Here is a 57,671-nt window from a genome sequence, read left to right on the forward strand (position 1 = left end):
CCTGCTCCACCAAAGGCGCCATCGTTAAGCTGGCTAATGGAACCGTACAGCTCAACGACGATAAGTGCATCGGTTGCGGCTATTGCGTCTCCGCCTGCCCGTTCGATGTGCCGAAGCTGGACAGCGCCAACAACAAAGCGCGTAAGTGCACCATGTGCATCGATCGTCTTCAAGTTGGCCTAGAGCCAGCGTGCACCAAGACCTGCACCACAGGTGCCCTGCGTTTCGGTACTCGCGAAGACATGCTGTTCCAAGCCGAGTTGCGCGTCAAAGCACTGAAGGAGAAAGGTCATCACAACGCCGGTATCTATAACCCTGAAGGGGTAAGCGGTACCGGGATGATCATGGTACTTCATGACATCAACAAGCCGGACACCTACGGTCTGCCTGCGAAGCCAACCACACCGCTGTCTGTGGATCTGCGTCAAGATTGGATCAAGCCTTTGGGCGCCGTTGGCCTGTTGGCCACCGCTGCCGTGGCGTGCATCCACAAAGTGACGGTAGGTCGCAACATCGTTGAGGAAGAGGAAGCCGAGCATGGCGCCCACACCCAAGAGGAGGAGAAGTAATGAACAAGTCTGAAATGATTGATCGTCACAGCCTGTTCGATCGTCTCTGCCATTGGTTCATTGTGGCCACAGGTTTGGTGACCTTCCTAACCGGGTTGTCGTTCTTTTTCCCTAGCTTTCAGTGGCTCGGTGCCATCGCTGGCACTCCAGAACAGGCCAGAGCGGTTCACCCGATCATCGGCTTGATGATGTGCTTGCCACTGATGTTGATGCTGGTGCGTTACTACCACCACAACAAATGGGAAAAACACGACCTGCCGTGGATGCTGGCCATCAAGGATGTGATGTTCGAGAACGAGGACAAAATTCCTCCAGTCGGGCACTACAACCCTGGCCAAAAGGTGCTGTTCCGCGCCTTTGTGCTGACCTCTATCGGTCTCACCGTCAGCGGCATCATCATGTGGCAACCCTACTTTGCCCCTTACTTCGCGCCAGAAACCGTGAACTGGGCCATCCTGATCCACGCCGTTTGTGCGGTGATCATGATGATCTTTGTCTTAGTTCACCTGTGGATGGCGACCTGGGTTGAGGGATCCATCCCAGGCATGTTGTACGGCAAAGTCAGTCGCGCATGGTGCCGCAAACACCACCCTCTAATGCTTAACGAAGATTCGGAAACGGAGAAGCATCAATGACCCAGACTGCCGACATCCCCGTGACGCCACTGAGTGAGTCACCGTTGGAACTGAAAACCCTGCTGGCTGCCGCCCCTTTGGAACTGTATCAGCATCGGGCAAAACGCCTAGAAACGCTGACATCAGATTCCCCTCTGGCGGATTACCTTGAGCTATGCCGACGCCTGGCGTTGGTGCAGGCAGATTTAGCCGCCAACGCTGATTTCGGCCCCAGTCCAATCACCGAAGCTCAGGCTTCTCTGAAGGTCATCGGGCCGGAGACTGACGTCTACTGGCAAGGGGTGTTGCAGCAACTGTTGGCCAAACTGTTGCTGCAAACCGAGGAGCCCATTGCTCGGGTAGTACGCCTGCTGATGCAACAATCGCAACAGCAGATCGCTACTTGGGGGCGGGCACTGCGTCAGGGACAGATCAGTCAGGTTCCCGCTCAATTCAGCCTATTTTTATGGGCTGCCATGGGCGTGTACTGGTCTCACTGGGCACCTCTGGTCATCAAGCGCATGGATCTGCGCCAGATAGAGCAACAACCTCTGTGTCCGGTATGCGGAAGCCATCCGGTAGCCAGCGTCATCAAGGATGAGCCCCGAGCGGGCCTGCGCTACCTGCACTGCAGCTTGTGTGAGAGCGAATGGCATTTCATTCGTGCCCATTGCAGCAACTGCGGTCAGGACAAGGAGATGAGCCTGTGGAGCATGGACGATCATCAGGCCAAAGTCCGCGTTGAAAGCTGTGACGAATGCCACGGCTACACCAAGATGCTGTTTGTCGGTCAGGCTCCAGAGATGGATGCCGTGGCCGACGATCTGGCCACTCTGGTTCTCGACGCACAGCTCAGCGAGCAAGGGTTTGTGGCCACCACAACCAACCCAATGCTGCTGGCTCACGAGGCTGACGGCAGTCAGTAAATCAAGTGGGAGGGTTCGCCCTCCCCTTTCTCCACACCAGTAATGAAACAGACGATGATTCAAATACCTATATCACTCCAAGACCTTTATCGAACCCTGCCCTCCATGGACAGCTTGCTCGCGCTATCCGGTCTAAGTGAACTGCAGACGGAGTTTGGCAAAACCGCGACTAAGACGGCGTTAGACCAACTACTTGCAGAAGCTCGAACCTTGATTGCCACCGATCGGCGTTTGCCGCCTTGGTGTGACAATCTCGATGCCTTACCTGGGTACTTGCATGATCGCCTCGCTCAGCAACATCGCCTCAGTTTAACCCCAGTCTGGAACCTGACTGGAACGCTGCTGCACACCAACCTAGGTCGAGCGCAGCAATCGGAAGCGGCCATCGATGCGGTTACCTCAGTAATGCGCTACCCCACCCCGCTGGAGTTCGAACTTCACGCTGGCGTTCGCGGTCATCGCGACAACACCATCAGCAACCTAATGCAGCAACTGACTCAGGCCGAGCAGTGCTGTGTGGTCAACAACAACGCCGCGGCGGTATTGCTGATGCTGTCCAGTGTCGCCGCTGGCAAAGAGGTGATTGTCTCCCGGGGCGAGTTAGTTGAAATTGGTGGCGCCTTTCGCATCCCCGATATCATGCGCCAAGCGGGTTGCACCTTGGTGGAAGTGGGCAGCACCAACCGAACTCACCTTCGGGATTACCAGGAGGCCATCACCGAAAACACCGCCGCCATCATGAAGGTGCACACCAGCAACTACCACATCTGCGGCTTTACTGCCTCAGTCGAAGAGGCGCAATTGGCTCAGCTGTGCCGCGAAAAAGGGGTACTGCTGATCTCCGATCTGGGTAGCGGCTCATTGACCGATCTACGCCGTTTCGGTCTCAACAACGAACCTACCCCCCAACAGATGTTGGCCGATGGTGTCGATCTGGTGAGCTTTTCTGGCGACAAACTCCTTGGCGGTCCGCAATCTGGGCTGGTGGTGGGCAAAAGCCAACTCATCAAAAAGCTGCAAAGCCATCCACTGAAACGGGCGCTTCGCTGTGACAAGATGATTCTGGCCGCCTTGGAAGCCACCTTGCGCCACTACCTCTATCCTGAAACCCTAGACAAACACCTGCCAATCATGGCCAAACTGGCGCGAACCGAAACGGAGTTGCGCAGCTTGGGATCGACACTGCAACAGCGGATCCAGCCACATTTCGAGCCCCACTTCAGCGTTGGTCTTGTCAACAGTCGCACTCAAGTGGGCAGTGGTGCCCAGCCAGACACCACCTTACCGTCGATCTCCCTTAGCTTTAGCGCCAAAGGTAAGCTCAGCCTGACCCAGCTAGAAAAGCACTTTAAAGCATGTGAACGGCCGGTTGTGGGGCGACTAACCAACGACCAACTGTTGCTGGACCTTCGCGGCGCTGACTGTGCTCTGGCCATACAAGCCCAACTGCAGCGGCTGGGAGACGCCCTATGATCATGGTGACGGCCGGTCACGTTGACCACGGTAAAACCACCCTGATTCGGGCTCTCACGGGCACCGATGCCGACCGACTGCCGGAGGAGAAACGCCGGGGCATGACCATCGATTTGGGTTATGCCTTTATGGCGATACCGAACCAACCTCCATTGGCCTTTATCGACGTGCCGGGTCACGAGAAATACATCAACAACATGTTGGTTGGCGTCAGTCACGCCCGCCACGCACTGCTGGTGATCGCCTGCGACGATGGCGTAATGCCGCAAACCCGAGAACACCTGCAAGTGCTGTCGCTGCTGCAGATTCAGTCTCTGACGCTGGTGCTGACCAAGCGAGATCTGGTGGATGCCAACCAAGCTCAGCAGGTCGCCCAACAGGCTCAGCTGCTGCTGCAAAGCTATCGAATGTGCGCCAATCAGGTTTTTGAATTCTGCCCCAATGACGATGCCGCCTTAACTGCCCTTAAGCAGCACATTCAGCAGTTAGCTCAGCACCATGGCGCCAACACAGAACCCCAGCAACAGAACTTTCGCATGAGTTTGGACAGAGCCTTTACCATCAAAGGCGCTGGCTGGGTTGGCACCGGCACCGTCATCAGTGGCCAAGTGCAGGTTGGCGATCTGATCTACAGCTCAGGTCAAGCTGGTGCCCTGCGAGTTCGCGGTATTCATTGCCAAGGACAAACTAGCGATACCGCCAGCAGTGGTACTCGGGTGGCTCTGAATCTCGCAGGCGTCAGCAATCATCGCCCCCTGCAGCGGGGCGATTGGCTTTGCAGTCTTAAGCAGCCAGAGCCCTGCCCCAGACCCGTAGTCACCATCCGCACCTTTGCTCCAATTAATCACTGGCAAAGCGTGCACTGTTTTCATGGGGGCGACCACACCTTGGCGCGGGTCTGTCTGCTGAATGAAGCCAGCGATGAATCAAACGGATTAGCGGAGCTGGTGCTCGAAAAGCCGATGCAGCTCTGTCAGGACGACCCCATCATTCTGCGTCATGCCGATGGCAAGCAGACCTTAGGTGCCGCCCGAGTGTTGGCGCTCACCAGCCCCAATCGCAAAAAGCGCACCCCTGAGCGCCTATCGCTACTGACGGCTCTGGCCCAGACCTCCGATGCCGCCACGGCCATTAGTCTATTGGCACAGCGTCAGGCGCTGGCGAATGACGACCTATGCTGGCGTTGGCAGATGAGTCCTCAAGGCGTTAGCCAACTGGCACACACCATGGGACTTGAAACCATTGGCGACCACTTGGCATCAGCCGCGCTCCTTGATCAGCAACAACAGAACTTGGTTGAACATCTCAGCCAATACCACCAAGCCCACCCCGATCAGTTGGGGCTGGGTCGTCAGCGGTTACTCAGAATGAGCCACTGCTCACTGCCAGAACCGGTGGCACTGGAGCTCATAGGCCGACTTACGGAGCAGGGTGTCATGCAGACTCGAGGCTCTCTGCTGCAGCTTCCTGAGCATCAGACCACTCTCAGTGAGGATGCCCAGCGCTACTGGCAGCAGCTAGCGCCTAAACTGGCGCAGGCGACCACACCGGTGTGGGTTACCGAGATGGCCGAGTGGGTCGATGCCTCACCGGCAGAGCTGCGGCCAATCTGCTTCCAACTGGTGCAGCAAGGCTACATCACCGCCGTGATCAAAGATCGTTACCTGCTGACCGACACCCTGTGCCATTTCGCCGATCTGATTCGCTCCCACATGGACAGCGCATCCGCGCTGGAGACCAGCGAATTTAAAGCCATGGTCAACATGGGACGTAAGGTCAGCATTCAGGTGTTGGAGTATTTCGATCGCAGTGGATTTACTCAAAGAAAATTCCGCAGCAATTGCCGCAAGATTCGAGACAGGGAATTGTTTAAATCAGAAAGGGAGTGGCGGAAGAACATAGGAGTCGAACCTACCTGGGACTGCTGGCAGCCCCACCCGGATTTGAAGTCCGGACGCCTCACCGGAGACGAAGTTCTTCCTTCAGAAGACGGGAGAACAATAATAGCCACCGCGTAAGTTAGCAATACAAATTTATATTTAATCCTGGGTTAGTGATTTATATCTCACTTTAAAATCCGGGACAGACACCTATTACCTTTCACTTATTAAAAAGACTGTTATGGACAATATAAATACAGAAGTAACATCAAAGAAAGACATTATTCTTTTTGAAAAAAATGGCATCTCTAATTTAACTGATTTTGTTGCTAATGAAGTTCGTGTGGCTCTGGTTTATAACGGCGTTTCCCATACGGTAATGTTGGCCAGCCCTAGAGATCTAGAGGCGTTTGCCATTGGCTTCACTCTGTCTGAGCGCATTGTTGAACATACCGACGAGATCAAAGGCATCGATCTGGAGTACGTCGAATCCGGCATCATCATCCATATAGAGATCACCCAGCGTCGCTTCGCCGCGCTAAAGCAGATGCGCCGTAACATGGCCGGTCGTACCGGCTGTGGACTGTGCGGCGTGGCGCAATTGGATGAAGCGGTGAAACCAGTGATCCGTTTGGACTCCGATGCTCGCTTTAATATTGAGAACATCGAAAACGCCCTCAGTGGCATTAAAGACAACCAGCAACAGTTTGAGCTTACCGGCGCCACTCACGCTGCAATGGGCCTAGATGCCTATGGCAACATCATTGACGCCTATGAAGACATTGGCCGTCACATCGCTTTGGATAAGCTGATTGGAGCTAGCCACCTCAACCAAACGCCGCCACCAAACGCCGTCCTATTGACCAGTCGAGTCAGCTTTGAAATGGTGCAAAAAGCCGCCAGCGCCAACATTCAAATTCTGTTTGCCCTATCCGCGGTGACCTCACTGGCCATCGAACTGGCTCAAAAAAGCAACATCACCCTAGTGGGATTTTGTCGTCAGAATCGGGCAACCATCTATTGTCATGAGTTTCGATTTGAGCTGGAAAAACCCGCCAGTTTGGCACAAGTTGTGTAAAGGGAGGCTAGAGGCTAACAAGCGTTCACACTCATTTTTGCATCGAGAGTTGGCCATTCTAGCTTTAAATTTATTCGCGCATGTCATGGAGATGGGAATAGGGGTTCTATATGGTACAACTTGATTCACTTTATCAATTTAAAAGTGAAATACAGGTAAATGAAAAAGCCAAAAATTCTACAATTCACTATTCATCACTTTATTTCACAGAATGAGTGAGGCTGTATTATTAGCAACTTTAATGGGGTGTTGACTCCGGCTTAGCTCTTTGTTTTCTCTAATTCTAGACTTTGATAAATTTAATTGGTGGGAACATATAATAACAGTGTTAATATAGCGCCATTAACGATGATCTAGCCACCAGCGCAGTAACCGTAGTTCGCCAAAACCAAACCGCTACGATCCGCTTTGACGCCACTCAGGGGGATTTATGTCCGCAAAATCGATTAGCACCGTTCTACTTGCCTTAAGTTTAGGCTATTTGGCCTTTCAGATTGGTAGGGTGGTGGATGAGGTTGCGAACGTCAGGCAAGCCCTTCCCCCATTGATGGTGCAGATTCAGAATATTGAGCAATCTGCTCAGTTACCCCTGATACTTGAACAGGTCGAACTGGTCGCAAAGGCAATACCACCAACGGTGGATACCATTGATAAAGTGCAGCGCCAAATTCCACTGATCGTCGATGAGGTGGCCAATGTACGACACCTAGTTCCATCAATTTTAGAAGAAACCGCCCACATCCGCCGCGTCCTTGATGATGTGGTCGCGGAATCTACTCAGCTTCGTTCCAGTATCGATAATCAACTGCCAAGCATTACCAACAGCGTAGATGGTGTCACCACCCAAGTACCTTTAATTTTGGCCGAATCCGAGAAGATCCGACAGCAGGTTCCACAGGTACTGCAAAGTGCGGATCAATTGTTAGATAAAGCTCAGAGTGTGTCTCAGGCCGCGGGAAAAGAGGCGGCTACAGGCGTGCTAAAAGGCTTTATTTCTGCCCCTGTCAACCTAATAGAAGGGGGTATTGATCAGGTAAGAGAACCCATTCAAAAAACACTCGAAGAGACGCAAGAACAGAATTAGCGTCTTCACTAAATCCTATGGACTCTCTTTATAAATTACGGGTAAAGATGTGCCAACCAGAGCAAGGCGCTGTTAAAGCGCCTCCCCCCTTAACGGCTATCGAGTTAGCTGAGTAATGACCTCTTGATGCTGAGGATACAGCTCCAGTAACTCCTGCCGTTCAAACAGCTCGAAGTCCCCAAAAGTAAACCCTGGTGACACCATGCAGCCCACCAATGAGTAACCGGGACGGTTCATGGCCGAGCCAAAGATAACCCCTCGGGGCACCAACACCTGAGGCCGCTCGCCGTTCGCCAGATCCATACCCAACTGCACCTGCTCTAAACGACCATCGGGATGGATCATGCTGATGGTCAACGACTTGCCGCCGTGGAAATACCACATCTCATCGGCGGTCAAACGATGAAAATGGGACACTTCGCCACACTTCAGTAAAAAATAGATGCTGGTCCACAGCGCTCGACTGTCATCAAAAGCCTGATCAGACACAAAACTTGGGGCGTAGTAGCCCCCTTCAACATGGGGCTGAAGCTGGAGAGATTGGATAAGTTGGTCAGCGGTTTGGGTCATACCATAGTGCCTAAAAATCAGTGTAAGTACCCCCGATTCTTAAACATTTTCTTAGACAAAAAAAGGGCCTCATACGAGGCCCTCTATTCATAGTCACATTACTTGTTCATCTGCTGGCGAATCAGCTTAGAGTGAGTAATGTCATCGGGCGCGTCGGCATTAAGCTTCTTCGCTTCAGCGGCGTGGCAGGCGATGCAGGTACCCACACGCTGAATCTTCTGCTGCTCCGCTTTATTGAACGGACGAGCACCTTTGTGGTTGGTGGCCTGCAGCTGCATGCCCTGCTCATCCACGATGCGCTCCAGTTCGAAGTCGATGGGCGCTTCACCATCAGGGAAGTTACGCTGAATGTCATAGATACCGCTGCCTACGCCCCACACTTTCGGGTTGGTGTGACAATCGGTGCAGGTACGAGACTGCTTGCTGGTGGTGTGCGGCACAATCGGGTTATGCGCGATGCCACTGGTGCCATCTTTAGTGGTGTAGGTTTTATTCGAGATAATCCCCTGCTCCCCATTCACCTGAGTCAGGAACACCTGACAGCCAGGTACATAAGTCGAAACCTTACCACGATGGTTAATGCCCAGCGCTGGGCTGTCCCAACGAACGTAGCTGCGAGACTCTTTCCAAGCAAACGCATCACCGGCGCGGTTGCTCTTATGAGACGCTTTGGAAGGATCGCCGCCGGGCTTGGCAGTTAGCCAATCACCGGATGACTTGCCGATATCTTGCTTAGCATGACAGCCGTAACACTGAGGTGCCCAGGCACTGTGGCAGGTGTGACACTCCAATTTCTCCATGTGAACAGGAATGTCGACCATGGCAACCTTACCTTCTGGCGACAGTGCCAGAGGCAGACTCTGCAGCTGGCCGTTTTTCTCCTCTGCTGGCATCAGTTGAGGCACTTCCAAGGCACGATCTTGACCTTTGAGGTTAATAATCACCTTGTCACCTTGGCGCTCAAGGTGATCCATAGGATCCCCATGAATGGTTGCCAGGGTAGCTGGGGACTCGGTGGTGCCGTGACAAGTTTCGCAGCGAATCTCTAGGGCGTACTCTTTCTTCTCGTACAGATAACCGTCACCGTGCATTTCGTTCTTGGTGTGACAATCCACGCACGTCAGGCCAGCGTCATAGTGAAGGTCTGCCTGCAGGAAGTTGTAGTGCTTCCCGTGCAGCTTGCCCTGCTTACCGCCATTTTCTTTAAATGGAGTACCGTAGCCGTCTGACTCCATCATGCCCGCATAGCTCATGCCGGTACGACCGCCACGGTTATGGCAGTGCTGGCATTGTGTTACCGAAGGCACTCGACTCATCTTGTGCATTCTAGGGCGATCTTTCTGCGTCTTATCAATGGCTTTGTCTCCACCTTCATAGGTGGCGGCATTGGAGTATTCCACATGGCAAGCCGCACAGCCGGAGGCGCGATAGTCGCCATCACGTTGATGACCATCACTCCAGATGTGACAGCGCAGACATTGGTTACGCAGGTAATCATCACCGATGGAGTTGGTGTCTGACTCCGGTTTGGTTGGGTCATAGCTTGGCAGTTGGGTTAGCTCAGCGACGGTACCTTCACGACCGGTCTTCAATGCTTTGACGTCATAGGTAGCGTGGATGGAGTCACGAGTCTGGGCACCGAAGTCATACCGAGTGCCAGAGATCTTGCCGGCGCTGGTGGCGTGTAGGGAGGTTTTGGCGTTGGCCACCTCCTTCTTATGACATTTGCCACAGGTTTGATCCACCACCCGCAGATCCGTGGGGTTGGCCCACATCTCCTTGTGCGCCAGCTCAAGCTCAGTAGCTTTACCATCACCATTGTGACACTTGGTACACGACAGTTTGCTCATCACCTTGGTATCGGAAAACTGCTCGATCCCCTCGTGACAAGACAAGCAGCCTTTATCGCTATCCCACGCAGCATAAGCCGGTGCCATCAAGGCAGCCGCTAAGCCACAACCTGTTAAAATTTTTGTTAAATAGTTCATCATCACCCCTAGCTTTTAAGAAGCTTTTTCGTTAGGCGAGATCAGTCTACCCCTACTACTTTGGTGATACTTTGATCCTGTTTCGTATTTTTGGTAACCATCAAGAAACAGAAAAAAAACACTTATTTGATGAAAGATTTAATTAAAGTCACCAGCGAGTCCTCTGTTTTTTAACATCGCTACCGCCTCCTCCAAGGAGATGAAGCGGAAAAAATATGTTTTCCAACTCACCATGCTTTATGCTTCTGCTAGAAAACTTTTCAGTACGTCGTTAAAGGATTTTATTCATGACCATCGCCAAAATCGGCATCGTGACCGTCAGTGACCGCGCCAGCGCCGGCATCTACGAAGACATCTCTGGCAAAGCGATCATCGACACCCTAAATGAATACCTCACCTCAGAGTGGGAGCCTGTGTATCAGGTGATTCCCGATGAGAAGGATGTGATTGAATCCACCCTAATTAAGATGGCCGATGACGATGGCTGTTGCCTGATTGTGACCACTGGCGGCACCGGTCCTGCCAAGCGCGACGTCACCCCAGAAGCCACCGAAGCGGTGTGCGATCGCATGATGCCAGGCTTCGGCGAGTTGATGCGCGCCGAATCGCTGAAGTTTGTCCCAACCGCCATTCTGTCACGTCAAACCGCCGGTCTGCGTGACGACTCGCTGATCGTTAACCTGCCAGGCAAGCCTAAATCGATTCGCGAATGCTTAGATGCGGTGTTCCCTGCCATCCCTTACTGCATCGACCTGATGGATGGCCCGTTCTTGGTTTGTGATGAAGCGGTAATTAAGCCATTTAGACCAAAAGCCAAATAGGATCTGAGCACGAATTCCGGCGCCCCTGAGTTTACTCAGTGAGGCGCCTTTTTTATGGCTGAGCCTCCCGCCAGTTAAGCCCATGAGTGCCGATCCTGGTCACACTTCCTCGCTTATCCCACTTCATAGATAACGATTAAAAATGAATCGCATTTAGATTTCGGGCAAAATTGGAAGCCTTGTTGCAATTCACTAACCATCGAACGTAGGAAATGAGCCAGTGAGCCTTCAATTGGATCAAAACTCTCAACTCAGCGCCCTTAAAACCAAGCGCTATGCCGACCTTCTCTTGGTTGAAGACGACCTCGAGATTGGTGAGTCTTTGGCCAACACCCTGCGTCAACGGGGCCATCGAGTTGAGCTAGCGACCGATGGTCATCAAGGCTTAGTACAGGCACTAACTCGTGACTATCACCTAATTCTATTGGATAAATTGCTGCCCAAACTGGACGGCTTTGAGCTGTTAAAACGGTTAAGACAAACCAAAGATACTCCAGTGATCATGCTCACCGCCTGTGGCGATGAGAATCAGCGCATTGCCGGCTTTATGGAAGGCGCCGATGACTATCTGCCCAAGCCATTCAACCTAACTGAACTGATGCTGCGCATTGATGCCCTGCTCAGGCGCAGTAAACAATCCGCACCGGTAAAACAGGAAACTCATTCTCTTAGCGATGGCGAGTTGCAACTGGACACCAAGACCCGATGTGCCAGTTGGCAAGGACAGGAGCTCAACCTGACTCCCATCGAATATCATCTGCTCGAAGTGCTCATGAACCAGCGCCACGAGGTACTCTCCAAGCAGTTTTTGTATCAGGAAGTTCTAAACAAGCCCTACGGCCGTTATGACCGAAGCTTAGACATGCACATCAGTAATCTGCGCGGAAAGCTCAGCGCCTTGATGTTAGACACAAAACGCATTCGCACCGTTCACGGCAAGGGATATCGATACCAATGAATCGGCGCCTGTTTCTGCGTATGTTCGCCTGGCTACTGATTGTGGCCATGGGCACCTTTACCTTAAGTCATAACCTAGCTTCATCCTTAAACAGTTCACTCACTCGGCTGACACCAGAGCATCAGCAGCAACTGTTGGACTATGCTGAGCAAGCCGAGTACTACTACCAGCATGGACAGCTGGATAACATTAGCCAGCTCACCGCTAAAATCGCCGCCGAGCAAGGAGCTTGGTCAGCCTTAAGAGCCAGTAACGGCACCCAGTACTCTTATCAAGCCCTGCCAGCACACCTTGCGGATACTTACGATTTTCGTCGCAAAATCACCTCACCGGTCCACACCTTTTTTACCAACCTAGTGATCGGTATTCCGTTTAAAGATGGCGGCAGTTTTGTCATTGAACTGCCCGCTCATATGTACCCACAATACGATGTTGAGTTGATTCGGTTACTGCTAACCTTAGTGGTTCCCACCATTGTACTGTTGTTATTCTGCTGGTTTCTGTATCGCTATATTATGCGGCCCATTGAGGCACTGAATCGGGCGACCATCGCCCTTGCGAACGGCAACTTAAACAGCCGCGCCAGCATCCAACTACCCAAAAACCGCAACGACGAGATCACCCAGCTAGCGGACTCTTTTGACAGCATGGCAGACCGTTTACAGCAGTTGATTACCACTCAGCGCCAACTGCTTGGGGATCTGTCTCATGAGCTGCGTACTCCATTAACCCGCATCGATTTGGCCATTAACCGCTGCAAAGAAACCTGCCAAGAGCATCCAGAGCAACACCATCGCATCAACCATGAACTGCAGCGAATTAATGCCTTAATTGAAGATGCTCTGACCTTAGCGTGGCTCAGCGAAGAACCGAAGATTGCCAACGAAGATAACTTCGACCTCGCCAGCTTGTTGGACGTGATTGTTGAAGATGCGGCCTTTGAATACCAAAACCACCGGATTGAGCGCCACTACCAACACTGCCCAATTGAACAGGGCAATCAACGCATGTTGGCACAGTGCATCGAGAACGTACTGCGAAATGCACTTAAGTATTCACCACAGCACACAACCGTTACCGTATCCTGTGAATTAGACCAGGCTCACTATCTTCTTAAGGTGTGCGATCAGGGGCCAGGGGTTCCCAAAGCCAACCTAACCGACATCTTTAAGCCCTTTTACCGTCAAGATAAAGCCCGTTCAAGGGAGATAGATGGTTTTGGCCTTGGGCTTGCCCTGGTTAAGCGCCAGATGGAAGCCATGGGCGGCAGCGTTGAAGCCCGCAACCGTGCCCATGGGGGATTGGAGATGCAGCTGCGAATTCCACGCTAGCTGTCGCCCCATGGCTCTGCAGTAAAACGCCTCATCCAGCGAGGCGTTTTACTGCATCTCTTCGGTCCCCTCTAGAGTTCATTCTTTAAATTAATCTCAGAGATTCAACCCGGCGGCCCCTCTAGCCTTTGTCATCAAACGGCTATCGCTCTTGCAACCAGAGGTTGCAATCAACGCTCCTTAACCCTCATTTACCCCGCCTATTCATAGCCCTAGCCATGCTCACCAAGCAAAACCGATAGACCGGTAAACCACACAACTGGTTTAGTTCAGGACAAGACAAATCAGTGTGTGACGCAAAAATGAGCACAAAGGGTCAACATTCTCTAAGGGCCAAGCACAAAAAAGCCGCTGCGGTGGCAGCGGCTTTGGATTGTGCTTAAAGGAGGTTGACTTAGAAGGCCGCCGTAATCGACAGGTTGAAGTTGCGATCTTCACCGATGGCCACTTCGTCGTAGTCACCACCACCTAGGTAGTCTTCGTCAAACAGGTTTTCGACGTTGAAACGAATATCGATGTCAGCGTGCTTGGTTGGCAGCTTGTAGCTGGCACCCAGATCAAAGCGTACGTATCCGTCTTTGGTGATGGTGTTGGCGGTATCGGCAAAACGCTCACCCACGTAGATTGCGCCCAAGTTCAGAGCCAAATCATCGTTCAGCTCGTAGCGGGTCCAAGCGTTGGCACTCCACTCTGGCGCATCAATCGGACGATTACCCTGCAAGCTGGTGTGCTTGGTGTATTCCGCATCTAGGTACATGGCAGACGCCGACACAAACAGCGAATCGGTTGCGCGGCCCTGAGCACTCAGCTCGAAACCTTTGTGTTGCTGCTCACCATCTTGACGAGTTTCATCGGTGTAATTTGGATCATCAATCTTGTGAGTCAGAATGATGTCCTCTTTGGTGATATCGAAGTACGCACCGGTCAGCATCAGATGGCCATTAAACAGCTCCGCTTTGGCACCCAATTCGTAGGCCTTCGCGGTTACAGGATCCAGATCCATGCCATCGTTGCGGTCATCTTCGTTATTCACTTGCCCCTGAGGCTCAAAGCTCTCAGAGTAGTTGGCGTAGATGGACACATTATCAATCGGCTGATAGATCACCCCGAAACGTGGCAGCACACTGTCGCTGTCGTCGCTTGAGTTATCGGTATCTTTATCCAGCTCGTCATAACGAACCCCTACCAACACCTTCCACTGCTCGTTAATGGTGATCAGATCCTGAAGGTAGACGCCATAGTAGAGGTAAGGCGTACCTTCGTAAGGGGTAGCCGTGTTGTAGTCCAGATCCGGAGCGGCCACTGGGCTGCCATTGGTGACAGTTTGAGTAGCGCCTTTTTCGCGTAACTGGGTGTAGGAGTAATCCAAACCATTGGCACCAAACAGCACCTGATGCTCGATCTCTCCAGTAGACAGCTCTGCGGTGAAATCAGCATAGAAGGTTTTCAGTTGCCAATCGTCGTGACGGTCAAACGGCTTGATGTCGTAGGTGCCTGTTTGCGCATCATAGGTTTTGTACTGAGCCGCAGAATCGAAACGGTGACGCTCAAATTTCTGGTGGTTGTAGCCGGTCTTCAAGGTCAGGTTGTCTGCCAAGAAGAAGCTGGCATCGAAGCCGTAGTTTTCTGCAGTAACGTCGATCTTAGCCCAAGGTTGGTCCCAAACTTGGTCTTCGCCGCCAATCAAGTTGCCGTCGGCATCCAACCAGCCACCAACATCGATACCGGCCTCATCTTCCGTACGGTCATAATGCACGTTGATGGTCGCCCAGTCACTGATGTCGCCCTCTAGCTGTACAGAGCCTAAGAAGCGGTCGCGTTCGTTCTGCTCACCGTTCTGGTACTCACGCCACATCTTTTCGTCTTGCTTCACCAGCACAGTGCGGCCACGAAGTGTGCCCTCTTCATTCAGGGCACCGCCCACATCCAGCTGATACCGCATAGAGCCTTGATCGTCAAAATCGGCCGCCACTTCAGCAAAGCGCTCAACGGTCGGCTTCTTGGTGACCATGTTGATCAAACCGCCTGGCGCAGATTGACCATACAACATGGAGGATGGCCCCTTAACCACTTCAACACGCTCCAAAATCTCAACGGGATGCATGTAGTGAGACCATACTTGTTGACCATCTTTCAGGTAACCAGTACCGGTATTCAGAGGGAAACCACGCAGGCTGAACTGCTGACGGTTCCACTTTTCACTGCCTGCGGTTACCGAAGAATCGTTGGTCAACACCTTGCCCAGGTTGGTGGCAAGCTGCTCATCAATAACGATCTCTGGAATTACGGCGACGGATTGTGGAGTGTCCATCAAGCTAATGTCACCACGCAGAGCACCTGATGCACTGCCATTTTTGTAGTCGTTAAAGCCACTGGCAGTCACTTCGATGCGCTCAACATCTTTATATTGATCTTGCTCGGCGGCAACCACTCCGGCAGAGGCCATCAACATCGCCATTGCGATTGGAGATAGTTTCATTACAGGTACTCCGTGAAATCTCTTACTGAAATATTGCGGCGAACTGTAAATGCTAACGATTCTCACTGCAATAACTTGCTAACACCTCAGCACAAGATCACGCAGAGTTTGTGAAGCCCTAGATAAGACTGATTTTCATTTGTAAATATTGTAAGCATGGACTTGCGTTTACTGCCTTATGAAGGCTGCTAGCCAAAACCATCGCCACCAACATGCTGTCTTTTTTGACATCAAGATGAATTGCGCGCAATATAATTGCAAAACATAAACCTGCTAGGCGCGGTTTGTCTTTGGTGATGAAAGTTAACGCAACCACAACCAACTTCCGACGTAAAAATGGGCACCAAAGATCACCAGTTGTTAACTCTCGACACTTTTTACTTGGACGAGGAACCGAACCATGATCACCCTACATCACCTAAACAAATCCCGCTCTAAACGCATTATCTGGCTACTTGAAGCGCTTCAGGTTCCTTATCAGATCAAGGCCTACCAACGAGACAAGCAGACCAAACTGGCCCCGCCAGAACTCAAGCAGGTTCATCCACTGGGTAAATCTCCGGTCATTGAGATCGATGGCCAAATTCTGGCTGAATCAGGTGCCATTACCGAGTATCTCGCGGATCGCTTTGGTCACCATGAGCTGGTTCCCGCTAAAGACTCGCCAGAGTACCCACGCTATCTTCAGTGGTTGCATTTCGCCGAAAGCTCCGCCGCTTTACCGCTGCTGCTGCACTACTTTTTGCTGATGGATGGTACCAAGACTCAGTTTTTGGACGGTTACAGCAAACAGGAGGTTGCGTTGATTCTCGGCTACCTCAATGACCACCTAAGTCAACAGGAGTGGTTATTGGGCTCTCAGTTCTCCGCCGCAGATATTCTATTGTCATTTATTGTTGAGATTGCCAATGAGCTCAACCTGTTAGGAGACTACCCTGCACTGCAAAGCTACTTGATTGCGCTACTCAAAATGCCAGCCGCCCAAAAAGCTGCAGAGCTGGAGCAACATTACGACAATGACCTGCCGTAGCGGCGAATTTACTGAATATCGTAAAAACAAGCCGTTGGCACGGCTTGCTTGCGTGTTTTTAAATCAATCTGCATCGCCAATATGAAATAACGTAACGGATTATCGCTTTTCCGCAGCTGTCTCAATCCTTTCACGAAATTTCGTTTAAAACAGCGTATTCATACCGCTGGTACGCTATTTGCTGTCTCCTTGAGGTGACTAACTCAAGGACTCTTAATGACCAAAATAATAAGCTCAATGTTGATTCTAATGAGCAGCCTTTGCCTCTCCCTACCATTGATGGCCAGCACCGATACCCGAGCCGAAATCGGCTATATGGGCTTTGAATCCCATACCCTAGAACGCAATCCAGGCGCGTTCGACCAACCCTATCTGTTATTAAGCCATCAACAGCCTCTGGCCAATCAAAGTTTGTTTACTTCCGTGAAGTTGGAGAACCCTGGACGCCTAGTGCAGGATCAGCAGCATCACAGCGGTCGACAGGCGGCTAAGCTTTTTGGTCGCTATCAGCCTCAGGCGACCGGCCAGAGGGGGCTGTGGCTACAGGGGTTTTCGATGCTGAGTGAGAATATTGTGGAGAACAATCTGTTCATGGGGCTCAAGCAGGGCAATCGCATTGGCACCGTCGACATGAAATTCGGCGCCGGCGCCCACTATTCATTTGGCCGTTCCGAATTCTCAAAGCAGGACTATGCCGCTTGGTCAGGCATGGTAACCACGGTGCAGCTAAACTGGCGCTACGCCAAATCCAACTTGAGCTTAGACTGGATTGGTCACTATTTCAGAGACGACAAACACATGGACACCTTTGGCTATCATGGTCACGGCCAGCAACTGACACTGGCGGCCAATCAGCCATTGAGCGAAAACTGGCAATTTCAAAGCAAGCTAACGGGCTATAAAAGCCTAGGTGCCAACCCCAATGACGGCCTTGAATATGCCGTAGGGATAAATTATCGCTTCTAATGATTGAGCGAAAACTGGCAATTTCAAAGCAAGCTAACGGGCTATAAAAGCCTAGGTGCCAACCCCAATGACGGCCTTGAATATGCCGTAGGGATAAATTATCGCTTCTAATGAGCGACCACATTGAAATAAAAAAGCCCCGAATCGCAAAGCGAAGCGGGGCCAAACAATATGAAGCTAATTACGCCAACTTGAATCGATGAACCATGGTTTGTAATTCAGACGCCAACTGGCTCAACCCTTCATTGGTAGTCGCAATCTGATTAGCGCCGATGGCCAACTCTTTGGAAGACCCATCGATGGACGACATGTTTCGAGTGATCTCTTCCGAAACCACGGCCTGCTCATTACACGCGGTCGCGATCTGGATGTTCATGTCAGTAATCTCTTTCACTGACGCCGAGGTTTTTTGAATCGCCTCCACCGCCATTTTTGATTGAGACACGCAATCTGCGATCAAACTGCAACTTTGTTGAGCTTCCTTACCCGCAATCGACGCACGTTCTTGCAACTGAGACACAATCTCAACAATACGAGCGGTCGACTCTTGAGTACGGCCAGCCAGAGTTCTAACTTCGTCAGCAACCACTGCAAAACCGCGACCGTGAGAACCGGCACGAGCTGCTTCGATGGCCGCATTCAACGCCAGTAAGTTGGTTTGCTCCGTGATGTCTCGAATAACATCGACCACCACGCCGATGTTTTTGGAGTCTTGTTCCAACTGAAAAACCTGTTCGCTGGCAGCAAGAATTACCTGTTCGGCTTGGGTGGTACCGTTGATCCCTTCGGTAACCAGTTCCACTCCTTGATTGGTAATGTCTTGAGCATCAGTGGCAGTAGACGACGCGGTTTCGGTATTTTGGGCAATCTCATTTACGGTTGCACGTACCTGATCCATGGCACTAACCATGCTATCAACCTGTTGTTGTTGTTGGCCAAATCCCTCCGAAGCTTGAGTGGTTACCGCGCCCATCTCGTCGATGGCACCTCCCAACTGCACCACTCCAGCCGAAATCGACTCCAACAGCTGTTGCAAATTTTGCTGCATCATTATGCAGTTATCTGCTAATTCACCGAGTTCATCATTGTTACATTGCTCCCGAGGCAGTTGATGAGTTAAGTCGCCACTGGCAATACTGGTGGCCAGTGCTTTTACCAGCTCAAGAGGTCGACAGATAGTATTGGTCAATAACCAACCAAGTACCGTCATTAACAGCACAATACCGGAAACCGCCAGCACACTTAGCTTAACCGTATTGGTATAGGCCTCTTCGGCGGCAGCCGATTCCAACAGAGCGTATTGCTCATTCAATTCAACCAAACCCTCGATCGCTTCCACCAACGCCAAAAATTCAGGGTAGTATTGATTAAGCAATTGATTGGCACCTTGTGCATCACCGGCACGCACCAGATCAATAAACTCTTGATTGTGCGCTGAATACACATCCCATGCTTTTTTAACTCGATTATAGGTTGCGGTATCGGTGTCGTCCCAAAGACCTTTTTCGTATTCAACTAGCTGATTCGATATTTTCAACTCAAGCTTGCTGAAGCTCGCTAAAAATACATTTACTTTTTCATCATCAAGATTCAAGGCCAAATGAAACTGGTCTTTTCTCAACGTGTTTGAATCAGTCTTTATATTTTGAACCAATATAATACTTGGAATCGTTGCCTGGGTGATATCTGTGATTCTCTCATTAAGATTTGCAAGCCTTAGATCGACAAAGGCGGTTTGTAACAGGGTGGCAAGCCCAACGGCGAAAAAGATAAGTAATATCTTTCTTCTAACAGGTAAGTTTTTCATGGCAATAGCTCAATCAGCAGGCTCAAATTTTACTTTAACCACTCTCAAATTAGTGAGCCCAATAAAAGGTAAAATATATTTTACTCTATAATTTTGGATATTCCTTTTTCACATATCTAGGAATAAACATCATGATAAAAAATATTATCAATTTAGCTCATTTAATGCGCAACTCATACGATACATAAGCAGTTTTAAAAAGTCCGATGTCTCCACGCCCTAAAAGAGCTGATCTAGGTAACACAAAAAAGTCTGTTTCTTTATTCCCACAAGCATTAACGAGAGCTAACAGCAACCTTAGTGAATCTGATTTCTTGGAATTTGCGGTGGTAATACCAGTCAAAACTCGATGTGAGTGAAATTATTGAAATTTATTCACTTATCACAACAAGACAAGGTTCAAATTTCAAGAAATCCACATAAAAACCAATACCAAATTTTCGACACTCTCATAAAATACCAAGCAACTACAAATCACTTGCAATTTAAATCCCGTGAAGAATCCAGTCAAATGTAGGAAAGGTATTACCTACTTATTCCTATTCATGAGCACACTGTTATTACAAGGGTGCATAAGCACACCGGAAAGAGTTAATTTCACTCAACCAAACTCTGAGAACAATGCCATAACCGTACCCGAATTTACCTCTTCAAAACTATCAAAAGAAGGGGTTGCCATTACCGCATTATTCCCAGAGAAACAATATAAAAACTTTCCATCAAAACTCGTTTTCATTATTGAGAATAATCGAAATTCAATTATAGATATCAATCCAAAAGACCAAGTGCTAATTCAATCAAATATCAATTTGCACACTTATTTTGGTGATGAAGCAAAAAGCATTCTAACCGCTTTTGCCAACTCAGCCTTTGGTAAAGACTGCAAAGTCGATCCTGCGAGAACCATGCATAATTACCAACCTCCTCAAGGTTGGAACGCTCCATTAAAGGCGGTAGAAGTGGCGAGTGGGCAATCAATCACTGGCTATGTATTGGTGGATCCCGCCACTGAGCAACTCACACAATTAAACATAAAATTCGTTATCGATGGCGAAACATTCAACTTCGAATTAGATAAACAGGTTAAGTCCGAGTCATGAAAATAAATCCATTCATTATTCTAGCAGCGCTATGTTCATTGCCGACATACGCAACTCCAGAATACCGGGTCGACGTATTAAGTCGCACCTTCTTTCTGAATTCACTAGAACGCAGCGACAGCTATTACAACGAGTTTGATCCGGAGACGGTTACCTCCTATCCGTCATTTAACGAATCTTATGAGAAGTATCAGACTCAGGCATTTCACATTTTTGGCCGCGCCAAAATCAATGACTACTTAAATCTGGAAAGTACTGCCTACTTGGTCGGTAAACTCCATACCGATGTCGATAATCCAGATGGCATGGACACCATCTATGTGCTGCACAATAAAGATGACTCCTTTGCCAAATTGACTGGGGCCATTGAGATCATGCCGACCCAAAGCAGCAAATTGCGATACGGTTACATGCCCTTAGACTTAGAACTATTGGAATCGGGAGACATCAAAACCGCCCCAATCACCTTTTTGGCGGCCTCCATTCAATATCAAACGGATCTGGTCACCTTTGACCTCACTCGTGCCACCCACTCCGCGTCCGCCACGAATCAGGACTATGACAGCTACGGGAAAACCGACACTCAAGGAAACATTGTTCGTCGCGCTCCAGTGGATGTGGCCCAGATCGCGTTCTCCGATGGCCAACTCAGCGGGCTAGCCAGTTACGGCCGACAGAAAGGCTTACGTTATTACCGTTTGGCACAATTGGAGTATAAAACCCGCCTGACTCCTGCCCTATCCATTGAGGGAGGAGTTCAATATCGGGAACGAAAAACCATCGACAACTACGGCACTGAACTGGAAAACAACCATTACGCGGTTCGAGCCGGTGCCAGCTATCAGTTCCTAAGAACCGGCTTTGCCTACAGCTACACCAACGACAAAGACGACATTGAGATGTCCACTCGATGGCAAAACCAACAGGGGCAAGCGTGCGGCTCATGCGGATTCTATGTTGCTGGCTACAGTGACATCTCCCTGTTCCATCACGCTGGTGAATCCGCATACAAATGGAATATTGGTGCCGATCTCAGCCAGTGGATTCCTGGGCTCAACGTCGATGGCTATCTTATCTACGCCTACGACATGCACAGCCCTCAGAAGCAGCAAAACGATCTGGATAAATTGGACAACCGACAGAGAGAGTATGGTCTCAAAGCCTCCTACGCTTTAGGCGAAAGCGGTGGTGAAATCACCCTTCAGCATGCTCGAAACAAGCTAACCAACTACTCTCGGGGACTGTACGGGCCTGGTGAAGGTTATGAATTTGGCAACGTACGCACCAGTTATCAGACCCGACTGGTGGTGAATTACCCATTTAATTTGTTCTGATAAAAAGCCCCGGTCGCTAGGCGAACCGGGGCTTTGGCTTTCCCTTCCGAGGAATCATGCTCGAGTGCTCAAAAGCACTCTCAACAAGGGAAAGAATCCGTGCTTACTTGTAGGTCAGCTCGCCAGATTCCTTAATCTCGTCGTACCATACGTTGTGGTGCTGTTTCGCCCAGTTTTCATCACAATAACCGGACACCATGCACTCCATACCACCTTCGGACATAACGGTCGCCATGAAGATGTGAACGATGGAAAATGCGCAAACGATGATGGCTGAAGCACCATGGGTAAGGATGGCCAACAAGCTCAACGTGCGGCTTGGTTCAACCACATTCGGGAACAGCAGTACGATGCCAGAGGCAACAATCAGGCCTCCACAAAACGCAAAGGTCCAGAACCACATCTTTTCACCGGCATTAGCAAAGCCCGCATCCGGGTGCTTGCCTTTGAATGGACCAAAGTTGATGTAACCACCAACAACGAGGAACCAATCCAGGTCGTATTTCGCTGGAATCTGGTTCTTAGCCCACTTGATGCACATCAGTGCCCAGCCAAACATGAACGGAATTGCCATGTAGTCATGAACCGGTTTGGCAGCCGCCATGATGCTGGCAAAAGCCGCAGGCCCCAGCAATGGTTCAACAAACAGACGACCCGCGAGGATCATCAAGCCAGTCAAGATCAGCAGCAAACAGGGGATCGCCCCCAACCAGTGGATGGCCACGTCGGCCTTAGACCAACGGTAAACCAGTTTGCCAGAGAAGCCATCGTGCAACTTGGAGATGCCGTTGACCAAAATAAACAGTACAAAGACAGCGATCATGCCAAACAGCGCCAACATCATGCCTGGGGCTAGAATGTTCTCGCGAGTCGGCAAGATGCGCTCATCATAGGTATTGATCGCTTGAGCGTGGAATTCACTCTTGGAGGTGGTGTAGCCCTCTTGGCCCTCTTTGAGCGCCTGCCACACCACTTCCGTTTGATTGCCCGCCTGCTGAGCCACGGTACCCGGATCGTCAGCAGCGAATCCTAGCATAGGCAGCAGCAAGGCAAACAGCACCCATAATGGGCGCAAATATTGGGTTTTCATATCAGTTCCCTCGGTAAGAAACGTCGCGTTACTGATAACACCGACCGAGCTTTGAGTCGTCAGACACTGCGACTCGCAGCCCAGGGGTGTTATTGATAAAGAGCACCCCAAAAGGAGTGCTCTATAAAACATCAGCCGTTATACGGAGAATGCTTTACCGCCACGGTTTGCTACACGGTCACGGAAGATGTTGGACACCTGCTGTGCATCGCCGGCCAGAAGCGCCTTGGTAGAGCACATCTCTGCGCACATAGGCAACTTGCCTTCCGCCAGACGGTTGGCACCGTACAGCTCTTTCTCTTTGGCACTGCCTGGTTCGGTGTTCGGGCCACCGGCGCAGAAGGTGCACTTGTCCATCTTGCCTTTGGAGCCAAAGGTGGACTGTTTCGGGAACTGAGGCGCGCCAAATGGGCAGGCGTACAAGCAGTAACCACAACCGATGCAACGCTCTTTATCGTGCAGAACAATGCCGTCTTCGGTCTTGCTGAACACGTTCACTGGGCAGACTGCCATGCAAGGTGCGTCAGCACAGTGCATGCAGGCTACTGACAGAGACGCTTCTTTGCCTACCTGACCATCGTTAATAGTAACAACGCGGCGACGGGAAATGCCCCACTCCAGTGCGCTGTCGTTCTCGTTCTTACAAGCAGTCACACAGCCGTTACACTCGATGCAGCGCTTGGTGTCACACATGAATTTCATGGTTGCCATTGAGCTAATCTCCTCTAACGGCCGTTAAGCTTTGACAATCTGACACAGGGACGCTTTGGTCTCCTGCATCTGAGTCACTGGGTCATAACCGTAGGTCATGGCGGTGTTGGCTGATTCACCCACAACGTATGGCTTGGTGCTCACACCGCCACTTTCTGGGTATTGCAGCTCTTCACCTTCGAAGACACCGGCGAAGTGGTAAGGCATAAAGCACTCACCCGCAGTAACACGCTCGGTCACCATGGCTTGCAGCGTCAGTACCGCACCCTCTGGGGATTGCAGTTTAACGGTGTCGCCATCTAGGATGCCGCGGTCAGCTGCATCTGCAGGGTGGATCTCAACGAACATCTCCTGCTGCAGTTCCGCCAACCATGGGTTAGAACGGGTCTCTTCACCGCCACCCTCGTACTCAACCAGACGACCAGTGGTCACGGCCAGTGGGAAGCGTTTGTCTAGGTTTTCGCTGATCACCTTGTCTTGAATTGACTTGTACAGAGTCGGCAGACGATGCACCTGACGGTCATCGTAAGTCGGGTACTTAGCAATCAAGTCACGACGTGGGGTGTACAGCGGCTCACGGTGTACTGGGATCTCATCTGGGAAGGTCCATACACGTACACGAGCTTTAGCGTTACCGTAAGGGATACAGCCGTGCTTCATAGCAACACGCTGGATACCACCGGAGATATCGGTCTTCCAGTTCTTACCTTCTGCGTACTTCTTCTCTTCTGCAGTCAGTTCGTCCCACCAGCCAAGCTGCTTAAGCATGTCGGCGGTGAACTCTGGGTGACCGTCACCGATCTCGTTACCCTTAGAACCTGGGTCTTCAGCCAGAATGTTGACGCCATTGTGCTCAACACCGAAGCGTGCACGGAAGTTACCGCCACCTTCCATGATGTGCTTGGAGGTATCGTACAGAATGTGAGAGCCAGGGTGCTTCACTTCTGCAGTACCCCAACATGGCCAAGGCAGACCGTAGGTTTCGCCCTTAGCTGGGCCACCAGGTGCAGCCAGATCTTCCCAAGAGAAGGTGTGCCAGTTTTCTTGATGCTGACGGATACGCTCTGGAGACTGACCAGTCATACCAATGGTCCACATACCGCGGTTCCATTCGCGAACCATGTCGTCCACGTCTGGCTGGTTGTTGGTCACTTTCATGCGCTTGGTGTACTGCTCGGCGAAGCCTAGCTTCTTAGCCAGCAGGTACATGATTTCATGGTCAGGCTTAGCCTCGAACGCAGGCTCAATTACCTGAGAACGCCACTGGATAGAACGGTTAGACGCAGTTACCGAACCGTAGGTTTCGAACTGAGTTGCCGCAGGCAGCAGGTAAACGTTGTCTTTACGCTGGTGCATTACACCGGCCATGGTTGGGTATGGATCCACAACTACTACTGCGTCCATCTTGTTCAGTGCTTCACGCACCTCACGGCCACGGGTTTCGGTGTTAACAGACTGACCCCAGAAGAACGCCATACGTACGTTGTCTTTCTGGCCCAGTTTCTTCGGATCTTCCATCACGCCGTCGTGCCAGCGAGAACATGGAATTCCTGGGGTGTTCATTGGAGTTTTGCCCAGGTAAGTGCCTTGGTCGAAACGGCTCTTAACCCAGTCGTAGTCCAGATCCCATACGTTACACCAGTGCTTCCAAGAACCGGTCTTCAGACCGTAGTAACCTGGTAGGGTGTCGAACAGCAGACCGATGTCGGTTGCGCCCTGTACGTTATCGTGACCACGGAAGATGTTAGCACCGCCACCGGAGGTACCCATGTTACCCAGAGCCAACTGCAGGATGCAGTATGCACGGGTGTTGGCGTTACCAACGGTGTGCTGAGTACCACCCATACACCATACGATGGTGCCAGGGCGATGCTCGGCCAGAGTCTTAGCAACTCGACGCATCTGCTCGGCAGGAACGCTGGTCAGATCTTCCACTTCCGCAGGGTGATACTTCTTCACCTCTTCACGGATCATCTCCATGCCGTATACACGACGCTTGATGAAATCAGGATCTTCCCAACCGTTTTCAAAGATGTGCCACAGCAGACCGTAGATGAATGGGATGTCGGTTCCTGGACGGATGTGCACGTACTCGTCAGCGTGCGCTGCAGTACGGGTGAATCGAGGGTCGACAACGATCATCTTGGCGCCGCGCTCTTTACCAGTCAGGATGTGTTGCATCGCTACAGGGTGAGCTTCGGCAGGGTTAGAACCGATGAACAACATGCTCTTACAGTTGTGCATGTCGTTGTAAGAGTTGGTCATCGCACCGTAACCCCAGGTGTTGGCTACACCGGCTACTGTGGTGGAGTGACAGATACGAGCTGAGTGGTCAATGTTGTTGGTGCCCCACATGGCCGCAAATTTACGGTACATGTAACATTGCTCGTTAGAGAACTTGGCGCTACCCATGAAGAACAGGGCATCTGGGCCAGACTCTTCACGAATCTTCAGCATCAGATCGCCAATTTCATTGATGGCGGTATCCCAAGACAGCTTCTTCCACTTGCCGCCTTCCAGCTTCATTGGGTATTTAACCCGCTTTTCGCTGTGGCCGTGGTGACGAATAGACGCACCTTTTGCACAGTGACCACCACGGTTGATTGGGTGATCGAAGGCTGGCTCTTGGCCTACCCACACGCCATTCTGAACTTCGGCGTAGATACCACAACCTACAGAACAGTGGGAACAGATGGTCTTCTTAACTTCGATAGGCGCATTAGAGTCAGCAACCTGTGACGCTTCTGCTTTACGGATCATGCCGGCACCCAACATGGATGCTGCGGCGATACCACCGGTAGTCACACCGGCATTTTTAAGGAATTGACGACGGTTTAGGCCCATTCCGGCCTTTTTCTCAGTCGCTACAACCTTAGATTGACGTTCCAGTTTCATCATCAACCTCGCTGATTAGCCACGCAGAGTCGCGTAGTAGTTACGGACATGCTCGGATTCCTGGTAGCCAGAGGCCTTCTTGGATTCCGCCGGAGAAGTAGGCGCAGCAAATGCTTGGGTACTTACTGCGGCAGCTGCACCTGCAGCGACCGTACCCTTGCCCAGATTCTTCAAAAACGCACGGCGCGCTTGCTGGGGTTTGTTACTCATGTGTTACCTCTTAATAGGTATTCAGGATGGTTATGACCTAATACTCTCCGCATCACAATTAGGTGAATATCGGTCACACTCCGATCCATTTTTGAAGTTTGCTCACAACAGCAAGGACGATTATGCCCTGATATCACAAGAAAAAAGTGATCGAGATCACTGAGAATCGGGAGTGAAAATTGGTCACTAATAGGACAAATTGGGACATGCTGACCCCAATTGTTAAAAAGATGTGAGTGACAGGTCAGTTTGGGACACTGGCTCACTTAATGGACAATTTGGCAGTGAGGATAACGGACACGGGGTTAATACACTTCTACCTCTACAGGTGAGGTCCATCGCAACTATCTGCCATTTTCTTGATCTACATCAAATTTAAAATGAAGAAAGTTTCGTTTGAGGTCACTTAATGCGTGAGCAAAACCTCGACTGATGAGATTTTTGCATCCTTTTTGGTGCTTTTTCGTCTTTAAGGGCAAACACACATTGTCGAGTGACATCGACTCATCATTAGCTACCGAGGTTTACTGTGCTAAAAGTCGTCAGTTTTAAAATTTGTCCATTTGTTCAACGCATTACCGCCATGCTGGAAGCCAAAGGTTTGCCCTATGAGGTTGAGTTCATCAGCTTAAGCGACAAGCCGCAGTGGTTTTTGGATATCTCCCCTAACGGCCAAGTGCCTCTGCTGATCACCGAGGAGGGAGCGGCCCTATTTGAGTCCGATGCCATCGCCGAGTATCTGGAAGACGCTTACCCGAAATTGCAGCCTCAGCTCTCTGCTACCCAAACCGCCCTCAATCGGGCTTGGAGCTATCTCGGCAGTAAGCAATATTTGGTGCAGTGCAGCGCTCAAAGCAGCAAAGATATTGCCACCCTTAAAGAGCGCACCGCCAAGCTTGCCACTAGCTTTGCCAAGGTAGAAAAGGAGCTGGGCCCACATCGCTACTTCAACAGCGACGAGCTGAGCATGGTGGACTTAGCCTGGCTTCCGGTGTTGCACCGTGCGCAGATCATTAAGGAGCAAACTGGGTATGACTTTATCCACGGCTACCCGAAGGTGCAGGCGTGGCAGCACGCCTTGATGGCAACCGGTATCGCAGAGAAAAGTGTGCCAGAGGATTTTCTTGAACACTTCAGCAATTACTATCTGTCGGCCAATACCTTGTTAGGTCGCTGCCAATGTCAGCCAGATTGTGAGTGCAACGCTAGCAACCTTGAGACCCAAGCTGCCGCTCATCAGTGTTGTGAGCTAACTGCATCGACACAAGCCGCTGGGCAATGCGGCTCTTCAAATTGCTGCGGCTAGTCTGTTTCAGAAATAAGTACCAGCGGCCAAGCTGGGCGCTGGTACTGAAAAATTCTTCAAAAACACCATAAACAACCTATAAATCATCAAGCTACAGTCGGATACATCAACAAAGCCAAACTCAATATAGCAACTGTCTAAACACCATCCTCCCCAAAAGATGGATTCACCAGTGACAGAATATTCCATCCCTTCTCTCACCATTATTAATGACTTACCCTTTGCCTCCTATTATAAAAAGGAGTTAATAATGAAACAGCTAGCCTTAATTACCGCATCCTTATCAGCGGCTATTCTTTCAGGCTGTGGCGGTGGAGGCGGCAGCAGCAGTAGCGACACCGGAGCCAATACCGGTCAGCCGCCAGCACAAACAATCAATATTCAAGCCTACAGCTACAATAGTTGCGGTATTACCTCTCCTGCCACGGATGCGCTAGTGGTGTTTCATGCCCAGAACGGCTCAATCATCAATGTGGCTAATGCGGACTCTGCGGGAAAAATTGAAGCTGAAGTGCCTTCAGGTACGCACCACTTAAGCACCATTAACTGGAGAACCAACAGCAACGGTCAGACCCAGCCAGACATTGCCAGCTACCTAAACTCCACTGCAGAAGGGTTAACCACCATTTATGGTCGTGACGATTCCAACAGCCAAAACTGTGGCTGTAAATCTATCTATATCGATACAGCATCCCTTTCTAGTCAGAATGGCGGCACCAAAATTACTGTCAATGGAACGACCGATCCCAGTCACTTCCATGAAGCCCAATGGTGTCATGGGGAAACGGGAACCTACTCTTTGGAAGTCATAGCCAAAGACCTTCCTCAGCCCAGAGCTGCGCTCGTTGAAGTTAACATTGCAGACTACCGAGACGGCGATATCTATACCTTCGATGCAGCAACGTTAGATGGCGAACAGAATTTAAGTCAGCCGTTTAGCTTCTTAGGTCTGGGTGATGCAGATAGCTTTGCGAGCTTTGCAGAAACCAACTCCGGCAGAGTGCTGTGGAACTCAATGTCGACGCTGTATGACCTACATTTTTTCCCAGGCTTATACCCAGATAATTTCGGTGGTTATTTCGCCTTTGATAACCTAACTGAATACGGTCGTTATTCCAGCCATGAACGTAACCGGATCGACAGTGCCAACAATGTCCAGTTAAGCTATAGCAACGATGCGATAGGGTTCCAACAATATGCAGCTCAACTGCTACTCAGTGTCGCAGCGGGCAATACTGGAATCAGTTACAACTTTGCCCCCTATAGCAATAATGACAGTGAAGTAGCCTTCACGGTCTCAGGGGAGAACAACCTCTATATCGACATCTACGGCCCTCTACAAGGCACCATTCCAGACCTACGTTTTCCCAACGAAGTTGAGCAAAAAGTTGAACAATCTGAGATTTATGGTTTAAGCATTATCACCTTCGGTTATGGCAGCCGAATAGACTACAGCACCCATCAAAACCGTCGATTTACTCAAGGCAATCAAGAGGGAGTTCGAAGCCCATTCTTTGATAACTACCACTATCAGCGGCTGGCGATCTCCCAATAACAAAACGGGCTCTCTAAATAGAGAGCCCGTTTTACATTTAATGCCGATTAGGTGGCCTTATACTCGATGCTGCCTTCGGCTTTAATTTCGTCATACCACACGTTGTGATGCTGCTTGGCCCAATTCTCATCACAGTAGCCCGACACCATGCACTCCATACCTCCCTCTGACAATACCGTTGCCATGAAGATGTGCACCACAGTAAAACCGGTCAGCACAATGGCTGCGGCACCATGCAGGGTGATGGCAATCAGACTGGTGGTTCGACTCGGCTCGAAGATGGTTGGGAACAGCATCAACAGGCCTGAGCCAATCACCACCAAACCAAAGATGGTGAAACTCCAAAACCACAGCTTCTCCCCGGCATTGGAAAAGCCCGCATCCGGGTGTTTGCCTTTAAATGGGCCAAAATTAATGTACCCACCCACACTGGCAAACCACTTCAAGTCATAGCTGGCTGGCCAGTTGTGCTTCATCCAGCGGATCATCGCCAGTATCCCAGCCACCGCAAACGGCAACGCCATGTAGTCATGGATAGGCTTGGCCATGGCCGCCATAGCGGCGACCGCTTCAGGACCAATCCAATCCGCAAACACAAAGCGCCCCGCCAGCAGCATTAACCCGGTGATGATCAGTAGCAAACAGGGAATCGCCATCACCCAGTGGATGATCACATCGGCCTTAGGCCAGCGCTTCACCATGGTATTGGAAAACCCTGCCGCCAGCTTGGACGGCCCATTGACCAACACAAACAGGGCGAAGATGACAATCACACCGAACAGCGCCAACGACAATATCGGCGCCGTCACCTCACTTCGGGTATGCAGCCACTTCGGGTCGTAGGAGTTGATCAGCGACGTTGCCCCGGGGCTTTGGGACGAACTTCGCCCCTCAACCCCCTCTTTGACCGACACCCACAAAGGGTTCAGCTCATCACTGTTTCCCTGCCCCTCAGCGGCTTGCAGTTCAGCGGCTTGCGCCGCCATCAACGCTTTGCCAGCTTGCTCATCGGCGTTATCCGCAGCGTATGCTGTGCCAAAAGAGAGCAGCAACATCGCCAAGGTTACTCTTAGCCATCTCATAACTGCTCCTTAGCTGTCCCAGCCCGCATTGGTTGCGCCACGCTGTGCCACACGCTGACGGAAGATCTCTGAGATCTGCTCCGCATCACCAGCCAGCAACGACTTAGTCGCACACACCTCAGCACAGAACGGCAGCTTACCTTCAGCAATGCGGTTTGCCCCGTACAGCTCCATCTCCTTCTCAGAGCCAGGTTCGGCATCGGGACCGCCAGCACAATAAGTACACTTATCCATCTTGCCCTTAGAACTGAATACCGTCTTCTTCGGAAACTGCGGTGCCCCAAATGGACAGGCATAGAAGCAGTAACCGCAGCCGATGCACTTCTCCTTAGAGTGCAGTACTAGGCCGTCTTCGGTTTTTACAAAGCAATCCGCTGGGCATACCGCCATGCAAGGCGCATCAGAGCAGTGCATGCAAGCCACGGAGATGGAGGTCTCTTTACCCACCTGACCATCATTGATGGTCACAACCCGACGACGCTGAATGCCCCACTCCACTGCCGAGTCATTCTTGCTCTTACAGGCCACCACGCACCCATTACACTCGATACAGCGTTTGGTATCACAAAGAAATTTCATTGTTGCCATGATGAAGCCTCCTTAAGCCCGATTGATCTGACAGATGGACACTTTGGTTTCCTGCATCTGTGTCACTGGGTCATAGCCATAGGTCATGGCAGTGTTGGCAGACTCACCTTGGATGTAAGGCACTGTGCCTTCAGGGTATCGAGGCACCAAGCTTTCGCCCTCGAAAATACCGGCGAAGTGGTACGGCATGAAACACTCGCCTGCAGGCACCCTCTCGGTCACCAATGCTTGGATGTGGATCACCGCCCCCTCAGGAGAGTGCAGCGTCACCTTATCGCCCTCATTAATGCCTCGACTGGCGGCATCGGCGGGGTTCATCTCCACAAACATGATCTGCTGCAGTTCAGCCAGCCACGGATTGGAGCGCGTTTCTTCGCCACCACCTTCATACTCAACCAATCGACCGGTGGTCACGATGAGTGGGAACTTCTTATCCAAGTCCTCAGCAATCACCTTGTCCTGAATCGATTTATAAAGGGTTGGCAGACGATGAACCTGTCGGTCATCAATATTGGGGTATTTCTTCACCAGATCTCGGCGCACGGTGTACAGCGGCTCGCGGTGTACCGGTACCGGATCAGGGAAGGTCCACACTTTACAGCGAGCTCTAGCGTTACCATAAGGGATACAGCCATGCATCATCGCCACTCGCTGAATGCCTCCAGAGAGGTCTGTTTTCCAGTTGCGTCCTTCGGCTGCTTGCTGCTCCGCTGGGGTTAGATCTGACCACCAACCCAGCTGCTTGAGCATGTCGGCAGTGAACTCAGGGTGACCACCGCCAAGCTCGTTCCCCAGAGATCCGGGATCGTCCGCCAGCAGGTTCTCACCCTCGTACTCAACACCAAAACGAGCTCGGAAGTTACCGCCGCCCTTCATGATGTTCTTAGAGGTGTCATACAGAATGTGAGTCCCCGGGTGGTTCAGTTCTGGCGTGCCCCAACATGGCCAAGGTAGGCCGTAGGTATCGCCTTTTGCAGGTCCCCCTGGCGCCGCCAGATCCTCAAAGCTAAAAGTGTTCCAGTTTTGCTGGTGCACCTTGAGACGTTCAGGAGATTGGCCAGTCATGCCGATGGTCCACATGCCTCGGTTCCACTCTCGGGTGATGTCCTCTACTAGAGGCTCGGTGCCATTGACCTTGATGTTCTTACACAACTGATCCGCAAAGCCGAGCTTTTTGGCCAGCAGGTACATGATCTCGTGATCCGGCTTGGACTCAAACACCGGATTAACCACCCTGTCACGCCACTGAATCGAGCGGTTGGAAGCGGTAACCGAGCCGTAGGTTTCAAACTGCGAGCAGGCCGGCAAAATGAACACGTTATCTTTTCGATCCGCCAATACCGAGGCAATGGTTGGATAGGGGTCAACCACGACTACCGCATCCATCTTCTCCAACGCCTTGCGCACCTCTCGACCTCGGGTTTCGGTATTCACCGACTGCCCCCAATAGAAGGCCAAGCGGATGTTGTCTTTCTGCCCAAGTTTAGCTGGGTCTTCCATCACCCCATCGTGCCAACGGGAGCAGGGAATGCCAGCCGCATTGATCGGCTTCTTGCCTAGGTAGGTACCTTGATCGAAGCGATTGGCCACCCAGTCGTAATCCAGCTCCCACACCCGAGACCAGTGCTTCCAAGCGCCATCAGACAGGCCGTAGTAGCCTGGCAAGTTATCAAACAGCAGGCCTAAATCCGTTGCGCCTTGAACGTTGTCGTGACCACGGAAGATGTTGGCGCCACCGCCGGACATACCCATATTCCCCAGTGCCAACTGCAAGATGCAGTAAGCTCGGGTGTTGGCATTACCAACGGTATGCTGGGTTCCCCCCATGCACCAAACAATGGTACCTGGGCGGTTATCCGCCAGCATTTTGGCCACCTCATACATCTGTTTTTCTGGAACGCCGGTGATGTTCTCCACCTCAGCGGGCGGGTAATTTTGTACCTCAGCCTGAATGTCATCCATGGCCCATACCCGGCGACGAATGAAATCATCGTCCTGCCAGTTATTGGCAAAGATATGCCACAACAAGCCATAGATGAATGGGATGTCGGTACCTGGGCGGATGTGCACGTACTCATGGGCGTGAGCCGCGGTACGGGTGAACCTAGGGTCGACAACCACAATCTTGGCGCCGCGCTCTTTACCGATCAGAATGTGCTGCAAAGAGACAGGGTGGGCTTCGGCAGGGTTAGAACCGATGAAGATCATGCTCTTACAGTTATGCATGTCGTTGTAAGAGTTGGTCATGGCACCATAGCCCCAGGTATTCGCTACCCCGGCAACCGTGGTGGAGTGACAGATTCGCGCCGAGTGGTCGATGTTGTTGGTGCCCCACATGGCCGCGAACTTACGGTAAAGATAACAGCCCTCGTTGGAGAACTTGGCCGAGCCCATAAAGAAGATGCTGTCTGGGCCAGACTCTTGGCGAATCTTCAGCATCAGGTCGCCTACCTGATTGATCGCTTCATCCCAACTGAGTTTCTTCCATTTTCCCCCCTCCAACTTCATGGGGTACTTCACCCGCTTCTCGCTATGAGTGTGGTGAATCAGTGACGCACCTTTCGCACAGTGTCCGCCGCGGCTGATGGGGTGATCAAAGGCAGGCTCGTGCCCCACCCAAACGTCATTGCGAACCTGCGCGTACACACCACAACCCACGGAGCAGTGGGAGCAGATGGTGCGCTTGGTGTCCACCGGGCCTGTACCTTTGGCGCTGGATGCTTCCACCCGCTTAATCATGCCGCCGCCCAACATGGAAACCGCCGCCAGACCACCGGTGGTGATCCCCGCCCGCTTCAGGAACTGACGCCGATCGATGGACGACTTAGGAGTGACTGCACTATTGGGGACTTTTGCCGTTAGTTTCATACTCGTCTCTCCCTCAGTCTTTTAAGGTCTGATAGTAAGATTGAACATGATCCGTCGCTTGATAGCGGGTTTGCTTGTTGGAGGACGGTTTAACGACGACGGGGGATGATGCGATTGCGGTGCCGCTAACCAGGGTGAAACTGCCGACGCCCAAGGCTTTCAATAAGCTGCGCCGTTGTTGCTCTCTAGACTTCATAACACCTCCATGGTGTCAGTAAGGGATAGGATGAGAAACACTGCTAACTGCTCAGTATAGAACAGCCTGCAAAGTTCGCTTTTTCCCCTAGAAAGCAAAAGCGCGCTGGCCCCAAAGCCCTGATACCAAGGCTTTCAGAAACCAGCGCGCTTTACCTAGAAAGGTTTGTTACTGAATTGGCGTTTCCAAAGTCAGCGCTGCAAACTCATCCTGCTCTTGAGCAAAGAACTGCAGCAATAAGGTACCCACGGCCGCGTAAAACGCACTGCCTTTAGCATTAACCATATCGCCAGCCAACTTATTTACCCAAGGAGCTAGGTGTTTCTGCCAGAAGTTCAACTGCAGATGCTGTGGCGACTCAAGCAGCAGGGCTGCCATCACTTCACACAGAGCCGCAATGTGATCTTCCGGCTCTTTAACTGTGTCCTGGCGGGCAAAACCCAAACGGATCAGATCCTGACGCAGCTGCACCAACTGGGTATCCATCAAGGTACCGGTCATGTACCAGCTGGCGTATGGAATCACTTCACCGTGACCAAGGCCGATAAACAGATCGGTGTATTCTTGAGTGATCGATTCCTGATTGTAGGTCTGAGCCGCCAATTTCAAACCGCTCCATGCCTTTACCATGCCGCTGTCTTCATCGGTACTGACTTCAAGCTCACTCAGAAACGCCAAAAGCTCCACCGATGGTGCATCACGCAGCAGGCCAGCAATCAGTTGATAGATGTCGGCGCGAAATTGCTGAAGTTCAGTCACTACGCGCTGTTGCTGTTGTTCTGTCATAAAAAAGTCCTCGCTTAAACGCGTAGCTGTTTTTCAGGATCGTTAATCACGTCTTCGAACATGTCTTTAACGCGACAGTCTTCGCACATCTGGATACGTTTAATGGCATCACCGGCGAAGGCAGTGTGATTTTGCATCTGAGCCGTGATCTTAGTGATCACCGCTTTGGTCGCAAACGGCTTGCTACAGCGAATGCACTCAAAAGGTTCCTCTTGATGCAATACGCGCTGCGCTTGACGTTGGTCGCGGTCCAGCAGAACTCGGCTGCTAATGGTAATGGCTTTCTCAGGGCAGCCCTTTTCACACAGACCACACTGAACACAAGCCTGTTCAGTGAAGTTCAGTGCAGGCAGGTCACCGCCATCTTTTAGCGCTCGGGTAGGACACAGGGCGGAGCAGCTTTGACACAGGGTACACTTGTCTATGTCCACCTCGACCATGCCGTATGGCAGGTGTGGAATCTTAAGCTCATCACTGATGCCGTTGGCGCAACCGTTAAGGTGATCCAAGCCGTTGTAGAAAGCATCGCGCTTGGCCAATTCCGACGGGAAAGCCGCGATGGCCAACTCCGGCCACTGGGCACTGGCTTCCACTTTGGCTGCCAAACTATCCAGCTCGGTGGTGGCAATCAACTCAACGCGGTCACTCAAACCGATGGCGTCGAGTAGCTCAGCCACAAACTTCTGTTCGCGCTGCAGTAGAGCCATCAAGGTAGCTGGGGTCTGTTCGGTAGTCAGAACCAACACTTGACGTGCGCCCCAAGCCAGCGCTGACATCCAAGCATCAGATGCGGCAACAGCAACCTCTTCCAGCGCCACAGGCAATACCGCACCGGGTAGATTCTGCAAGGCTTTCAGCGCCTCGTCACCGGCGGTTTCATCGTGGAATACGATAACCGGACGGTTGTCTGCCAGCTCAATATATTTGCTGATCAGGCGCTTCAGGTAATCCGCTAACACCTTAGGTGCAGGCTGATCATAACTGATGGCACCCGTTGGGCAGGCATTGGAACAACTGCCCGCACCGTGGCACAGGTTGTGATCCACTTCAATGGCCTTACCGGTAGTCGAAATGGCATCCGCAGGACAGAAGTTCAAGCATCGAGAGCAGCCTTCAATGCCACTGCCGTAGTGGGCGCAGATGTCACTGTTGATCTTCACGTAACGGGGTTTAGTAAACTCCCCCACTAAGTGCGGCAGTTGCGCCAAGGCACCGGCCAGTTTGTCGGCATCATCCTGAACGTGGAAATAACCCGGTGGCAACAGCTCTAAGCTCAGGCTTGGCTGCTGACCTAAATCCAACACCAGATCGTAGTGAGGGCGACGAACCGCCGCAGGTGCTAACTCTAGGTGGTTACCCTGCTCATCTTTAATGTGGGCCTGATACTGACCCAAAAAGCCTTTTACCTGCACCTGCTTGCTGTAATACGCGGGAACGGACTCGGTTTTCTCCACCGCTTCCATCACCTTAGCTAGGTGGGCTTCATCTTGACTGGTGATGGCGTCGGTGGCCACCAGAGTGATGCTGGCCATGCCATCCAGATCGGCAGCGGCTAAGCGAATGGCATCTTCCGCACCGATGATCAAAAGGTGACCGGCAGTAGTATAAGTGACCGTTTGTGGGATCAGGTTCTCCAACATCTGAACCTGAGCCTTTGCCTGAGCGGCGACAGCAGTTTGAGTATTGCTCACAATGCGTTCCTGTTTTGGGTGTCGTTGCCAGCACTCTGTCGGCGCCGGTCAAGACAAGCTCATTTAAATCTGACTATGATTGGCGAGTATCGCCCTGCTCTTCACTATCGGAAGGCTCAATAGCCGGTGGCTCAGCATCAGCGGCTGGGTCATTTTGTCCCTCGGCCTGTTGTTGCTGAGCTAAACGTAACTGCTCCGCTTCCTGCTGCTTACGTTCCTCTTCCAATTTGGCATCCAGATGGCGGAATACTTGCTTAGCCACCTCTTTGGCCGCCTGAGCAGTCAACTTAGGTTGATTACTGTAATCCAGGGCGTATTCCGCCATGCCATCGGTAATGTTGTATTGGGGCTGACTCCACAAGGCTCGTAACGCCTGCTTTTTCTTCGTGGGGTCAACGCCCTCTTTGAGAAAGTCGGCGAAGCTGCCGCCCTCCTCAATGGATTCTGGGTCAGGCAGCTCCTGCTGTTGCTGCGCTTCCGCATCTTCGGTTTCAACCGACTCCGCTTCGGCTTGAGCAAGCTGTTGTTTCTGCTGCTCTTGCGCCTCTTGCTCAGCTATCTGCTGTGCCTGCTCTTCCTCTTTGACCTTAGTCAGGCGTTGCTGCCAACGGGAAAACAAGCCAGATTTCGAATTAGCCATCGCGCTTATCTCGCTTCTGCTTCAATTCGCCACGAAGGTCGATGTGCTTACGACGGTGGGCACTGATCTGCTGCTCACCATGGCGAGTGATGTAGGCTTCAATCCAGCAGCCAACCGCTTTTGGCAGTGGATAGGTGAACACCGGCTGATCGCTCTCCAGGCACCCCGCAGCGATGTTCTGGTTAGCAGTCACGAACATGGGAACAGGCAAGCCATCTTCACCTTCGTCACACACCACGAACAGCAAGGGGTTATCCAGATCCAAATTCAATCGATAGTTGGCACGTTCATCTTTGTACAACTCCAAGCCAACCACACTGGCGCCTTCAACCGCATCGGCGGTTGCCGGCAGTAGCTGGTCCACCTCCCACTGGGTTTGAGTCCAACGACCCATGGTGACTTGTTTCGACTTTAGCTTGACCTGCAGCGGCCACATATTCTCGCTACGTTGCATCGACGCCTCGTGCTGGTTGACTGAGTAAATTCTGCTCTTAAACATTCCTAGCAAGAACCATTCCACTATAAAAAGAGCGGTTTTTCATGAGCGAGATCACATCCACTTCAAGGTTAGGGACAAATTGTCCATAGAGCAAAATGCGATTGGGTCATTTTGCTCTCAATCTGGTGATCTGAGTCACAACTCACCGTCTATAGTAATGGAATGGTTTTTGCTTAAATATTTACAAATACTCGCAGCACCCTGCCATTTGGTACTGCACTCACCCATTTTATGTTGGATGCTTATGCCTCAGTTTAGCCGAACCCAAAGCGATGCCCCTCTGACTAAGTCCGTGGTGGCCATCGATGCCGCCGGTCAACCGGTGGAAAAACAGATCGCCTGTGAGCGCCCCCTCACGCTGTACCTGAACTGGAAGCCGATCGTGACCCTGATGACTTTGGGGGCTCGTCCCGAAAAATTGGCACTGGGTTACCTTAAAAACCAAGGTTTTATCACGGACATTGATAAGGTTGAGTCTGTTATTATCGACTGGGATGTAAACTCAGCTGCGGTTATTACTTCTGAATCCACCGAAGGGCTGGAACAGAAGCTGGAAGAGAAAACCGTCACCTCTGGCTGCGGTCAGGGTTCGGTATTCGGAAGCTTCATGGCGGGCCTGGATCAGATCAACCTACCCCAAGTTAGTCTGAAGCAATCCACCGTCTACGCCCTGCTGAAAAATCTGGGCGAATACAACGAAACCTATAAAAATGCCGGCGCCGTACACGGTTGCGGGGTCTGCCGTGAGGCCAAGATTCTCTCTTTTGTGGAAGACATTGGTCGTCACAACGCCGTCGACACCCTGGCTGGCGAGCTGTTTATCAACAAACAGCAAGGCGATGATCTTATCTTCTACACCACAGGTAGACTCACCTCAGAGATGGTGATCAAGGTGGCGAAGATGGGCATCCCAATTTTGGTGTCTCGCTCTGGCATTACCGAAATGGGTCTGGAGCTAGCACAGCAATTAGGCATCACCTTGGTCTCTCGCGCCAAGGGCCGTCACTTTCTGGTGTACAACGGTGCCGAGAATATGGAATTTGATGAGGCAAACTCATGAGCAGAGAGCACGATAACCTTTTCATGAACGCCAAAGAGGTGGCTGAATATCTCGATCTCAACGAGAAAAAAGTCTACGCCATGGCCAATGAACAACAGCTGCCCGGCACCAAGGTGACCGGCAAATGGTTATTTCCAAAACCAATGATCGACCGCTGGGTGATGGAGTCCTGTCACTTCGGCATGCTTAGCGACCGATTGATCATCACCGGCAGTGATGACCCCCTACTGCAATGGGTGATCAACCGCCTCGGACGTCGTATCGAATCCAAGGGTTTGGTGAACTACTGCTCCAGCGGCTCGCAACTGGGTCTGTCGCAATTGGCCAAAGGTCACGCCGACGTGTGTGCCCTGCATTGGGGCGATGAGGCCGAGCGTAACCTGCGTCATACCGCACTCATAAAACGCCACCCTCAATTCAAACAATGGGTGATGGTGCACTGCTGCAGCCGTGATTACGGCATCCTGATGCGCAGCGACCACCAACATCTGTGCAATGACCTCAAAGAGAGCTTGGCACTGAGATATCGCTGGGTTACCCGCCAACCCGGTGCCGGTGCTCGTCATCACTTCGATAACTGGCTGACCCAGATGCAGCGCACCAGTACCGATCTAAACGTGGTCACCACCGCCTACAGCGAACGCGAACTGGCGGGGATGATCGCCCGGGGTGAAGCAGAGTTTGGCATGGGTTGCCAAGGCATTGCAGGGGAGTTTGGTCTCACCTTCATCCCTCTGGGGAAAGAGTCGTTCGATCTGGTGATGCCGCAAGGGGTGTACTTCCGCTACCTGCTGCAGCAGTTGTTCGAGTTGATGCAAACACCGGACACCCAAGCCTTTGCCCAGAAACTGGGCGGCTACGATCTCTCTGGTTGTGGCAAGATCATCTGGAGCCCAAACTAGGCCCTAGTGACCTTTAGTGATATCAAAAAACGCCGCGCTTACGTGCGGCGTTTTTGGTTACGCTGTTTATGTGTAAAAACCGCAGGAATTACAAAATCCCCTTGAGGTTCACCGCCTGCTGATCTTCATTCAGCGGTGCCTCCGACGGCAAACTGATGGTAAAGGTGGTGCCCACCCCTAAGGTCGATTCCACCTCAATCACCCCACCAAAGCGGCGAATGATGCCGTAACTCAAAGCCAAACCAAGTCCAGTACCGGTCTTGCGGGTGGTGAAGAAGGGATCGAAAATGCGCGACAGTAACTCAGGCTTAATGCCGACGCCTTCATCTGCCACCGCCAGTTTCACCCCTTTCACTTCGCCATTGTCATCAAACCAATTTTGACTGGAAACACGAATGGCACCGGCATTTTCCATGGCGTGACTGGCGTTGATCACCAAATTAATCAATACCTGCAGCAGCTGCTGACGATTAACCACAACGGTGGCATCTGACTGCAGATCCAGATCCACATCGATGGCCTGCTTCTCAATGGAGTGACGTACCAGCACCCGCATCTCTTCGACAATGGGGCCAATACTCTGACGCTCCAGCGGCGCATCAAAATCACCGGGGCGAGCGTACTGCAGCAAAGACTGAATGATCGCTTTGATGCGCTGTACCTGCTGCAGCACCAAATCGATCTCTTCTTCCACATCTTCGGCACGATCGCCGAGCTCAAATCGCATCAACTCCATGTTGCCCAAGATCACCGCGGTGGGGTTATTGATCTCATGGGCAATACCCGCCGTGAGCTCACCCAAGGCCACCAGCTTCTCGTTGGTGACCATCTGCGAACGTGTCTCTTCCAACAGCTGTAAGTTCTCTTTGAGCTGCTTGGTTTTGCGTTTCAGGCTACGGGTACGCTCCTCTACCTTAAACTCCAGCTGCTCCGCCGCCTGTTTGATCTCACGGTTGCGCTGCTGCAGCAGATCCAACATCTGGTCAAACTGCTTCGCCAATTGCGACAGCTCGTTGTCGTCATCCAGCCCCAGATTACCGATGCGACGTTTTTCGCCTCGCTGGGTGGCTCTAACCACACTATGAATGCGATCCAATGGCTGCAGCAAGCCAGTTGCGCCTTTGTAGACCGCCAGCGCCGACAGCGACAACACCAACAACAGGATGATGCCCAGCTCAAGAATATTCAGCAGATAGTTATGAACAAAAGGCGCTTCGGTAAAGCCGGTGTAGAGCATGCCAATGCGATGGCCGCTAACGTCAAACAGCGGCGCATACGCGGCGATGTACCAATCGTTATAAACAAAGGCGCGATCGATCCAAACGCGGCCTTTTTCCAGCACCTCCATGCGTACCTGCTCGGATACCAAACTGCCTACGGCGCGTTCGTCCCCAAGCCCCCCCTCTTCCAGCTGGCCCGGAACATTGGTGCTGATACGGATGTTGTCCAGAAACAGCGTTACGGTACCGATGGCGCCTTCTGGCAAGGTGTTGGGCGCATAGAGCATGTCACGAATGCCATCCACCAAACTGCGGTTGTGATTCAGCAGCACACCACCATCCAGATAACCGATCACATTACCCTGAGTATCCTGCACCTTAGACAGGGTACGCATCACCATGCCTCGGGTTTCACTGACCTTCGTCGGCTCCCCAGCCATGGCGGTGTGTTTTAGCGGCATCAACGCTTCACGGGTCAGCGCCGTACTGAGCTGACCCAAAGCATCGCGATCCAATACCTGAATGCCTGACTTAGCTCTGGCATTGGCGCTTGGCATCAAGTGTTTCAGGTGGGGATCGGTGGCGATGGTTTCGGCACTGACCATGCGCAGAAAATCAAGGCCGATGGCGATGCGGTTACTTTCCAGCACCTGCGAAATGGCGGCGCGGTGCTCACTCTTGGCACTCAGCAAGCTTTTCAGTTGCCACGCTTCTTGAACCTGAGACAGGGCCTGCTCTTGGTCATCCAACTGCTCCAGTACGAACCCTTGGGCCACCCCCAAATCGGCGCGAACCTTCATAAACAGCTGGCTACCGGTGTAGGAGACGTTCCAGTAGATGGTGACAAACACCAAACTGGCCAAGGTCAGCAGCACCGGCAACAACATCAAGACCAGCAGTCGCGACCGCACCGTACTGGTCAGAACCTTGAGGTCACCCTCAATTCGATTACGCCACTGGTTAAACATGATGGCTTACAGGCCCCACTCTTTAAATTTACGATCCAAGGTCTTGCGAGACACCCCAAGAATTCGGGCGGCGGCGGACTTATTGCCCTGTTGGCTTTCCACCACCTGCATCACGTGCATCCGCTCCACCTCTTTCAGTGGCATGTCATCTGGATAGCCGGATTCACCGGTTCCTTGTGTGGTCGGCGCTGGCGTCTGTTGCTGTCGCCAATACTCTGCTGGCGGCTTGCCCAGCAGTAAGCAGCGCTCAACAAGGTTACGCAGCTCACGGATGTTGCCCGGCCAATCGTGATTGGTCATCAGCTGCATATCTTCGTGGCTCCAGCTGACCTCTTTCAAGCCAAGCTCCGCCGACAACTGACGGGTGAAATGGTGCACCAGCTCAACGATGTCATCACGACGTTCACGCAGCGCTGGAATGTGCACATTAAGCACGTTCAAACGGTAGAAGAGGTCACGGCGGAAACGGCCTGCATCCACCTCTTCAAGCAGTTCTCGGTTAGTGGCCGCCACCACACGCACGTCCACCGGAGACTCCTGCTCCGACCCGACGGGGCGAATGGCGCGCTGTTCGAGCACCCGCAGCAGTGCAGTTTGCATCTGCAGCGGCATCTCACCAATCTCATCTAGGAAGATAGTGCCGCCACTGGCGAAGGTAAACAGCCCTTCACGGGCGGAACGTGCGCCAGTAAAGGCACCGGCAACATGACCAAACAGCTCACTTTCCAGCAGCTCAGGCGCAATGGCACCACAGTTCACTGGCACAAACGCGCCACTGCGACCGGATTTTTGGTGCAGCAACCGGGCGACCAGCTCTTTACCGGTACCAGACTCACCCTCAATCAACACCACAGAGTTCGTTGGGGCAACTCGATTGATCACCTCTTTCACCTGAGCCATGCCATCGCTGACGCCGATCAGGGTATTTTGGCCAACGTGGATCTGCTCCACCTCTCGCTTAAGCAGCAAATTTTCTCGGCGGAGCAAACGGCGCTCTAGGCAGCGCTCCACCGATTGCATCATCTGCTCTAGATGGAATGGCTTCATAATGAAGTCCATGGCGCCAGCACGCAGAGCGCGAATGGCGGTTTCCATATCGGCATAGCCGGTCATGAAAATAATGTCGGAGCGACGGCTGCCCGGATCCAGCGCTTCGTTCCACTCGATGCCATCGCGCCCCGGCAGGCGAATGTCCACAATCAGCAGATCGAAGTGACAGCGGCTGCGTAGGCGCTCAGCATCCTCAACACTGCCGGCCACCTCTACCAACGCAAAGCGTTTTGATAGAGCTTTTTTCAAAAACGAGCGCATGCCCGGCTCATCATCAACAATCAGGACAGACAGCGCTGGGGTTTGCATCAGTTCAGTGGTCATAGTGGTAATTTTTTCCAAGTAAAATCAGCCAAATTGTCTCACATCCGGTCAAAATGGCTAATCTGAAATTTTGGGTGCGTCATTCTGACCTAGTTTAGTGGCAAAATCTCGTGACCCCAGTCACAAAAAATGAGTATGCGAAGTTGGCACCACCTTTGCTAAGAAGATATCAGTGACATCTGCAATATCAGATTTATCGGCTTAACAGGGACACCACCCCTTTGGTTAAGCCAACTCAATGAACGGAGAGATTGATGAAAAAACTGGCAACTGGCTTAATCGCTTTAGCACTTAGCTTCAGCCTTAGCGCCGCAGAACAGATTAAACTGGCCACCACCACCAGCACCGACAACTCAGGACTGCTGGCTTACCTGCTGCCTGCTTTTGAAAAAGACAGCGGCTATCAGGTACAGGTGATCGCCACGGGTACTGGTAAAGCACTGCGTCACGGCCGCAATGGCGACGTTGACGTCGTTATGACCCACGCACCAGGTGCGGAAGCTAAGTTCGTTGAAGAGGGTTACGGCCGTCTACCTCGCCAGATCATGGCCAACGATTTCATCATCTTGGGTCCAGAATCTGATCCAGCTAAAATTCATCAAGCGAAAAACATCGTTGATGCCATGACCCGCATCCACGACACCGGCGCTATCTTTGTATCTCGCGGTGACGAGTCCGGTACTCACATGAAAGAGTTGAACTTGTGGAAGCAAGCCAACCTGAGCACCGATTACTCCGGTTATCGCGCTATCGGTCAGGGTATGGGTCCAGCGTTGTTGACTGCCGATGAAATGCAGGGATACTTGCTGGCGGATCGCGGTACTTACCTGGCGTTCATGCACAAATTGAATTTGAAAGTACAATTTGAAGGAGACAAGTCTCTGCTGAACCCATATCAGGTAATCCTGATCAGCGATAAAAAGTACCCGGATCTGAACCACGAAGGTGCCAAAGCCCTGAGCGACTGGCTGTCCAGCAGCAAAGGTCAGGAAATGATTGATGCCTTCCGAGTTCAAGGTCAGCCTTTGTTTAGAGCAACTTACAAAAACTGAATGAATGAGTAGTTCTTTAGAAACTGTACAGCAGGCATTTAGCCTGCTGTTGTCGTTTGACTCGAAAGTCTGGAGCATCATTTTGGTCTCCTTTTCGGTGTCAGTACGCGCCCTAGCTCTGTGCATCCTACCCGCCATCTTGGCGGGTTTTGTGCTTGCACAGGGGCGGTTTTTTGGCCGCCATTTCCTCATCACCCTATTCCAAACCCTGCAAGCCATTCCGACGGTGGTGGTCGGCTTGATGGTGTATTTGCTGCTGTTCAGGCAAGGGCCCCTTGGGGACCTTCGCTGGTTGTTTACTCAAGAAGCGATGATGCTTGGCCAAGTCATGCTGGCGACCCCCGTTCTGGTCTCCACAAGCTATGCCGCCTTTGCCAGTGGCGACTGGCGCGCGTGGGAAACCGCTCGAACTCTGGGCGCAACCAAACTGCGAGCTTTCATGACTCTGTGTCACGAGCTGCGGGCACCACTGCTGGTTGCTATCGTAGCCGCATTCAGCCGCATCATCACCGAAGTGGGCAGTTCCATGTTGGTGGGTGGTAACATCCAAAATCTCACCCGCAACATGCCAACCGCCATCGCTCTGGAAACCAGTAAAGGCGAATTCGCCCAAGCCACGGCTCTTGGCATTGTGTTGGTCGCCTTGGCGCTGATTCTCAACTTCCTGCTAGGCAGCCTAAAAGGTCGCCAGGAGCATCGACGTAATGGTTAATGTTTCACTAAAAGGCCTGCGCATTGAGTTCAACGGCGAACTGCTGCTGGACATCCCCACACTGGATCTGCGCAGTGGCCAGAGTGTCTGGCTACAAGGACCCAACGGTGTCGGCAAAACCACCCTGCTTAAAACCTTAGCTGGGCTAAGAAAGCCGGAGAAGGGCCAAGTGGACATTCAAGGTGGCAGTCAGCCTTGGTGGCGGATGCGTTCCGGTGCCGGAGAGGTAATCTACCTGCACCAATCGCCCTATCTGTTCGATGGCACCGTTCGTGACAACCTGATGTATCCGCTAAATCGTCAGGCTTTGGATACAGACACCAAAACCAAGCGCCTCGAAGAAGCGCTGGCCAAAGCCGAACTCAAACATCTGTCGGACCGCCCGGCACAAGTGCTTTCCGGCGGCGAGCGGCAACGATTGGCTCTAGCTCGAGCGTGGATCATCAACCCGGCAATTTTGATGTTGGATGAGCCCACCGCCAACCTGGATCAACACTCCATTGAAGTGGTGGCGTCCATGGTGGCCCAGCTACAACAACAGGGATGCGGCCTACTGGTAACCAGTCATCAGGCCACCTGCGTCACCGCCTTATGCGACCAGCACTGGCGCATCGAAAACACCCAGTTAACTCAATTGGAGGCACCAACCCATGAGTGACACCCAATCTCAAATCAGTTTGGCGGTCTTGGCTGGTGGCAAAGCCCGCCGCATGGGCGGCGATGACAAAGGCTTAGTCACCATCGCCGGCAAAGCGATGATTGAACATGTGCTGGCCAAATACGCTCCCAAAGTGGCGGATGTTCAGATCATCGCCAACCGTAACCAAGACAAATACCAAGCCTTTGGCCACCCGGTTTATGGCGATCAAATGGAAGGCTTCCAAGGGCCACTGGCAGGCATGCGCACGGCACTCAGTCACTGCCAAACGCCGCTATTATTAGTGGTGCCCTGTGATGCGCCGATGTTGCCAGACGATCTGATTGAACGCATGCATCAACAGATGGAAACGGAACAAAGCGACATCGCCGTTGCCTGTGACGAGCAACGGGAGCACTCCGTGGTATTAATGATGCGCCGCACGGTTTTGGAGTCTTTGGATGAATTTTTATCAAACGGAGATCGCAAAATTCTCCTTTGGTACAACCAACGTCCTCTCTCAAAAGTTATGTTTAGTGGCCTCAGTAACGCTTTTGCCAACATCAACACTGTCGAACAGTTGAGCGAACTCGAGCCTCAGCTGCAAAGCAAAAAGGATTCATAGTATGAACGTGGACCAAATCCTGGCCGATTGTCAGGTTCCTGTATTGGGCATCTGTGCCTACAGTGGTACCGGAAAGACTACCCTGCTGAAGAAGCTGATTCCTGAGCTAAACCGTCGCGGTAAGCGCTTAGCCGTGGTGAAGCACGCCCACCACAACTTCGACGTTGATGTACCAGGCAAAGACTCTTACGAGCTGCGTAAATGCGGCGCCGAACAGATGCTGGTGGCCTCCCACGTACGTCGCTGCCTGATGGCAGAGAGAATGACCGATGGTGACCCAGATCTAAAAGAGCTGTTGGGTATGATCGACCAAACTCGTGTCGACATGATCCTGGTCGAAGGCTTCAAAAAGCTACCGCTGCCAAAGCTGGAACTGCACCGCGCCGAGGTTGGCAAGCCATTCGTATTCACCCACGATGATGCTATCGAAGCGATCGCCGTGGATGCGGATACTCAGCTACCAGAGGACATTGAACTGCCGGTCATGGACATCAATGACCTAAACGGCATCGCCGATTTCATAGAGCAGTTCGCCGCCGACTGGAAGCCGGTGGGTTATGCCCCCCTAGGCAGCTGTGGCTGTGATGACATGACCCGCAAGCAACTGTCTGTGGCTCAGGGCATCGCCCGCATCCTAAAAGAGGTAAAGCCGGTAACCGAAGCGGAAACCGCGCCTCTAATGGAAAGCCAAAACCGAGTTTTATCTCAAGATATCCACTCGCCAATCAATGTGCCGCAGCACACCAACTCGGCCATGGACGGTTACGCCATCGCCCTAGATGACAACTGCGACAGCTATAAAGTGGTGGCACAAGTGATGGCGGGTTATCACTACGACGGCACCCTAAAAGCGGGCGAAGCGGTCAAAATCATGACCGGTGCCCCTCTGCCTGCTGGCGCAGACACCGTTGTGATGCGTGAGCTGGCCACCGAAGACAACGACCAAGTTCAATTCGAAGGCACCATTGAGCTTGGTCAAAACGTTCGCCAAGCAGGTGAAGATATTGCGACTGGCGCTCTGGCCATTCACTCTGGCAAACGCATCGGTGCTGCCGAGCAAGGTTTGCTGGCTTCTTTAGGTTTGAATCAACTGCCAGTGTGGCGCAAACCCAAGGTGGCCGTATTCTCCACTGGCGACGAAGTGTGCCAGCCGGGTGAACCACTTAAACCGAACTGCATCTTTGACTCCAACCGCTTCACGGTTCAGGGCATGTTGCAGAAACTGGGCTGTGAAGTCATCGATCTGGGCATCTTAGAAGATACCGAAGAGGCGATGGCCACAGCACTTGAGAAAGCCGCCGCCCAAGCAGACGTCGTGATCACCTCCGGTGGTGTCTCCGTTGGCGATGCTGACTTTATTAAGCCAGTGATGGAGCGCCTGGGCAGCATCGACTTCTGGCGCATCTCCATGCGTCCAGGTCGGCCGTTGGCGTTCGGTAAAATTGGCGACACCCTGTTGTTTGGCTTGCCAGGCAACCCAGTCGCGGTAATGGTCTCCTTCATGCAGTTCGTGCAACCGGCGCTGCGCAAGATGATGGGTGAGCCAAACTGGAAACCGCAAATGTTCCGTGCCACCGCAACCGAATCGATGTTAACCCGTGTGGGCCGAACCGAGTTCCAACGTGGTATCATGAAACTCAACGCGCTAGGCGAATTGGAAGTCGCTACTACAGGCTACCAAGGATCGGGGGTACTCAGCTCTATGGTGCTGGGTAACTGCTTAATCGTAATTGATGAATGCCAGGCCGAGGTTAACCCAGGCGATAAAGTTTGGGTTCAGCCATTTGCCGATCTGCTGTAGGAACTGCCAATGAGCTTGATGGACGGCTTCGGCCGTAAAATTGATTATCTGCGCCTATCGGTGACGGATCGCTGCGATTTTCGTTGTGTATACTGCATGAGCGAAAACCCCACCTTCCTGCGCCGCGATGACGTACTGACTCTGGAAGAGCTGAGCACCATTGCTCGTGCCTTTACCGAGCTCGGCGTAGAGCGCATCCGCCTGACTGGCGGCGAACCTCTGGTGCGTACCGACCTGCCGGTTCTGGTGCGCAAACTGGGCAAACTGCCAGGCCTAAAAGACCTGTCGATGACCACCAATGGCTCTAGACTGACCAAGTTTGCTGACGTGCTCGCTGGCAATGGCCTACAACGTCTGAACATCTCTTTGGATACCCTGGAAGCGGATCGTTTCGCCGAGGTAACCCGCAAGGGCAACCTAGAGCGAGTGCTGGCAGGCATCGACTCGGCCACCAAAGCTGGGTTTGAGCGAGTGAAGCTCAATGCGGTAATCATGAAGGGTCAAAACGACCACGAGGTGCTGGATCTGGTCAATTTTGCTCGCGATAAAGGCTGTGACATCAGCTTCATCGAAGAGATGCCTCTAGGTGCCATCGAAGAGGAGCGTCGCGACAACACCCTGTGTACCAGCGACGAAGTTCGAGCACTGATTGAGCCTCAATACCCACTCACGGCTTCCTCCGAACGTACCGGTGGTCCAGCTCGTTACTACAAGATGGCTGACAGTGACATCCGCATCGGCTTTATCTCCCCTCACAGCCATAACTTCTGCCACGAATGTAACCGAGTTCGCGTTACCGTAAAGGGCGAACTGCTGCTGTGTCTGGGCAACGAGAACTCCGTCGACCTGAAGCAGGTGCTGCGTGACAACGATGGCGACGTGGAAGCAGTAAAGGCAGCCGTCATCAAAGCGATGAAGGTAAAACCTGAAAAGCACCTATTCGGCCACGAAGACGGCACGCAAATTCTGCGCTTTATGAGCCTCACTGGCGGCTAGTTCACCCAGATACAATAAAACCCCAAACCTAGAGATAGGCTTGGGGTTTTTTCTTACCAATTCGCGCTAACAAACCAGTATTCAATCAGGTGGTACTACAGCATAATCTCAGCCAATGTCTGTGCCGTACGCAGCTGAACCTCAGGAATTGCTTCTTCGATCTTTAGGTTCATCTTGTTGGCCGTGGTAACGATACGTGTCTCGTACACAATCCAGTTGTAGTTATCGCCACGGGTCACCGAACTGTTGTTGGTAGAGCTCATGCGAGTATTGCGATCCGCCGTTCCTTTAACGCTGCTGTTCTTGGTGGTATTGGCAATGGAGTCGCCGTCCAGAGGACGCTCACGCATCTGCACGTCCATCACAAAGGTGTAATAAACATCTTCCACCAACGTATCCGCAAGAAAGCCTGCAGCCGCACCAACCAGAGCTAGACCTGCCGTATCGCGACCGTCCATGCCTGCAACAGAACCGATGGCAGCAAGAGTGGCACCGCCTTCAAGGCCGCCTTTGTAACCCGAATTCAAAAAACGATCCGCGCCCGCTTTATCGGTCTTCTCAGCGGAAACAATGGATGCGGTAATCATCAAATTAGCTTGATCGGGATCATCGGTCACCACAAACCCTTCGCTGCGGAAAATGTTCTCCAAGTTGCGTTGCATCGGCTTGCGCATGGAGTTGCCGCTCAAATCCCTCACCTTGGCATACACAACTCGCTTAGAAGGTGCCATTGGCTCCAATACGACAGAGTAAGAGGTTTTTGACTCAACAGACAGATCCTGCTTTTTCATCGCAGTCTGAGCCGCAGTACACCCCAGCAACACCGTAGTAAGCATACCTACCGTTGCCAATTTCAGAATAGATCGATTCACTTTGCACTCCATTGATACCAACTTCAAACCCGACTCACCCATCGCACGTTTGCCAATCCGCATTAGAGCTACTCAAGAAGGCAGATGGCCGGATTAACGAGAATACTCATTAAAAAAATCGACCAGCCTGAGGGCATCAGGCCGACCGACAAATGTGTGTTTTGATCCTTCACCGCACACACCGCTCAAATAGCCTTGGTGCATAAGGTTTTCAGATAACCACATGAATATATCGTGCAAATCCACCGCCGAAATTAATAACAAGTTACTGGTTTTAATTAACTAACCGAGAAAAACAAAAGTGGACTGTGGAAAAGAGTTTGAAAACAAACCATGATAAGTCCAATGACAAAACCCACTAGGATGTGAGTTAACGAGGTGGTTAATGGAACAGACCCAAATCGAATTACACCAATCCAAATATCAAGACATGTTCTCCAGAGGCTACGAACTCGTCTGCTATCTGCTTTGGGGAATGGTCATCACCGTGGCATTTGCTTGGATAACCAGGTCCGAATCAACAGGTGTTGATTGGTCGTTTTTCGTCTATGCCTTAGGGCCAGTTTTGCCCATGATCTATTTTGGTGTGCGCTACAAAAGCGGCACTAAAACGCTGATACTCAATGACGAGGGTTTTACCCTTTTGACCTACAATGAAAAAAGCCAGTTTAGTTGGTCTGATTTTCGGAACTACAAAATCTCTCGTTCCCACCCCTATGACATTATCATCTTAAATTCTAAGTACGGTAAGACAGAGTTCAGCTATTACGCTTTTGATAAGCAGCAACGACAGCAACTGTTTGAGATCTTGGACGCCAAACTCAATGAGAGAAGATCGCTGTTTGAGGATGATTAGAAACGAAAAAGGCCAGTCTTTCGACTGGCCTTTTTCTGAATAATGGGGTGGCTGATGGGATTTGAACCCACGACAACCGGAATCACAATCCGGGACTCTACCAACTGAGCTACAGCCACCACTACAAATTTTTGTCTTCTCATCCACACCCAGCTGCGCGGAGTATGGCGCGCCCAGGAGGATTCGAACCCCCGGCCTCACCCTCCGGAGGGGTGCGCTCTATCCAGCTGAGCTATGGGCGCTTCCTTTCGACGGCGGCTATAATATGTGGATCCCCTCCCTGCGTCCAACAATTTTTGCCAAAAACGCTTCAACCGTGCAAAAAATAGCTAAGACGGTGGTTTTTGTCACCATCTTAAGCTGAATTTCACTTTTTCTGCTTCAGCATGGCGCGCAAATTAGCAATATTCGCCTTCCCTGCCGCTTGGCGCTGCTGCTCCGTTTGGCGACGATTGCCCTTATCCCAGTCCAGATCGTCCTGAGGCAGCTCGGCTAAGAATCGGCTTGGCTCGCAACGAATCTGCTCACCATATTGTCGCCGCTCCTTACACAGAGTAAAAATTAGCTCCTTTTGCGCCCGAGTAATGCCCACATAGGCCAGGCGGCGCTCCTCCTCGACGTTACCCTCATCCAAACTGCTTTGGTGCGGCAACAAGCCCTCCTCCATGCCGACCATAAAAACGTAATGGAACTCCAAGCCTTTAGAGGCATGCAAGGTCATTAGCTGCACCTGATCCGCCTCCTCCTCTTCTTGGTTCCGTTCCATCATGTCGCGCAAGGTCAAACGAGTCACCACCTGAGGCAGAGTCATCGGCTCTTCTAGGTCATCACCTTCAATCATGTCGGTGATCCAGCGATACAGCTCTGACACATTCTTCATCCGCATCTCCGCTGCCTTAGGGCTAGGGGAGGTATCGTAAAGAAAGTCTTCGTAGTTAATCTCTCGAACCAGATCTTTCAGCGCCGCCAGTGTATCGCCTCGAGCGGCGCGATCACCCAGCTCCACCAGCCAACGGGTAAACACCATCACCGATTCCGCTGCGGCTTTGGGCAGATGCTGTTCCAGATCCGGCTCAAATGCCGCCGCAAATAGGCTGATTTGGCGCTGGTTGGCTAACCGACCCAGCTTCTCTAGAGTCGCCGGCCCCATGCCCCGCTTAGGCACGTTGCACACGCGCAGGAAGGCGTTGTCGTCATCACCATTCACCAACAGGCGCAGGTAGCCCATGATGTCTTTAATCTCGGCACGGGAGAAAAATGAGGTGCCTCCCGACATCTTATAAGGGATGCGGTTGGTCATCAGCGCTTTTTCAAACAGCCGCGCCTGATGGTTACCTCGATAGAGAATGGCGTACTCTTTGTAATCGGTACGATTAACGAAGCGATGTCGAATCAGCTCGGCAACCACCCGCTCCGCTTCATGATCCTCGTTGTTGGCAGTCAACACTTTCAGCGGCTCGCCGTAGCCCAGTTCTGAAAACAGGGTTTTCTCATATACGTGAGGGTTATTGGCAATAAGAATGTTGGCGGATTTCAAAATTCGCTGGCTAGAGCGGTAGTTCTGCTCCAGCTTGATCAAATTCAGCTTGGGGAAGTCTTTCTGCAGCAACACCAAGTTTTGTGGCTTGGCACCACGCCAAGAGTAGATCGACTGGTCGTCATCCCCAACCACGGTAAAACGAGCTCGCTGGCCCACCAGTAACTTCACCAACTGGTACTGACTGGTGTTGGTATCCTGATACTCATCCACCAGCAGATAGCGGATGCGATTCTGCCAGCGTTCTCGCACCTCCTCATTGGAAGCCAACAACAGGGTTGGCACCATGATGAGATCGTCAAAATCCATGGCGTTGTAGGCTTTTAGGTGATCTCGGTAGCGACCATAAAGCTGAGCAAACAGCATCATCTGCGGATCGCTGCTGCGCTCCAGCGCCTTCTCCGGCAGGATCAGATCGTTCTTCCAATTACTGATGGTGTTGATCAGAGCATTGAGTAGATCTTTATCTTCCTCAAGCTCATCGGCGGTCAACTCTTTCAGTAGTGCCAGGGTGTCCTGATCATCAAATAGGGTGAAGTTGGACTTGATGCCCACGGACTTATGCTCACGGCGCAGAATCTCTAACCCCAAGGTGTGGAAAGTGGATACCCATAAACCACGGGCCTCCTTTTTACCTAAGGTTTGGGCGACCCGCTCACGCATCTCACGAGAGGCCTTGTTGGTAAAGGTCACCGCTGCAATGTGTCTGGCTTGATAACCGCACTGCTGCACCAGATGCGCAATCTTATTGGTGATTACTCGGGTTTTGCCACTGCCAGCCCCCGCCAATACCAGACAGGGGCCGGATACGTACTCTACCGCCGCCTGCTGCCCTGGATTCAGTCTCATCTTAACTCCCATTCGAACTCAGCCGAGTATTCTAGCGCAGATCCACAGAGAAACGGCAATGGAACAACAGCGACTCGCCCATTGTTCTTTGATACCATGAGATTACGCGTTATGGAGTAACCCAAAATGATCAATACAGACAAACTGGAACAGATTGCTAAGCAGATGAACGATGCCCTTCCATCAGGGATCAAAGCCGCTGCTGACGACTTCGAAGCCAAAGCCAAAACCATTCTGCAGAGCCAACTGTCTAAACTGGACATGGTGAGCCGCGAAGAGTTTGACCGTCAATCCGCAGTATTGGCTAAGACTCGCCAGATGGTCGAAACCTTGGAAGCCCGTCTGAATGAGCTAGAACAGAAGCACAGCGACGATTGCTAAACCGCTTATGCCCCAAATAGCCATTTGGGGCGCATCAAACTCGCTTCCTCAAGCGACGACCATTGCTGGCTTTGCCATTAGTTCCCGTCATTTCAAAGAAGTTCGAAAAAGGCGAAGCAGTTCAACATTCACACACCAGATTTACGATTGTCGTTGACCTTGGGGTAGCTCCAGGGTTTAGCTTACGCTGAAATTATTTCATTCACTTTGAGGACCCACTCGTGAGCAAGCGTATTGCCCTAGCACTGGCCCTAGCCATCGCCCCATTAAGCAGCTGGGCGGCCCAATTTGTCGAAGGCACCCACTACACCGTAGTAAGCCAAGGCCCGGCCACCGAAAAGCCCACCATTAAAGAGTTTTTCTCCCTGTACTGCCACAACTGCGAAACCATGGAGAAACGCTACCTGCCGCTGATCAAGCCTGGTCTGGATAAGTCCATCGACTTTCAGCAAGGCCACGTTAACTGGAAGCAGGACCACATCAACACCGAAGTGGCGCTGTCTCTAGCAGTCATGCAGGAGATGGGTGTAGCAGACAAAGTGAAAAAGCCGATGTTTGACGCCCTGATCGTACCGCACAACCACGGTCCAGGTGAGCACCACGAAAACGAAGATAAAGTAAAAAACCGCGATGACATCAAAGCGGTATTTACCGCCGCTGGCGTTGACGTTGCTGACTACGACAAAATTGCCGAAAGCACTCAGGTTAAGAAGAAGATCATGACCTGGATGCTGGAACAGCAAAAATTCCAGATTCAGAGCGTTCCCACCTTTATCGTTAACGATAAGTACATGATCAATATGGGAAGCATCCAAACTCTGGGTCAGTTAACTGACCTAATGAACTGGCTAGCGACCCAAAAATAAGCCAGCTGAAATAGATAAAAAACGCCCTCATTAGTGAGGGCGTTTTTGTGAGTCGCCTCCGCAACACTGTTCAAAATTTGTTATCGGCTCACAAACCCTCTCCAAAAAGTTCGTTACGCTGCGGCGGATGAACGAACTGATGCTATTCAATGTTTACCTGTTTTACGGCCTGGTGTTCTTCACCATCGGCTGCGTCATCAGCTTCCGTAATTTCAAGTTCAGTAAACTGGCCATCGCCTCAGCACTGCCCGCATTGGCACTATTTGGCATCACCCACGCCTTCCACGAGTGGTCCGAACTCTACTTTATCCTCTACGGCGACAGCCTGCCTCAAGAGTGGGGCATTCCCATTGAGATCCTGCGAATATTAAAACTCCTCGGCTCATTTTTGGCGTTGGTGTGGTTCGCTTGGCTAATGCTGAACATCTTATCGCAGACCCATAAGCGCTGGCTGTCGGCGCTGATCCCTGGACTGCTGTGCCTCTATGGTGCCGCCACCCTAGTGCACATAGTGGTACTGCCAACCCACGAATCGCTGCTGCTCTCAGCAAAGCTCACTCGCTGGATATTTGGTTTAATGAGTGGTGGACTTGCTGGCATCGCCATGATTCTCTACGGCAAGCATCTTGGTAAACACAACCACCCCGGTGCCAATGCCTTTGCGTACTGCGGCATGTCGCTGCTGGCCTACGCCTTAGCAGCCGGATTGCTCTCCTCCTCTATGGGGCTTTGGGTTCCAATCGTACGCACCTTGTGTGCTTTAGCACTGCTACTGAGCTTACTGCAGGCATTGCGGGTATTTGAGCAGGAATACCACGATCAAATTCAGGATCAGCAAAAACGGGTCATGCGCACTGAAAAGCTGCGAGCCATTGGCGAGCTGGCATCCGGCATCGCCCATGAAATTAAAACCCCTCTCAGTTATGCCACCTTGAGTTGCGACCTGCTTGAACGGCAACTGGAATCCGAGCACCAAGGCCACCGCCAACTGCAACGAATTCGCCATGGGCTTGAACGTGCCAACCACATTAGCCAAGAGGTACTGAATTTCGCCCGCCATCAAGGGGAGCATCAGACCATCGAATTGGGCAGCGTCATACGCAGTGCCATCGAGTTGATGCACCATCCGTTAAGAGAATTTCAATTGCGGCTCAGCATCGAGCCCAACCTGAACCTCACCGGTAATCCAATCAAGCTGGAGGAGGTGATCATCAATCTGATGAACAACGCCATTGATGCCTGTACCGACAGCAAACGCATTACCTTAAGAGTGTGGCAAGACACTTCAACCATCCACCTAAGCATCGAAGACAGCGGCGGCGGTATGCCCGACTCTCAATTGCCGCAAGCGATGAGCCCATTTTTTACGACCAAGCCTCAAGGCCAAGGTACGGGTTTAGGGTTGGCAATCTGCCAACAGATCATTCAACAACACCAAGGCGACATCAGCCTTTGCAATGGTCAGCAGGGACTGCTGGCCACCATCAGCTTACCGAGGAGCGACCCATGAGCCTTTCCGTACTCGTTGCCGAAGACGACCTTAACCTTAAAGAATCCATCGTCGAAGCTCTGGAATTGGAGGGCTTTAACGTCAAGGCGGTAGACGATGCCGAGGCGGCGCTGGATCTGGCAGAACAAAACGAATTTGATGTCGCCCTTTTCGATCTGGTGATGCCAGGAATGACAGGGGTCGAAGCCATCGCTTCGCTCCGGCGACAACAACCCAGCATCGGCGTGGTGATCACCACCGCTTTCGCCACGGTAGATACTGCCGTGGATGCCATGAAGCGAGGTGCCGATGACTTTATTCCTAAGCCATTTAATCTGGCAACCCTAGCCATGACTCTGCGCCGAGTGCAGGCCCAAAAACAACCTGAAATGGTGATGGAGGAGGAGCAAGCCAATCAGGTGTTCTCCGCCCTTTCCAATCCTCTACGTCGTGCAGTACTGCAACAACTGGCACAGCACAAGAAGCTCAGATTCATGGATCTGTGCCGCCTCGCAGGAGTAGAAAACCACACTCAGTTTAACTTCCATCTCAAACAATTGCGGCTGTGTGGCTTGGTCGAACAAAATGCGAACAAAGTCTATTTTTTGACAACCCAAGGGCAACAAATGGTAGAAAAAATGATCCATCACCATTAAGAGAAAGCCTTTAATATCAAAGCATAAACTCCAATCTGATAACTGGAGTTATCATCTCCTACGAGGGTGTCAACTGCCCTAATCTGGAAGCCAATCCTGAAGCTACTGGATACTGTCTGTGGAAAAACAGACAGTGCTCAGCACTGCAGGAGATGATGATGAACACCAAAATTACCCTAATCGCATCCATCTTGGCGGCCACCCTGGTCACCGGTTGTAGCGACGACGATGACAACAACTCACCCCCACCACCGGTTCCAAACAACGCTCCGGTTGCCGCTGACATCCTCAGCGAAACCGAAAGTGCCGTTGCCATTGAGATCGACGTGCTGGCCAAGGCCACTGACGCAGATGGCGACACACTCACCATTACCGCCGCCGAAGCGGTTAAAGGGCAAGCTAGCATCAAAGATGGCTTGATTCACTACGATCCAAAAGGCTTCGTCGGTGAAGACGTTATCGACTATAGCATCAGTGACGGCACCGACACCGATGAGGCAATCGTTACTGTCACTGTGACCGAAACCGAAGTGGTATTGAGCTATGTGGGCAGCGACCAGTGTCAAATGTGTCACTCGCAGCAGTACGCCAGCCACCAGAAGAGTGGTCACAACTTCAAGATCAGCAAAGTGGAAAATGGTCAACAGCCAGTATTCCCCTACACCGACATCAGCGGTGCACTGGAACTGATTA

49 protein-coding genes, 3 tRNA genes and 1 pseudogene (2 of these 53 cut by a window edge) are annotated in these 57,671 nt (G+C 51.8%); 30 read left to right on the plus strand and 23 right to left on the minus strand.

What is annotated here, in order from left to right; translation table 11 throughout:
- From FCL42_RS10415 to selB, 5 genes and pseudogenes are all read left to right on the plus strand, one after another.
- Positions 1 to 569, plus strand: partial view of a 4Fe-4S dicluster domain-containing protein gene (locus FCL42_RS10415; protein WP_136863358.1) — the 3' portion only. It extends 325 nt beyond the left edge of the window; the window shows 569 of its 894 coding nt (coding positions 326–894); the start codon falls outside the window, past its left edge; the stop codon is at positions 567 to 569.
- The gene (locus FCL42_RS10420; RefSeq protein WP_136863359.1) at positions 569 to 1,204 is read left to right on the plus strand and encodes a formate dehydrogenase subunit gamma; all 636 of its coding nucleotides are present in this window, start codon (positions 569 to 571) and stop codon (positions 1,202 to 1,204) included. The genes FCL42_RS10415 and FCL42_RS10420 overlap by 1 nt, the downstream gene beginning before the upstream one ends.
- Positions 1,201 to 2,109, plus strand: coding sequence for a formate dehydrogenase accessory protein FdhE (gene fdhE / locus FCL42_RS10425; RefSeq protein WP_136863360.1), 909 nt, complete (start codon positions 1,201 to 1,203; stop codon positions 2,107 to 2,109). The genes FCL42_RS10420 and fdhE overlap by 4 nt, the downstream gene beginning before the upstream one ends.
- Positions 2,110 to 2,163: 54 nt before the next feature.
- On the plus strand, positions 2,164 to 3,582 hold the full coding sequence (gene selA / locus FCL42_RS10430) for an L-seryl-tRNA(Sec) selenium transferase (protein WP_136863361.1): 1,419 nt from the start codon (positions 2,164 to 2,166) through the stop codon (positions 3,580 to 3,582).
- Positions 3,583 to 3,584: 2 nt separating this feature from the next.
- Positions 3,585 to 5,399 (plus strand): annotated as a pseudogene (gene selB / locus FCL42_RS22085) (selenocysteine-specific translation elongation factor); the annotation flags it as partial.
- Between the two features lie 69 nt (positions 5,400 to 5,468).
- Here the strand turns inward: selB and FCL42_RS21705 are convergent.
- Positions 5,469 to 5,563: transfer RNA gene (locus FCL42_RS21705), tRNA-Sec, on the minus strand.
- Between the two features lie 140 nt (positions 5,564 to 5,703).
- On the opposite strand from FCL42_RS21705, the gene fdhD reads away from it, so the two are divergent.
- Both fdhD and FCL42_RS10445 read left to right on the plus strand, forming a co-directional pair.
- Entirely contained in the window at positions 5,704 to 6,540 is an 837-nt protein-coding gene (gene fdhD / locus FCL42_RS10440) for a formate dehydrogenase accessory sulfurtransferase FdhD (protein WP_136863363.1), read from the plus strand.
- A gap of 430 nt (positions 6,541 to 6,970) precedes the next feature.
- Positions 6,971 to 7,624, plus strand: a complete 654-nt coding sequence (locus FCL42_RS10445) for a hypothetical protein (protein WP_136863364.1) — start codon at positions 6,971 to 6,973, stop codon at positions 7,622 to 7,624.
- A gap of 96 nt (positions 7,625 to 7,720) precedes the next feature.
- Here FCL42_RS10445 and FCL42_RS10450 read toward each other — a convergent pair whose 3' ends face one another.
- The gene (locus FCL42_RS10450; protein WP_136863365.1) at positions 7,721 to 8,194 is read right to left on the minus strand and encodes a cupin domain-containing protein; all 474 of its coding nucleotides are present in this window, start codon (positions 8,192 to 8,194) and stop codon (positions 7,721 to 7,723) included.
- Positions 8,195 to 8,292: 98 nt separating this feature from the next.
- Entirely contained in the window at positions 8,293 to 10,182 is a 1,890-nt protein-coding gene (locus tag FCL42_RS10455; protein ID WP_136863366.1) for a multiheme c-type cytochrome, read from the minus strand.
- A gap of 287 nt (positions 10,183 to 10,469) precedes the next feature.
- Between FCL42_RS10455 and mog the strand changes: the two genes are divergently transcribed.
- From mog to FCL42_RS10470, 3 genes are all read left to right on the plus strand, one after another.
- A complete protein-coding gene (mog, locus tag FCL42_RS10460; RefSeq protein ID WP_136863367.1) occupies positions 10,470 to 11,003 on the plus strand; it encodes a molybdopterin adenylyltransferase in 534 nt (177 codons plus the stop codon).
- Positions 11,004 to 11,223: 220 nt separating this feature from the next.
- Entirely contained in the window at positions 11,224 to 11,961 is a 738-nt protein-coding gene (locus FCL42_RS10465) for a response regulator transcription factor (protein ID WP_229359834.1), read from the plus strand.
- Positions 11,958 to 13,292, plus strand: a complete 1,335-nt coding sequence (locus tag FCL42_RS10470) for an ATP-binding protein (protein ID WP_136863368.1) — start codon at positions 11,958 to 11,960, stop codon at positions 13,290 to 13,292. Before FCL42_RS10465 ends, FCL42_RS10470 begins: the two co-directional genes overlap by 4 nt.
- Positions 13,293 to 13,686: 394 nt before the next feature.
- Here the strand turns inward: FCL42_RS10470 and FCL42_RS10475 are convergent, their stop codons facing one another.
- Positions 13,687 to 15,771, minus strand: coding sequence for a TonB-dependent siderophore receptor (locus tag FCL42_RS10475; protein ID WP_136863369.1), 2,085 nt, complete (start codon positions 15,769 to 15,771; stop codon positions 13,687 to 13,689).
- 400 nt (positions 15,772 to 16,171) lie between these two features.
- Here FCL42_RS10475 and FCL42_RS10480 point away from each other — a divergent pair, with 400 nt between their 5' ends.
- On the plus strand, positions 16,172 to 16,801 hold the full coding sequence (locus FCL42_RS10480) for a glutathione S-transferase family protein (RefSeq protein ID WP_136863370.1): 630 nt from the start codon (positions 16,172 to 16,174) through the stop codon (positions 16,799 to 16,801).
- Between the two features lie 216 nt (positions 16,802 to 17,017).
- On the plus strand, positions 17,018 to 17,767 hold the full coding sequence (locus FCL42_RS10485) for a hypothetical protein (RefSeq protein WP_136863371.1): 750 nt from the start codon (positions 17,018 to 17,020) through the stop codon (positions 17,765 to 17,767).
- A 181-nt stretch (positions 17,768 to 17,948) separates the two neighbouring features.
- Here the strand turns inward: FCL42_RS10485 and FCL42_RS10490 are convergent, their stop codons facing one another.
- Complete coding sequence (locus FCL42_RS10490; RefSeq protein WP_136863372.1) at positions 17,949 to 19,574, minus strand: methyl-accepting chemotaxis protein; 1,626 nt, start codon at positions 19,572 to 19,574, stop codon at positions 17,949 to 17,951.
- Positions 19,575 to 20,119: 545 nt separating this feature from the next.
- Here FCL42_RS10490 and FCL42_RS10495 point away from each other — a divergent pair.
- Positions 20,120 to 20,674, plus strand: coding sequence for a hypothetical protein (locus tag FCL42_RS10495; RefSeq protein WP_136863373.1), 555 nt, complete (start codon positions 20,120 to 20,122; stop codon positions 20,672 to 20,674).
- A complete protein-coding gene (locus FCL42_RS10500; RefSeq protein ID WP_136863374.1) occupies positions 20,671 to 22,008 on the plus strand; it encodes an OprD family porin in 1,338 nt (445 codons plus the stop codon). Before FCL42_RS10495 ends, FCL42_RS10500 begins: the two co-directional genes overlap by 4 nt.
- 103 nt (positions 22,009 to 22,111) lie before the next feature.
- Here FCL42_RS10500 and FCL42_RS10505 read toward each other — a convergent pair whose 3' ends face one another.
- From FCL42_RS10505 to FCL42_RS10520, 4 genes are all read right to left on the minus strand, one after another.
- Positions 22,112 to 23,098, minus strand: coding sequence for a formate dehydrogenase subunit gamma (locus FCL42_RS10505; RefSeq protein WP_136863375.1), 987 nt, complete (start codon positions 23,096 to 23,098; stop codon positions 22,112 to 22,114).
- 138 nt (positions 23,099 to 23,236) lie between these two features.
- On the minus strand, positions 23,237 to 23,809 hold the full coding sequence (gene fdh3B / locus FCL42_RS10510) for a formate dehydrogenase FDH3 subunit beta (RefSeq protein ID WP_136863376.1): 573 nt from the start codon (positions 23,807 to 23,809) through the stop codon (positions 23,237 to 23,239).
- 24 nt (positions 23,810 to 23,833) lie between these two features.
- Positions 23,834 to 26,704, minus strand: coding sequence for a formate dehydrogenase subunit alpha (locus FCL42_RS10515; RefSeq protein ID WP_136863453.1), 2,871 nt, complete (start codon positions 26,702 to 26,704; stop codon positions 23,834 to 23,836).
- A gap of 15 nt (positions 26,705 to 26,719) precedes the next feature.
- Positions 26,720 to 26,914: a formate dehydrogenase gene (locus FCL42_RS10520; RefSeq protein WP_136863377.1), complete on the minus strand. Its 195-nt coding sequence runs from the start codon at positions 26,912 to 26,914 to the stop codon at positions 26,720 to 26,722.
- Positions 26,915 to 27,443: 529 nt separating this feature from the next.
- On the opposite strand from FCL42_RS10520, the gene FCL42_RS10525 reads away from it, so the two are divergent.
- On the plus strand, positions 27,444 to 28,220 hold the full coding sequence (locus FCL42_RS10525; protein ID WP_136863378.1) for a glutathione S-transferase family protein: 777 nt from the start codon (positions 27,444 to 27,446) through the stop codon (positions 28,218 to 28,220).
- A gap of 250 nt (positions 28,221 to 28,470) precedes the next feature.
- Positions 28,471 to 29,775, plus strand: coding sequence for a hypothetical protein (locus FCL42_RS10530; RefSeq protein ID WP_136863379.1), 1,305 nt, complete (start codon positions 28,471 to 28,473; stop codon positions 29,773 to 29,775).
- A 47-nt stretch (positions 29,776 to 29,822) separates the two neighbouring features.
- Here FCL42_RS10530 and FCL42_RS10535 read toward each other — a convergent pair whose 3' ends face one another.
- The 8 genes from FCL42_RS10535 to FCL42_RS10570 form a co-directional block, all read right to left on the minus strand.
- Positions 29,823 to 30,857: a formate dehydrogenase subunit gamma gene (locus tag FCL42_RS10535; RefSeq protein ID WP_136863380.1), complete on the minus strand. Its 1,035-nt coding sequence runs from the start codon at positions 30,855 to 30,857 to the stop codon at positions 29,823 to 29,825.
- A 9-nt stretch (positions 30,858 to 30,866) separates the two neighbouring features.
- On the minus strand, positions 30,867 to 31,445 hold the full coding sequence (gene fdh3B, locus FCL42_RS10540) for a formate dehydrogenase FDH3 subunit beta (protein WP_136863381.1): 579 nt from the start codon (positions 31,443 to 31,445) through the stop codon (positions 30,867 to 30,869).
- Between the two features lie 12 nt (positions 31,446 to 31,457).
- Positions 31,458 to 34,313 (minus strand): formate dehydrogenase subunit alpha, encoded by a 2,856-nt coding sequence (locus FCL42_RS10545; RefSeq protein ID WP_136863382.1) that lies wholly within the window; start codon positions 34,311 to 34,313, stop codon positions 31,458 to 31,460.
- A 13-nt stretch (positions 34,314 to 34,326) separates the two neighbouring features.
- Positions 34,327 to 34,509: a formate dehydrogenase gene (locus FCL42_RS10550; RefSeq protein ID WP_136863383.1), complete on the minus strand. Its 183-nt coding sequence runs from the start codon at positions 34,507 to 34,509 to the stop codon at positions 34,327 to 34,329.
- A 168-nt stretch (positions 34,510 to 34,677) separates the two neighbouring features.
- Positions 34,678 to 35,295 carry a TorD/DmsD family molecular chaperone gene (locus FCL42_RS10555; RefSeq protein WP_136863384.1) on the minus strand — a complete coding sequence of 206 codons (618 nt, stop codon included), beginning with the start codon at positions 35,293 to 35,295 and terminating at the stop codon, positions 34,678 to 34,680.
- Positions 35,296 to 35,309: 14 nt separating this feature from the next.
- Positions 35,310 to 36,989 (minus strand): 4Fe-4S binding protein, encoded by a 1,680-nt coding sequence (locus tag FCL42_RS10560; RefSeq protein ID WP_407644372.1) that lies wholly within the window; start codon positions 36,987 to 36,989, stop codon positions 35,310 to 35,312.
- A gap of 70 nt (positions 36,990 to 37,059) precedes the next feature.
- On the minus strand, positions 37,060 to 37,626 hold the full coding sequence (locus tag FCL42_RS10565; RefSeq protein ID WP_136863385.1) for a DUF3306 domain-containing protein: 567 nt from the start codon (positions 37,624 to 37,626) through the stop codon (positions 37,060 to 37,062).
- Positions 37,619 to 38,080 carry a DUF3305 domain-containing protein gene (locus FCL42_RS10570; RefSeq protein WP_136863386.1) on the minus strand — a complete coding sequence of 154 codons (462 nt, stop codon included), beginning with the start codon at positions 38,078 to 38,080 and terminating at the stop codon, positions 37,619 to 37,621. The genes FCL42_RS10565 and FCL42_RS10570 overlap by 8 nt, the downstream gene beginning before the upstream one ends.
- Positions 38,081 to 38,369: 289 nt before the next feature.
- Between FCL42_RS10570 and FCL42_RS10575 the strand changes: the two genes are divergently transcribed.
- Together FCL42_RS10575 and FCL42_RS10580 are read left to right on the plus strand one after the other, a co-directional pair.
- Entirely contained in the window at positions 38,370 to 39,185 is an 816-nt protein-coding gene (locus FCL42_RS10575) for a formate dehydrogenase accessory sulfurtransferase FdhD (RefSeq protein ID WP_229359836.1), read from the plus strand.
- Positions 39,182 to 40,087 carry a helix-turn-helix transcriptional regulator gene (locus FCL42_RS10580; protein ID WP_136863387.1) on the plus strand — a complete coding sequence of 302 codons (906 nt, stop codon included), beginning with the start codon at positions 39,182 to 39,184 and terminating at the stop codon, positions 40,085 to 40,087. The genes FCL42_RS10575 and FCL42_RS10580 overlap by 4 nt, the downstream gene beginning before the upstream one ends.
- Before the next feature lie 88 nt (positions 40,088 to 40,175).
- Here the strand turns inward: FCL42_RS10580 and FCL42_RS10585 are convergent, their stop codons facing one another.
- Both FCL42_RS10585 and FCL42_RS10590 read right to left on the minus strand, forming a co-directional pair.
- Positions 40,176 to 42,275, minus strand: a complete 2,100-nt coding sequence (locus FCL42_RS10585; RefSeq protein ID WP_136863388.1) for a sensor histidine kinase — start codon at positions 42,273 to 42,275, stop codon at positions 40,176 to 40,178.
- Between the two features lie 6 nt (positions 42,276 to 42,281).
- Positions 42,282 to 43,649, minus strand: coding sequence for a sigma-54-dependent transcriptional regulator (locus tag FCL42_RS10590; protein WP_136863389.1), 1,368 nt, complete (start codon positions 43,647 to 43,649; stop codon positions 42,282 to 42,284).
- A 254-nt stretch (positions 43,650 to 43,903) separates the two neighbouring features.
- Between FCL42_RS10590 and FCL42_RS10595 the strand changes: the two genes are divergently transcribed.
- Genes FCL42_RS10595 through moaA form a run of 6 tightly spaced genes read left to right on the plus strand, consistent with a single transcriptional unit; the run spans position 43,904 to position 49,472 of the window.
- On the plus strand, positions 43,904 to 44,701 hold the full coding sequence (locus FCL42_RS10595) for a substrate-binding domain-containing protein (RefSeq protein ID WP_136863390.1): 798 nt from the start codon (positions 43,904 to 43,906) through the stop codon (positions 44,699 to 44,701).
- 4 nt (positions 44,702 to 44,705) lie between these two features.
- Positions 44,706 to 45,413, plus strand: a complete 708-nt coding sequence (locus FCL42_RS10600; RefSeq protein ID WP_136863391.1) for an ABC transporter permease — start codon at positions 44,706 to 44,708, stop codon at positions 45,411 to 45,413.
- A complete protein-coding gene (locus FCL42_RS10605; protein ID WP_136863392.1) occupies positions 45,406 to 46,071 on the plus strand; it encodes an ABC transporter ATP-binding protein in 666 nt (221 codons plus the stop codon). The genes FCL42_RS10600 and FCL42_RS10605 overlap by 8 nt, the downstream gene beginning before the upstream one ends.
- The gene (mobA, locus tag FCL42_RS10610; protein WP_136863393.1) at positions 46,064 to 46,675 is read left to right on the plus strand and encodes a molybdenum cofactor guanylyltransferase MobA; all 612 of its coding nucleotides are present in this window, start codon (positions 46,064 to 46,066) and stop codon (positions 46,673 to 46,675) included. The genes FCL42_RS10605 and mobA overlap by 8 nt, the downstream gene beginning before the upstream one ends.
- 1 nt (position 46,676) lies before the next feature.
- Complete coding sequence (locus FCL42_RS10615; RefSeq protein ID WP_136863394.1) at positions 46,677 to 48,476, plus strand: bifunctional molybdopterin-guanine dinucleotide biosynthesis adaptor protein MobB/molybdopterin molybdotransferase MoeA; 1,800 nt, start codon at positions 46,677 to 46,679, stop codon at positions 48,474 to 48,476.
- A 9-nt stretch (positions 48,477 to 48,485) separates the two neighbouring features.
- Positions 48,486 to 49,472 carry a GTP 3',8-cyclase MoaA gene (gene moaA, locus FCL42_RS10620; RefSeq protein ID WP_136863395.1) on the plus strand — a complete coding sequence of 329 codons (987 nt, stop codon included), beginning with the start codon at positions 48,486 to 48,488 and terminating at the stop codon, positions 49,470 to 49,472.
- A gap of 95 nt (positions 49,473 to 49,567) precedes the next feature.
- On the opposite strand, the gene FCL42_RS10625 is transcribed toward moaA, so the two are convergent.
- Entirely contained in the window at positions 49,568 to 50,344 is a 777-nt protein-coding gene (locus FCL42_RS10625; protein WP_169308365.1) for a complement resistance protein TraT, read from the minus strand.
- A gap of 385 nt (positions 50,345 to 50,729) precedes the next feature.
- Here FCL42_RS10625 and FCL42_RS10630 point away from each other — a divergent pair, with 385 nt between their 5' ends.
- Complete coding sequence (locus FCL42_RS10630; RefSeq protein WP_136863397.1) at positions 50,730 to 51,200, plus strand: hypothetical protein; 471 nt, start codon at positions 50,730 to 50,732, stop codon at positions 51,198 to 51,200.
- A gap of 43 nt (positions 51,201 to 51,243) precedes the next feature.
- Here FCL42_RS10630 and FCL42_RS10635 read toward each other — a convergent pair.
- From FCL42_RS10635 to rep, 3 genes are all read right to left on the minus strand, one after another.
- Positions 51,244 to 51,319, minus strand: a tRNA-His gene (locus FCL42_RS10635).
- A 46-nt stretch (positions 51,320 to 51,365) separates the two neighbouring features.
- Positions 51,366 to 51,442: transfer RNA gene (locus FCL42_RS10640), tRNA-Arg, on the minus strand.
- A 125-nt stretch (positions 51,443 to 51,567) separates the two neighbouring features.
- Positions 51,568 to 53,586, minus strand: a complete 2,019-nt coding sequence (gene rep / locus FCL42_RS10645) for a DNA helicase Rep (protein WP_136863398.1) — start codon at positions 53,584 to 53,586, stop codon at positions 51,568 to 51,570.
- 126 nt (positions 53,587 to 53,712) lie between these two features.
- Here rep and FCL42_RS10650 point away from each other — a divergent pair, with 126 nt between their 5' ends.
- The 5 genes from FCL42_RS10650 to FCL42_RS10670 form a co-directional block, all read left to right on the plus strand.
- On the plus strand, positions 53,713 to 53,967 hold the full coding sequence (locus FCL42_RS10650; RefSeq protein ID WP_136863399.1) for an accessory factor UbiK family protein: 255 nt from the start codon (positions 53,713 to 53,715) through the stop codon (positions 53,965 to 53,967).
- A gap of 221 nt (positions 53,968 to 54,188) precedes the next feature.
- On the plus strand, positions 54,189 to 54,833 hold the full coding sequence (locus tag FCL42_RS10655; RefSeq protein ID WP_136863400.1) for a thiol:disulfide interchange protein DsbA/DsbL: 645 nt from the start codon (positions 54,189 to 54,191) through the stop codon (positions 54,831 to 54,833).
- Between the two features lie 127 nt (positions 54,834 to 54,960).
- The gene (locus FCL42_RS10660) at positions 54,961 to 56,343 is read left to right on the plus strand and encodes a sensor histidine kinase (protein WP_136863401.1); all 1,383 of its coding nucleotides are present in this window, start codon (positions 54,961 to 54,963) and stop codon (positions 56,341 to 56,343) included.
- Positions 56,340 to 56,978: a response regulator gene (locus tag FCL42_RS10665; protein ID WP_136863402.1), complete on the plus strand. Its 639-nt coding sequence runs from the start codon at positions 56,340 to 56,342 to the stop codon at positions 56,976 to 56,978. Before FCL42_RS10660 ends, FCL42_RS10665 begins: the two co-directional genes overlap by 4 nt.
- Positions 56,979 to 57,136: 158 nt before the next feature.
- Positions 57,137 to 57,671, plus strand: partial view of an Ig-like domain-containing protein gene (locus tag FCL42_RS10670; protein ID WP_136863403.1) — the beginning only. It continues 1,094 nt past the right edge of the window; only the first 535 of its 1,629 coding nucleotides appear in the window; it begins with the start codon at positions 57,137 to 57,139; its stop codon lies off the right edge, out of view.

Source organism: Ferrimonas aestuarii (assembly GCF_005116665.1).
Taxonomy (GTDB): Bacteria; Pseudomonadota; Gammaproteobacteria; order Enterobacterales; family Shewanellaceae; genus Ferrimonas; species Ferrimonas aestuarii.

Bases quoted from the DNA above. Each gene is read 5' to 3' on its own strand.
- FCL42_RS10485 (WP_136863371.1), top strand. From the start codon at position 17,018: ATGACCAAAATAATAAGCTCAATGTTGATTCTAATGAGCAGCCTTTGC.
- FCL42_RS10530 (WP_136863379.1), top strand. From the start codon at position 28,471: ATGAAACAGCTAGCCTTAATTACCGCATCCTTATCAGCGGCTATTCTT.
- FCL42_RS10515 (WP_136863453.1), bottom strand. From the start codon at position 26,704: ATGAAACTGGAACGTCAATCTAAGGTTGTAGCGACTGAGAAAAAGGCC.
- FCL42_RS10600 (WP_136863391.1), top strand. From the start codon at position 44,706: ATGAGTAGTTCTTTAGAAACTGTACAGCAGGCATTTAGCCTGCTGTTG.
- FCL42_RS10470 (WP_136863368.1), top strand. From the start codon at position 11,958: ATGAATCGGCGCCTGTTTCTGCGTATGTTCGCCTGGCTACTGATTGTG.
- FCL42_RS10455 (WP_136863366.1), bottom strand. From the start codon at position 10,182: ATGAACTATTTAACAAAAATTTTAACAGGTTGTGGCTTAGCGGCTGCC.
- FCL42_RS10450 (WP_136863365.1), bottom strand. From the start codon at position 8,194: ATGACCCAAACCGCTGACCAACTTATCCAATCTCTCCAGCTTCAGCCC.
- FCL42_RS10495 (WP_136863373.1), top strand. From the start codon at position 20,120: ATGAGCACACTGTTATTACAAGGGTGCATAAGCACACCGGAAAGAGTT.
- FCL42_RS10605 (WP_136863392.1), top strand. From the start codon at position 45,406: ATGGTTAATGTTTCACTAAAAGGCCTGCGCATTGAGTTCAACGGCGAA.
- rep (WP_136863398.1), bottom strand. From the start codon at position 53,586: ATGAGACTGAATCCAGGGCAGCAGGCGGCGGTAGAGTACGTATCCGGC.
- fdhD (WP_136863363.1), top strand. From the start codon at position 5,704: ATGGACAATATAAATACAGAAGTAACATCAAAGAAAGACATTATTCTT.
- FCL42_RS10420 (WP_136863359.1), top strand. From the start codon at position 569: ATGAACAAGTCTGAAATGATTGATCGTCACAGCCTGTTCGATCGTCTC.
- FCL42_RS10595 (WP_136863390.1), top strand. From the start codon at position 43,904: ATGAAAAAACTGGCAACTGGCTTAATCGCTTTAGCACTTAGCTTCAGC.
- FCL42_RS10505 (WP_136863375.1), bottom strand. From the start codon at position 23,098: ATGAAAACCCAATATTTGCGCCCATTATGGGTGCTGTTTGCCTTGCTG.
- FCL42_RS10475 (WP_136863369.1), bottom strand. From the start codon at position 15,771: ATGAAACTATCTCCAATCGCAATGGCGATGTTGATGGCCTCTGCCGGA.
- moaA (WP_136863395.1), top strand. From the start codon at position 48,486: ATGAGCTTGATGGACGGCTTCGGCCGTAAAATTGATTATCTGCGCCTA.
- FCL42_RS10630 (WP_136863397.1), top strand. From the start codon at position 50,730: ATGGAACAGACCCAAATCGAATTACACCAATCCAAATATCAAGACATG.
- FCL42_RS10590 (WP_136863389.1), bottom strand. From the start codon at position 43,649: ATGACCACTGAACTGATGCAAACCCCAGCGCTGTCTGTCCTGATTGTT.
- FCL42_RS10585 (WP_136863388.1), bottom strand. From the start codon at position 42,275: ATGTTTAACCAGTGGCGTAATCGAATTGAGGGTGACCTCAAGGTTCTG.
- FCL42_RS10575 (WP_229359836.1), top strand. From the start codon at position 38,370: ATGCCTCAGTTTAGCCGAACCCAAAGCGATGCCCCTCTGACTAAGTCC.
- fdhE (WP_136863360.1), top strand. From the start codon at position 1,201: ATGACCCAGACTGCCGACATCCCCGTGACGCCACTGAGTGAGTCACCG.
- FCL42_RS10520 (WP_136863377.1), bottom strand. From the start codon at position 26,914: ATGAGTAACAAACCCCAGCAAGCGCGCCGTGCGTTTTTGAAGAATCTG.
- FCL42_RS10615 (WP_136863394.1), top strand. From the start codon at position 46,677: ATGAACGTGGACCAAATCCTGGCCGATTGTCAGGTTCCTGTATTGGGC.
- FCL42_RS10545 (WP_136863382.1), bottom strand. From the start codon at position 34,313: ATGAAACTAACGGCAAAAGTCCCCAATAGTGCAGTCACTCCTAAGTCG.
- FCL42_RS10555 (WP_136863384.1), bottom strand. From the start codon at position 35,295: ATGACAGAACAACAGCAACAGCGCGTAGTGACTGAACTTCAGCAATTT.
- mobA (WP_136863393.1), top strand. From the start codon at position 46,064: ATGAGTGACACCCAATCTCAAATCAGTTTGGCGGTCTTGGCTGGTGGC.
- FCL42_RS10550 (WP_136863383.1), bottom strand. From the start codon at position 34,509: ATGAAGTCTAGAGAGCAACAACGGCGCAGCTTATTGAAAGCCTTGGGC.
- FCL42_RS10490 (WP_136863372.1), bottom strand. From the start codon at position 19,574: ATGAAAAACTTACCTGTTAGAAGAAAGATATTACTTATCTTTTTCGCC.
- FCL42_RS10570 (WP_136863386.1), bottom strand. From the start codon at position 38,080: ATGCAACGTAGCGAGAATATGTGGCCGCTGCAGGTCAAGCTAAAGTCG.
- mog (WP_136863367.1), top strand. From the start codon at position 10,470: ATGACCATCGCCAAAATCGGCATCGTGACCGTCAGTGACCGCGCCAGC.
- FCL42_RS10535 (WP_136863380.1), bottom strand. From the start codon at position 30,857: ATGAGATGGCTAAGAGTAACCTTGGCGATGTTGCTGCTCTCTTTTGGC.
- FCL42_RS10500 (WP_136863374.1), top strand. From the start codon at position 20,671: ATGAAAATAAATCCATTCATTATTCTAGCAGCGCTATGTTCATTGCCG.
- FCL42_RS10480 (WP_136863370.1), top strand. From the start codon at position 16,172: ATGATCACCCTACATCACCTAAACAAATCCCGCTCTAAACGCATTATC.
- FCL42_RS10565 (WP_136863385.1), bottom strand. From the start codon at position 37,626: ATGGCTAATTCGAAATCTGGCTTGTTTTCCCGTTGGCAGCAACGCCTG.
- selA (WP_136863361.1), top strand. From the start codon at position 2,164: ATGATTCAAATACCTATATCACTCCAAGACCTTTATCGAACCCTGCCC.
- FCL42_RS10660 (WP_136863401.1), top strand. From the start codon at position 54,961: ATGAACGAACTGATGCTATTCAATGTTTACCTGTTTTACGGCCTGGTG.
- fdh3B (WP_136863376.1), bottom strand. From the start codon at position 23,809: ATGGCAACCATGAAATTCATGTGTGACACCAAGCGCTGCATCGAGTGT.
- FCL42_RS10665 (WP_136863402.1), top strand. From the start codon at position 56,340: ATGAGCCTTTCCGTACTCGTTGCCGAAGACGACCTTAACCTTAAAGAA.
- fdh3B (WP_136863381.1), bottom strand. From the start codon at position 31,445: ATGGCAACAATGAAATTTCTTTGTGATACCAAACGCTGTATCGAGTGT.
- FCL42_RS10650 (WP_136863399.1), top strand. From the start codon at position 53,713: ATGATCAATACAGACAAACTGGAACAGATTGCTAAGCAGATGAACGAT.
- FCL42_RS10580 (WP_136863387.1), top strand. From the start codon at position 39,182: ATGAGCAGAGAGCACGATAACCTTTTCATGAACGCCAAAGAGGTGGCT.
- FCL42_RS10445 (WP_136863364.1), top strand. From the start codon at position 6,971: ATGTCCGCAAAATCGATTAGCACCGTTCTACTTGCCTTAAGTTTAGGC.